Annotated in this window: 58 protein-coding genes and 1 riboswitch (1 of these 59 running past the window's edge); of the genes, 29 read left to right on the forward strand and 29 right to left on the reverse strand. The window is 66.3% G+C overall.

Translation table 11 applies throughout. The features are described 5' to 3' along the window. Positions 1-57 precede the first annotated feature (57 nt). The gene (locus EU513_RS16220; RefSeq protein ID WP_240795848.1) at positions 58-204 is read right to left on the reverse strand and encodes a hypothetical protein; all 147 of its coding nucleotides are present in this window, start codon (positions 202-204) and stop codon (positions 58-60) included. A gap of 1,319 nt (positions 205-1,523) precedes the next feature. On the opposite strand from EU513_RS16220, the gene EU513_RS16505 reads away from it, so the two are divergent. Further along, positions 1,524-1,763 carry a VOC family protein gene (locus EU513_RS16505; RefSeq protein ID WP_129623818.1) on the forward strand — a complete coding sequence of 80 codons (240 nt, stop codon included), beginning with the start codon at positions 1,524-1,526 and terminating at the stop codon, positions 1,761-1,763. 7 nt (positions 1,764-1,770) lie between these two features. Here the strand turns inward: EU513_RS16505 and EU513_RS00015 are convergent, their stop codons facing one another. Next, the gene (locus tag EU513_RS00015) at positions 1,771-2,124 is read right to left on the reverse strand and encodes a hypothetical protein (RefSeq protein WP_129623819.1); all 354 of its coding nucleotides are present in this window, start codon (positions 2,122-2,124) and stop codon (positions 1,771-1,773) included. Positions 2,125-2,529: 405 nt separating this feature from the next. Between EU513_RS00015 and EU513_RS00020 the strand changes: the two genes are divergently transcribed. The 8 genes from EU513_RS00020 to EU513_RS00055 all read left to right on the forward strand — a co-directional run bounded on the left by EU513_RS00020 (position 2,530) and on the right by EU513_RS00055 (position 10,934). After that, positions 2,530-3,237 carry a 4a-hydroxytetrahydrobiopterin dehydratase gene (locus EU513_RS00020; RefSeq protein WP_129623820.1) on the forward strand — a complete coding sequence of 236 codons (708 nt, stop codon included), beginning with the start codon at positions 2,530-2,532 and terminating at the stop codon, positions 3,235-3,237. A gap of 7 nt (positions 3,238-3,244) precedes the next feature. Further along, a complete protein-coding gene (locus EU513_RS00025) occupies positions 3,245-3,844 on the forward strand; it encodes a GNAT family N-acetyltransferase (protein WP_129623821.1) in 600 nt (199 codons plus the stop codon). Between the two features lie 303 nt (positions 3,845-4,147). Next, complete coding sequence (locus tag EU513_RS00030) at positions 4,148-5,368, forward strand: NAD(P)/FAD-dependent oxidoreductase (RefSeq protein ID WP_129623822.1); 1,221 nt, start codon at positions 4,148-4,150, stop codon at positions 5,366-5,368. Positions 5,369-5,477: 109 nt separating this feature from the next. Continuing rightward, positions 5,478-6,014, forward strand: a complete 537-nt coding sequence (locus EU513_RS00035) for a 2Fe-2S iron-sulfur cluster-binding protein (protein WP_129623823.1) — start codon at positions 5,478-5,480, stop codon at positions 6,012-6,014. Then, positions 6,011-7,000: a xanthine dehydrogenase family protein subunit M gene (locus EU513_RS00040; protein ID WP_129623824.1), complete on the forward strand. Its 990-nt coding sequence runs from the start codon at positions 6,011-6,013 to the stop codon at positions 6,998-7,000. The genes EU513_RS00035 and EU513_RS00040 overlap by 4 nt, the downstream gene beginning before the upstream one ends. Beyond that, positions 6,997-9,198: a xanthine dehydrogenase family protein molybdopterin-binding subunit gene (locus EU513_RS00045; protein ID WP_205744611.1), complete on the forward strand. Its 2,202-nt coding sequence runs from the start codon at positions 6,997-6,999 to the stop codon at positions 9,196-9,198. Before EU513_RS00040 ends, EU513_RS00045 begins: the two co-directional genes overlap by 4 nt. Before the next feature lie 22 nt (positions 9,199-9,220). After that, positions 9,221-9,802, forward strand: a complete 582-nt coding sequence (locus EU513_RS00050) for an NTP transferase domain-containing protein (RefSeq protein WP_240795850.1) — start codon at positions 9,221-9,223, stop codon at positions 9,800-9,802. Continuing rightward, the gene (locus EU513_RS00055) at positions 9,795-10,934 is read left to right on the forward strand and encodes an XdhC/CoxI family protein (RefSeq protein ID WP_129623826.1); all 1,140 of its coding nucleotides are present in this window, start codon (positions 9,795-9,797) and stop codon (positions 10,932-10,934) included. Before EU513_RS00050 ends, EU513_RS00055 begins: the two co-directional genes overlap by 8 nt. A 15-nt stretch (positions 10,935-10,949) precedes the next feature. Here the strand turns inward: EU513_RS00055 and EU513_RS00060 are convergent, their stop codons facing one another. Further along, positions 10,950-11,573, reverse strand: a complete 624-nt coding sequence (locus EU513_RS00060) for a LysE family transporter (RefSeq protein WP_129623827.1) — start codon at positions 11,571-11,573, stop codon at positions 10,950-10,952. A gap of 77 nt (positions 11,574-11,650) precedes the next feature. Between EU513_RS00060 and arfB the strand changes: the two genes are divergently transcribed. After that, positions 11,651-12,097 carry an alternative ribosome rescue aminoacyl-tRNA hydrolase ArfB gene (arfB, locus tag EU513_RS00065; protein ID WP_129623828.1) on the forward strand — a complete coding sequence of 149 codons (447 nt, stop codon included), beginning with the start codon at positions 11,651-11,653 and terminating at the stop codon, positions 12,095-12,097. A gap of 1 nt (position 12,098) precedes the next feature. On the opposite strand, the gene EU513_RS00070 is transcribed toward arfB, so the two are convergent. The 3 genes from EU513_RS00070 to gntA all read right to left on the reverse strand — a co-directional run bounded on the left by EU513_RS00070 (position 12,099) and on the right by gntA (position 14,550). Then, entirely contained in the window at positions 12,099-13,133 is a 1,035-nt protein-coding gene (locus tag EU513_RS00070; protein WP_129623829.1) for a beta-propeller fold lactonase family protein, read from the reverse strand. 80 nt (positions 13,134-13,213) lie between these two features. Next, positions 13,214-13,891, reverse strand: a complete 678-nt coding sequence (locus tag EU513_RS00075; RefSeq protein ID WP_129623830.1) for a DUF1989 domain-containing protein — start codon at positions 13,889-13,891, stop codon at positions 13,214-13,216. Next, the gene (gene gntA, locus EU513_RS00080; protein WP_129623831.1) at positions 13,888-14,550 is read right to left on the reverse strand and encodes a guanitoxin biosynthesis heme-dependent pre-guanitoxin N-hydroxylase GntA; all 663 of its coding nucleotides are present in this window, start codon (positions 14,548-14,550) and stop codon (positions 13,888-13,890) included. The genes EU513_RS00075 and gntA overlap by 4 nt, the downstream gene beginning before the upstream one ends. Before the next feature lie 285 nt (positions 14,551-14,835). Here gntA and EU513_RS00085 point away from each other — a divergent pair, with 285 nt between their 5' ends. Genes EU513_RS00085 through EU513_RS00095 form a run of 3 tightly spaced genes read left to right on the forward strand, consistent with a single transcriptional unit; the run spans position 14,836 to position 16,840 of the window. Beyond that, the gene (locus EU513_RS00085) at positions 14,836-15,654 is read left to right on the forward strand and encodes a hypothetical protein (RefSeq protein WP_129623832.1); all 819 of its coding nucleotides are present in this window, start codon (positions 14,836-14,838) and stop codon (positions 15,652-15,654) included. Beyond that, positions 15,654-16,217 (forward strand): phage holin family protein, encoded by a 564-nt coding sequence (locus tag EU513_RS16230; RefSeq protein ID WP_115921869.1) that lies wholly within the window; start codon positions 15,654-15,656, stop codon positions 16,215-16,217. The genes EU513_RS00085 and EU513_RS16230 overlap by 1 nt, the downstream gene beginning before the upstream one ends. Next, positions 16,214-16,840, forward strand: a complete 627-nt coding sequence (locus EU513_RS00095; protein WP_129623833.1) for a DUF3618 domain-containing protein — start codon at positions 16,214-16,216, stop codon at positions 16,838-16,840. Before EU513_RS16230 ends, EU513_RS00095 begins: the two co-directional genes overlap by 4 nt. Before the next feature lie 69 nt (positions 16,841-16,909). On the opposite strand, the gene EU513_RS00100 is transcribed toward EU513_RS00095, so the two are convergent. After that, positions 16,910-18,145 carry an APC family permease gene (locus EU513_RS00100; protein WP_129623834.1) on the reverse strand — a complete coding sequence of 412 codons (1,236 nt, stop codon included), beginning with the start codon at positions 18,143-18,145 and terminating at the stop codon, positions 16,910-16,912. Between the two features lie 78 nt (positions 18,146-18,223). Beyond that, on the reverse strand, positions 18,224-18,487 hold the full coding sequence (locus EU513_RS00105) for a hypothetical protein (RefSeq protein WP_129623835.1): 264 nt from the start codon (positions 18,485-18,487) through the stop codon (positions 18,224-18,226). Between the two features lie 189 nt (positions 18,488-18,676). Between EU513_RS00105 and EU513_RS00110 the strand changes: the two genes are divergently transcribed. Continuing rightward, a complete protein-coding gene (locus EU513_RS00110; RefSeq protein ID WP_168990069.1) occupies positions 18,677-19,387 on the forward strand; it encodes an alpha/beta fold hydrolase in 711 nt (236 codons plus the stop codon). A gap of 55 nt (positions 19,388-19,442) precedes the next feature. Here the strand turns inward: EU513_RS00110 and EU513_RS00115 are convergent, their stop codons facing one another. Further along, a complete protein-coding gene (locus EU513_RS00115; protein ID WP_129623837.1) occupies positions 19,443-20,444 on the reverse strand; it encodes a TIGR03557 family F420-dependent LLM class oxidoreductase in 1,002 nt (333 codons plus the stop codon). A gap of 108 nt (positions 20,445-20,552) precedes the next feature. On the opposite strand from EU513_RS00115, the gene EU513_RS00120 reads away from it, so the two are divergent. Next, positions 20,553-22,931 (forward strand): ATP-dependent DNA ligase, encoded by a 2,379-nt coding sequence (locus tag EU513_RS00120; protein ID WP_129623838.1) that lies wholly within the window; start codon positions 20,553-20,555, stop codon positions 22,929-22,931. A 184-nt stretch (positions 22,932-23,115) separates the two neighbouring features. On the opposite strand, the gene EU513_RS00125 is transcribed toward EU513_RS00120, so the two are convergent. Next, on the reverse strand, positions 23,116-23,799 hold the full coding sequence (locus tag EU513_RS00125) for a 1-acyl-sn-glycerol-3-phosphate acyltransferase (protein WP_129623839.1): 684 nt from the start codon (positions 23,797-23,799) through the stop codon (positions 23,116-23,118). 300 nt (positions 23,800-24,099) lie between these two features. Between EU513_RS00125 and EU513_RS00130 the strand changes: the two genes are divergently transcribed. From EU513_RS00130 to EU513_RS00145, 5 genes are all read left to right on the forward strand, one after another. Next, positions 24,100-24,417, forward strand: coding sequence for a putative quinol monooxygenase (locus EU513_RS00130; protein ID WP_129623840.1), 318 nt, complete (start codon positions 24,100-24,102; stop codon positions 24,415-24,417). A gap of 53 nt (positions 24,418-24,470) precedes the next feature. Continuing rightward, complete coding sequence (locus EU513_RS16510; RefSeq protein ID WP_255407395.1) at positions 24,471-24,596, forward strand: hypothetical protein; 126 nt, start codon at positions 24,471-24,473, stop codon at positions 24,594-24,596. 115 nt (positions 24,597-24,711) lie between these two features. Next, complete coding sequence (locus EU513_RS00135; RefSeq protein ID WP_240795851.1) at positions 24,712-25,803, forward strand: RsmD family RNA methyltransferase; 1,092 nt, start codon at positions 24,712-24,714, stop codon at positions 25,801-25,803. A gap of 120 nt (positions 25,804-25,923) precedes the next feature. Continuing rightward, complete coding sequence (locus tag EU513_RS00140) at positions 25,924-26,760, forward strand: pseudouridine synthase (RefSeq protein ID WP_240795852.1); 837 nt, start codon at positions 25,924-25,926, stop codon at positions 26,758-26,760. Between the two features lie 344 nt (positions 26,761-27,104). Further along, a complete protein-coding gene (locus EU513_RS00145; RefSeq protein WP_129623843.1) occupies positions 27,105-27,905 on the forward strand; it encodes an SDR family oxidoreductase in 801 nt (266 codons plus the stop codon). Between the two features lie 19 nt (positions 27,906-27,924). Here EU513_RS00145 and EU513_RS00150 read toward each other — a convergent pair whose 3' ends face one another. Together EU513_RS00150 and EU513_RS00155 are read right to left on the reverse strand one after the other, a co-directional pair. Beyond that, on the reverse strand, positions 27,925-28,707 hold the full coding sequence (locus tag EU513_RS00150) for a dioxygenase (RefSeq protein WP_129623844.1): 783 nt from the start codon (positions 28,705-28,707) through the stop codon (positions 27,925-27,927). A gap of 55 nt (positions 28,708-28,762) precedes the next feature. Next, a complete protein-coding gene (locus EU513_RS00155; protein WP_129623845.1) occupies positions 28,763-30,148 on the reverse strand; it encodes an FAD-binding oxidoreductase in 1,386 nt (461 codons plus the stop codon). 76 nt (positions 30,149-30,224) lie between these two features. Here EU513_RS00155 and EU513_RS00160 point away from each other — a divergent pair, with 76 nt between their 5' ends. Next, positions 30,225-31,238, forward strand: coding sequence for an LLM class flavin-dependent oxidoreductase (locus tag EU513_RS00160; protein ID WP_129623846.1), 1,014 nt, complete (start codon positions 30,225-30,227; stop codon positions 31,236-31,238). A 66-nt stretch (positions 31,239-31,304) separates the two neighbouring features. Here the strand turns inward: EU513_RS00160 and EU513_RS00165 are convergent, their stop codons facing one another. Continuing rightward, positions 31,305-32,282 carry a quinone oxidoreductase gene (locus EU513_RS00165; protein WP_129623847.1) on the reverse strand — a complete coding sequence of 326 codons (978 nt, stop codon included), beginning with the start codon at positions 32,280-32,282 and terminating at the stop codon, positions 31,305-31,307. Between the two features lie 123 nt (positions 32,283-32,405). On the opposite strand from EU513_RS00165, the gene EU513_RS16515 reads away from it, so the two are divergent. Beyond that, positions 32,406-32,528 carry a hypothetical protein gene (locus EU513_RS16515; protein ID WP_255407396.1) on the forward strand — a complete coding sequence of 41 codons (123 nt, stop codon included), beginning with the start codon at positions 32,406-32,408 and terminating at the stop codon, positions 32,526-32,528. A 1-nt stretch (position 32,529) separates the two neighbouring features. Here EU513_RS16515 and EU513_RS00170 read toward each other — a convergent pair whose 3' ends face one another. The 3 genes from EU513_RS00170 to EU513_RS00180 are packed head-to-tail and all read right to left on the reverse strand — an operon-like array spanning position 32,530 to position 34,143. Further along, positions 32,530-33,150 carry an L-threonylcarbamoyladenylate synthase gene (locus tag EU513_RS00170; RefSeq protein WP_129623848.1) on the reverse strand — a complete coding sequence of 207 codons (621 nt, stop codon included), beginning with the start codon at positions 33,148-33,150 and terminating at the stop codon, positions 32,530-32,532. A gap of 9 nt (positions 33,151-33,159) precedes the next feature. Further along, a complete protein-coding gene (locus EU513_RS00175) occupies positions 33,160-33,702 on the reverse strand; it encodes a DUF1697 domain-containing protein (protein ID WP_129623849.1) in 543 nt (180 codons plus the stop codon). A 6-nt stretch (positions 33,703-33,708) separates the two neighbouring features. Further along, positions 33,709-34,143: an OsmC family protein gene (locus EU513_RS00180; RefSeq protein WP_129623850.1), complete on the reverse strand. Its 435-nt coding sequence runs from the start codon at positions 34,141-34,143 to the stop codon at positions 33,709-33,711. A gap of 30 nt (positions 34,144-34,173) precedes the next feature. Between EU513_RS00180 and EU513_RS00185 the strand changes: the two genes are divergently transcribed. Next, positions 34,174-34,782, forward strand: a complete 609-nt coding sequence (locus EU513_RS00185) for a histidine phosphatase family protein (RefSeq protein WP_129623851.1) — start codon at positions 34,174-34,176, stop codon at positions 34,780-34,782. A gap of 102 nt (positions 34,783-34,884) precedes the next feature. Here EU513_RS00185 and EU513_RS00190 read toward each other — a convergent pair whose 3' ends face one another. Beyond that, positions 34,885-36,366, reverse strand: coding sequence for a glutamate--cysteine ligase (locus tag EU513_RS00190; RefSeq protein WP_129623852.1), 1,482 nt, complete (start codon positions 36,364-36,366; stop codon positions 34,885-34,887). 180 nt (positions 36,367-36,546) lie between these two features. Between EU513_RS00190 and EU513_RS00195 the strand changes: the two genes are divergently transcribed. The 3 genes from EU513_RS00195 to EU513_RS00205 are packed head-to-tail and all read left to right on the forward strand — an operon-like array spanning position 36,547 to position 41,988. Next, complete coding sequence (locus tag EU513_RS00195) at positions 36,547-37,701, forward strand: exonuclease SbcCD subunit D (RefSeq protein ID WP_129623853.1); 1,155 nt, start codon at positions 36,547-36,549, stop codon at positions 37,699-37,701. Then, a complete protein-coding gene (locus tag EU513_RS00200; RefSeq protein ID WP_129623854.1) occupies positions 37,698-40,751 on the forward strand; it encodes an AAA family ATPase in 3,054 nt (1,017 codons plus the stop codon). The genes EU513_RS00195 and EU513_RS00200 overlap by 4 nt, the downstream gene beginning before the upstream one ends. Positions 40,752-40,773: 22 nt before the next feature. After that, positions 40,774-41,988, forward strand: coding sequence for a pyridoxal phosphate-dependent aminotransferase (locus EU513_RS00205; RefSeq protein ID WP_129623855.1), 1,215 nt, complete (start codon positions 40,774-40,776; stop codon positions 41,986-41,988). Between the two features lie 228 nt (positions 41,989-42,216). On the opposite strand, the gene gcvP is transcribed toward EU513_RS00205, so the two are convergent. The 11 genes from gcvP to fdhD form a co-directional block, all read right to left on the reverse strand. Continuing rightward, positions 42,217-45,096 (reverse strand): aminomethyl-transferring glycine dehydrogenase, encoded by a 2,880-nt coding sequence (gene gcvP / locus EU513_RS00210; protein WP_240795853.1) that lies wholly within the window; start codon positions 45,094-45,096, stop codon positions 42,217-42,219. Between the two features lie 65 nt (positions 45,097-45,161). Further along, positions 45,162-45,257, reverse strand: a riboswitch (glycine riboswitch). 83 nt (positions 45,258-45,340) lie between these two features. Beyond that, positions 45,341-45,922 carry a MerR family transcriptional regulator gene (locus tag EU513_RS00215; RefSeq protein ID WP_129623856.1) on the reverse strand — a complete coding sequence of 194 codons (582 nt, stop codon included), beginning with the start codon at positions 45,920-45,922 and terminating at the stop codon, positions 45,341-45,343. A gap of 148 nt (positions 45,923-46,070) precedes the next feature. Next, complete coding sequence (locus tag EU513_RS00220; RefSeq protein ID WP_129623857.1) at positions 46,071-46,574, reverse strand: bifunctional nuclease family protein; 504 nt, start codon at positions 46,572-46,574, stop codon at positions 46,071-46,073. 10 nt (positions 46,575-46,584) lie between these two features. After that, positions 46,585-47,271, reverse strand: coding sequence for a MerR family transcriptional regulator (locus EU513_RS00225; protein WP_129623858.1), 687 nt, complete (start codon positions 47,269-47,271; stop codon positions 46,585-46,587). Positions 47,272-47,278: 7 nt separating this feature from the next. Beyond that, positions 47,279-47,734 (reverse strand): FHA domain-containing protein, encoded by a 456-nt coding sequence (locus EU513_RS00230; RefSeq protein WP_129623859.1) that lies wholly within the window; start codon positions 47,732-47,734, stop codon positions 47,279-47,281. 31 nt (positions 47,735-47,765) lie between these two features. Next, positions 47,766-48,155, reverse strand: a complete 390-nt coding sequence (gcvH, locus tag EU513_RS00235; RefSeq protein WP_129623860.1) for a glycine cleavage system protein GcvH — start codon at positions 48,153-48,155, stop codon at positions 47,766-47,768. Between the two features lie 28 nt (positions 48,156-48,183). Continuing rightward, positions 48,184-48,960, reverse strand: coding sequence for a DUF881 domain-containing protein (locus tag EU513_RS00240; protein ID WP_129623861.1), 777 nt, complete (start codon positions 48,958-48,960; stop codon positions 48,184-48,186). Further along, positions 48,957-49,289: a small basic family protein gene (locus EU513_RS00245; RefSeq protein ID WP_129623862.1), complete on the reverse strand. Its 333-nt coding sequence runs from the start codon at positions 49,287-49,289 to the stop codon at positions 48,957-48,959. Before EU513_RS00245 ends, EU513_RS00240 begins: the two co-directional genes overlap by 4 nt. Next, positions 49,286-50,179 carry a DUF881 domain-containing protein gene (locus EU513_RS00250; protein WP_129623863.1) on the reverse strand — a complete coding sequence of 298 codons (894 nt, stop codon included), beginning with the start codon at positions 50,177-50,179 and terminating at the stop codon, positions 49,286-49,288. Before EU513_RS00250 ends, EU513_RS00245 begins: the two co-directional genes overlap by 4 nt. Further along, complete coding sequence (locus EU513_RS00255; RefSeq protein ID WP_205744612.1) at positions 50,176-50,772, reverse strand: CDP-alcohol phosphatidyltransferase family protein; 597 nt, start codon at positions 50,770-50,772, stop codon at positions 50,176-50,178. The genes EU513_RS00250 and EU513_RS00255 overlap by 4 nt, the downstream gene beginning before the upstream one ends. A 36-nt stretch (positions 50,773-50,808) precedes the next feature. Continuing rightward, a complete protein-coding gene (gene fdhD / locus EU513_RS00260) occupies positions 50,809-51,645 on the reverse strand; it encodes a formate dehydrogenase accessory sulfurtransferase FdhD (protein WP_129623865.1) in 837 nt (278 codons plus the stop codon). Positions 51,646-51,746: 101 nt separating this feature from the next. Between fdhD and EU513_RS00265 the strand changes: the two genes are divergently transcribed. Beyond that, complete coding sequence (locus EU513_RS00265; protein ID WP_168990070.1) at positions 51,747-53,006, forward strand: DUF2207 domain-containing protein; 1,260 nt, start codon at positions 51,747-51,749, stop codon at positions 53,004-53,006. Positions 53,007-53,015: 9 nt separating this feature from the next. On the opposite strand, the gene EU513_RS00270 is transcribed toward EU513_RS00265, so the two are convergent. Continuing rightward, a complete protein-coding gene (locus EU513_RS00270) occupies positions 53,016-54,017 on the reverse strand; it encodes a magnesium transporter CorA family protein (protein ID WP_240795854.1) in 1,002 nt (333 codons plus the stop codon). A gap of 64 nt (positions 54,018-54,081) precedes the next feature. Between EU513_RS00270 and EU513_RS00275 the strand changes: the two genes are divergently transcribed. Both EU513_RS00275 and EU513_RS00280 read left to right on the forward strand, forming a co-directional pair. After that, positions 54,082-55,221, forward strand: coding sequence for a MalY/PatB family protein (locus EU513_RS00275; protein WP_129623868.1), 1,140 nt, complete (start codon positions 54,082-54,084; stop codon positions 55,219-55,221). 261 nt (positions 55,222-55,482) lie between these two features. After that, positions 55,483-56,270 carry the 5' portion of a YncE family protein gene (locus tag EU513_RS00280; RefSeq protein ID WP_168990071.1) on the forward strand. Its footprint extends 271 nt past the window's final position, so only the first 788 of its 1,059 coding nucleotides appear in the window; its start codon is at positions 55,483-55,485; its stop codon lies off the right edge, out of view.

Below are 56,270 nucleotides of genomic sequence, written 5' to 3' on the forward strand. Positions count from 1 at the left end.
GGCGTCCACTACCAGGACGATCACAGCGACCGCGCTACACCACTATGCGGGACTCAACTATAAACAGACCTTGAACGCGATCGAATCGCGCAGCGCGGGTAGCCAGCGCTTGCTGGCGGTGGCGTGCTCGCGATCGACGAGGTCGTCCATGTCGAAGAGCTTCTGGAGTTCCTTTTGTTTGAACGCCCGACGCCCTGGTGGCATCGCGTCATCGGTCGTGTGCCGTGGGGTGTTCCACTCGAAGGAGATCTGTGCAGGGATTTTGCCGAAGGTCTTCTCACAAAACTCGCCCCACCCATGCATCTGATGCAACTGCCGTTGGTCGATGTCCGATAATCTACATTATGTCAAGCTGTACCCTGCGCATTGCACCAGATGAATCATTCGCGCGGCCGCACGCCACCGCCCTGGGGCGACGGCCGTTGGGCCTCTGACCTGTACAAACGCCTGATCGGGGTTGGCGGAACCGGACTGAGGTTGGCCGTTGATGCGATGCAGGTCCGGCGACCCTCTTGGTAACGGCACGCCGCTGACCTGCATTGATGCGCTTGGATTTCATCTGATGCATCATTGAATCACTGGATGTAACCGAGATTTTCGGGAGGTTGGATGCAGGTCGACGACTCGGGACGAGTTCACCTGGTGCAGTCTGCCGGTCCTCCGCCCCGATGAGCAGGTGCCCTCATCGCCCACGACCCCACCTTCGGGCAGCAGCACGACGACTGCCACCGCGGCGGAGTACCTATTTGCTTCCCTCGGCCCCAACGCCACGGAGAAAGAGGGCTGGCCTGAATTACAACTACCAACCTTCGTTCTACATTCACTCAGCAAAACTTAATGCCATGCAGGCACATTTCTCCAGCAGATACGGCTGGGATTGACATGGACGCCTGGAGACCGCGCTCGGCTCCGCCGGCTAGCGAATACGCTATTGAACGACGCGCTGACCCGAAAACCGGCCGCATTATGCTTTCCAACCTGGCCAATCGAATCGGAGGATGTATCGGAGCTTGGGGAATACTCGCTTTTGCCGCGTCCACGGTACGCCCAAGCGTGAACGAACGCGCATCCGATGCCCTAGCTACTTCCACCTTGGTGACATTTGTCGCTGCACCTATGTTCTTCGTATCGGTTTCTTCCTTTCTCCTCCTAGCGCGACCATACGTAGCCCTCACCCCCGACGGCAGGTTCGCAACTGTGCGGAATCCGATCTTTGTCTATTTGGTTGATCTCTCACAGGTGGCTGGAATTTCGGTAACAGGCTCCGGGTGGCCGAAGCTTGATTTTGTGAATCGAAGATCACTCTGGATCGGACTCGAGCAACCCTTCCGGCCCTCTCGGGACTATTGGTCGGAAGATCTGGACATACTTCAGCACCGGATATATTTAGTAAAGAGTAAAGGTCCAGAACTCTGCGCTGAGCCCACTACAAGAATGAGATCAATCATGGGCGGGGGGTTGACTCTGCTATTGGTGGGATGGACTGTGTACTTGATGCTTTTTTGGTATGAGTCCTTTTTTGGGTGAAGTCGGGGGGCTGCCTCGGGAAAAAGTCAAAAGCGATCGTCGGCAATGGTGGACAGGAAAGCGACTGCGGTTGGTGCAAGGGCAAGTGGGGCGTGTCCTGGCAGATCACACCCCGCGTCCTCAGCGAGGCGATGAACTCGACTGATCCTGGAGTCAGCGAACGCGCGTTCACCGCCATGATGACCATGCGGAAGATCGACGTCGCCACGATCGAACAAGCGATCGCCGACAACTGACGCCGCCTCAGTCTTCGGTCTGGTCGTCCAGGTACCGCAGCAGCTTGGTCGCAGCGTCCTCGATCTCCCGGTGCTTCCACTCGGCTGCTCGATATTGGCATGCCAGCAGCCCTGAGCGGTGCACCTTGTCGAAGTCGCCGAACCCGAAGCCGTAGCGCCCCTTGGTCTGTTCGGTCGCGCCATCAACCAGCGCCAGATGCCACGCGCTGTACTCGGTCCACGAGTGTGAGTCCAGAAACTCGTTCTCCTGGTTCGCGTCGGGCTGCGCATCGCCCCACTGCGACTTCGTCACAACCTTGCCCTCGCGGATGAGCTTGCGCGCATGTGTGACGGCCACCTTGTTGACCGAGTACTCAGGCATGACGCCACTCTCCCACCGAGCACGCAGTCCTTGGGCTCAACGAACCGTTCCGGCACCCACCAACATCTCGCACGGGCCGATGAAACCATCCGGACCTTCGAACTGTCCGAGCGTGTCCTCCACCGCGCGCCACGTCCTGGGGTTCGACCTCCGTGAGTCCCGCCATCATCTGGTGGAGCACCGATCGACTCACGCTGGAAGCGGACGCAGCCGGCCGCCGACAGCAGCGCGACCGGCGACGTGATCGCTCTGATCTCCACGTCGACGAAGTCGGGCGCTGTGCCCGACACCTCCAGCGTCTTGGGTCGCTCCCCCGCCGCCCAGCACTGAGTTGGGACCTCCCCTTGCTCTCACCCCGGTTCCCGAACCCTGTACCGGCCCAGCGATGTTGAGTAGCGTCCAGACATGGACATGCTGACTGGGGACCAGATCGCCGAGGCCGACCTGACCGATTGGCGAAAGCTCGCGCAGGGGTTGCACGCCCGCTACGCCGTCGACGACTTCGGTGCCGCTGCCCGGTTCGTCGCTGCGCTGGGCGACGTAGGTGATGAGTTCGGTCATCATCCGCAGGTCTCGATCGGCAGGGGTTACGTCGACCTCAGACTGACTTCCAGCGACGCGATCTACCGCGACGACGACGGCACCGAACACGTCGTCGAGTGGGTGACACAACAGGACGTCGACCTCGCCCGCCGCATCACCGAACTCGCCTCCGACCAGCACCTCTCCCCCGATCCCGCATCGGTCAGTGTGCTCGAACTCGGTTTGGACACAACGGATTCTGCCAAGATCGCACCCGTTTGGGCGGCGTTGCTGACCGGCTACCCGAATGCCCAAGGCCTCGGCTCCCCCAGCGACGAGGTTCGGGACGCCCTTGGACGTGTCCCGAACCTGTGGTTCGACGACCTCGCCGACGACAACGCCTCGGGTCAACGCTTCCACATCGAGGTCTACATCGCCGCCGAAGTAGCCGAAGAACGGATCGCCGCCGTCGTCGCCGCCGGCGGGACGGTCGTCGACGACAGCGACTACCCCGCACTCACGGTGATCGCCGATCAGGACGGAAACCGCGGTGTCCTGTGCGTCGCGGCCAAGCCCACGAGCACGGACTGAGGGAATGGTGAGCACCGAACCCACGTACACGATCGCGTCCCTTACGCCGCAGACGTGGCCTGCGTTCGAGGCACTCGTGCAGCGGCACAACGGCATCTTCGGGGGTTGCTGGTGCACGTGGTTCCACGACGGGCATCCGAACTGCGAAGGACGCGGCGAAACCGCCGAAGGCAACCAGGCGATCAAGAAGCGACTGGTCGACGACGGAGTCGCGCACGCCGCACTGGTGATGGACGGCGACGAGGCGGTTGCGTGGGCCGAGTACGGCACCCCGGAAGAACTGCCGACCCTGCACCACGGCAAGCAGTACCACGCTACGAAACCAGCCGATCCCGATTACCGCATCACCTGCGTCTTCGTCGACAAGCGACACCGGCGCCGCGGTGTCACCGAACTGGCGATCAGCGGCGCACTCGACCTCATAGCCCAGGCCGGCGGCGGACGCGTGGAGAGCTATCCGCACGACCTCACGGATCAGACCAAGAAGATGTCGTCGTCATTCCTCTACAACGGCACCCGGCGCCTGTATGAGCGGCTCGGGTTCGACTACGACAGACCCAAGGGTCTGAAGAATTGTGTGATGGTCAAGACCGTCGACCCGTCCTGACTCGCGTCCTGGTCGACTGCCTGTGGCCACGCGGGGTGAGTAAGCGGGCCGTTAGATGACTGGTGCAAGGAGGTCTCTCCGTGCACCCAGTTGCGCAAGTGGTTCGACCGTCACCCTGCGAAGTCATCGCGCGATCTCGCGTTTGCCAGGGCACTGCGCACTTTGCGCTGCGACTGGCAGTGGCCTCCTGACTCAACTCGTCGAGGTGCCGCCCGGAGTCCACGTCCCGCACCGCGGCCACGGCGGCGAATCCGCCGCACCGGAATGAGTCGGCGAGCAGAAAGGTCTGGATACCGTCGATGGATGAAGAGCTACGACTTGGTGATCATCGGTAGCGGACCCGCCGGGACGAGCGCCGCTACGTCCTACGTCGAGTCGGGAGGAACAGGCCGCGTCCTGCTGGTCTCAGCCGATCGACTGCCTCCGTACCAGCGCCCGCCCTTGACGAAGGATGTGCTCGCCGGCCGAAGCGATGTCGAGGCCACCCCGATCGAGGGAATTCCCCTCCCCGACCAGGTGAAGGTCAGGCTCGGGACGACGGTGAGCTCCATCGACCTCACGGCCCACAGCATCCGTGCCGGCGATGAAGCGATCGCGTTCGAACGACTCATCGTCGCCGTCGGAGCTCAACCGATCCCGTTCCCCGACACCGACGCTGACGCCGAGGTCCTGGTCCTGCGGTCGTTCGACGACGCCGAGCGCCTGGTCGCGTCGGCACAACGGGCGAGGTCGGCCGTCGTCATCGGTTCCGGTTTCATCGGTTGCGAGGCAGCAGCCTCGCTCGCAATTCGCGGGGTCGACACCACGCTCGTGACGCCGGAGCAGGCACCACAGATCGACCGGCTCGGCGAGTTCGCGGCCAGCCGTATTCACGAATGGCTCACCGGGCTCGGTGTCGAACTGCGTACGGGCGTTCAGGTGACCAAGGTGGCCGCGCCGTCGACCGTCCACTTGGACGACGGACACACCCTCTCTGTCGACCTGGTGCTCGCGGCCGTCGGTGTGACACCGGGCGGGGATCAGTTCGCCGACTCGGGCCTGCAACTGCACGAAGGCCGCATCGTTGCCGATGACCACCTGCAGGTGGCGCCGGACGTCTGGGCGGCCGGCGACGTCGCACGCGCCCACCATGCGATCGCGGCCCGCCCCATCCCGGTCGAACACTGGGGTGACGCCCTGGCGATGGGTGAGCTCGCCGGACGCAATGCGGCATCGGACGACGACGATCAGCAGCAATGGCGCGATGTGCCTGGATTCTGGAGCACGATCGGTGACCACACGCTGAAGTACGCAGCGTGGGGCGACGGGCACGAGCGTGTCGAGGTCGTCGAATCCGCGGGCGCCTACACCGTCTGGTACGCCGACGCCGAGGACACCGTCGTCGGAGTGCTCACCTACAACAATGACGACGACTACGAGCGCGGTCAGATCGCCATCGAAGCAGCCGAATCACTGGATCAGGTGCGCGCCGGGGCCGTGCCCGCCACGGACGAACAAGAGTCGCCAAGGGACGCGGACGGGTGATCGACGCTCGACTGCATATGACGCCGTGCCGATCCCACCCTTTCGGTACGCCCCTGCGGTATCCGCACAGGATTACCGTGACAATCTCCCCTGCCTGGAAGGTGCGCCGATGCCGTCTGCACAGCACGTCTCCGTCCGACTCACCGTCGACGGTCAGGACCACGAACTCGAGCTCGACCCGCGCGTGAGTGTGCTGGACGCACTGCGCGACCGGCTCGCCATCACCTCGGTGAAGAAGGGGTGCGACCACGGCCAGTGCGGCGCCTGCACTGTCCTGGTCGATGGACGTCGCATCGTCAGCTGCCTGACCCTTGCCGCGTCCTACGACGGTGCGGACGTCACCACGGCGGCCGGCCTCGGCACCGCCGACAATCTCGGCGACCTGCAGGCGGCCTTCGTCGATCGGGACGCCCTGCAGTGCGGGTATTGCACGCCGGGTCAGATCTGTTCTGCTGCAGGCATGTTCGCCGAAGCCGAGGCGGGGATGCCGTCCCATGTCACGAAGGATGTGAGCGACCTCGGCGAGGTGCGCCTGACGCCCGAAGAGATCGCCGAGCGGATGAGCGGCAACCTGTGCCGCTGCGGTGCGTACTGCCACATCCGTGAAGCCATCACGGACGTCGCGAAGGAACGGGGTCAGGCATGAAGGAGTTTGAGTACGTCCGGGCCGCAACGGTTTCCGATGCACTCTCGATGAGCGGCGCCGGTGACACGGCGTACCTCGCAGGCGGCACGAACCTCGTCGACCACCTACGGCTCGGCATCAAGCGTCCGGATCGGATCGTCGACATCAGCCGCCTCGACCTCGGCGGTGTCGAGGAAACCGCAGACGACGGCCTGCGCATCGGCGCGAACGTTCGCAATGCCGACCTTGCAGCGGATCCACTTGTGCGGCAGCGCTATCCGTTCGTGAGCGAGGCTCTTCTCGCGGGTGCTTCCGGCCAGATCCGTGCGATGGCTTCGACCGCCGGCAACCTGCTGCAGCGCACACGTTGCGTGTACTTCCAGGACACCACCACCCCGTGCAACAAGCGCGAACCCGGTGCGGGCTGCTCGGCGATCGACGGATTCGGCAAGTACAACGCGATCATCGGTCAGTCCGACCAGTGCGTCGCGGTGCACCCTTCCGACCTGTGTCTCCCCCTCGCCGCCCTCGATGCAGTCGTGCACGTGACAGGCTCGGACGGCGACCGCAAGATCCCGTTCGCCGATTTCCACCGTCTACCCGGCGACGACCCCTCTCGCGACACCAACCTCGTTCCGGCAGAACTCATCACCGGCATCGAGATCCCGCCGCTGCCTTGGGCAGTTCGCTCTCATTACCGCAAGGTGCGCGACCGGGCGTCGTACGCCTTCGCGCTGGTCTCCGTCGCCGCCGCGATCGACGTCTCCGGCGGTCAGGTGAACGATGTGCGTCTCGCACTCGGAGGTGTCGCCCACAAGCCCCACCGAGCGCGCACCGCAGAGGATCAGCTGCGTGGTGGGCCGGCGACCGCTGAGGCGTTCGAGGCGGCCATCGACGCCGAACTCGCTGCTGCACAAGTCGGATCGGAGAACGCCTACAAGATTCCGATGCTCCAGCGCACTGTCGTCGCGGTGTTGCAGGAACTGGTCGAAGGAGCAAACCGATGAGCATCTCGATGAGCATCTCCACGAGCACCGACGCACCGGCCCGCCCGCAGACCCGTCCGGACGAGACCGAGACTCCGGAGCGGACGAACGAAGCACCCGCCGGACGCGAGAAGAGCGTCGGCACCCCGGTACGACGGGTCGACGGACCGTTGAAGGTCACGGGCACCGCGCCGTATGCGTACGAGCATGACGTCGAGAATGCTTGTTACCTGTGGCCGGTGCCCGCACCGATCACGAAGGGCAAGATCGTCCGCATCGACACAGACGCGGCGCGAGCCGTCCCCGGTGTGCTGCACATCCTCACCCACGAGGACTCTCCTCGGCTCGCGGTGAAGTCCGACCCGGCGCTGTGGATCCTGCAGGGACCCCAGATCGCCCATCGGGGACAGATCGTCGGTGGCGTCATCGCCGAGACTCCCGAGGCAGCCCGCGAGGCGGCCGAGTTGGTGGAGGTCATCTGCGAGGAGGAGCGGGCGAAGGTCGAGTTCGACCCGCACGACCCGGAGGCTGAGAGCCCGCGCATCGTCCTGATGAAGCGCGGCACGGAGAGCAAGGGTGACCTGGGCGAAGGGTGGCGTGAAGCCGTCCACCGGATCGATCAGGAGTATGCGAACCCCACGCACTTCCATGCCCAGATGGAGCCGCACGCGGTGATCGCCGTCTGGCACGACGTCGATGGCTTCGACCCGCGAGCCACTCGCTTGACTCTGTTCGACACCAACCAGGGCCCGATCATCCACCGCACCCTGCTGCCGCCGTTGCTGGGCCTGCTGCCGAATCAGCTCGAGGTCATCTCGCCGTACGTCGGCGGCGGGTTCGGCGGCAAGGCCTTTCCGCACCCGCACATCGCCCTCGCCGCGATGGCCGCGAAAGTGATCAGCCCGCGCCCGGTGAAGCTTGCGCTGACCCGACAGCAGATGTTCCGGAGCGTCGGACACCGGCCCGAAGCCAGCCAGCACATCCGGCTCGGCGCCGACCGCAACGGCCGGCTCACCGCGATCGAACACATCAGCACCCAGGCGGCGTCCCGCCTGAAGCGCAACGTGGACCAGTCGTGCTTCGCCACCCGGATGATGTACGCGACACCCAATCGTCGGACCGAGCACCGCGCGGTGATGCTCGACCTGCCGCCGGAGACGTGGATGCGCGCGCCGGGCGACTTCAACGGCATGTTCGCTCTCGAGAGCGCGATGGACGAACTGGCCCACCAGTTGGGCATCGACCCGATCGAACTACGGCTACGGAACGAACCGGACGTGGACCCGGAGACCGAGAAGCCCTGGAGCACAAGAGCATTGGTCCCCGCACTCAAGCGCGGGTCGGAACTTTTCGACTGGGAACGCCGCCAGGAACCGGGCACTCTGCGCGAGGGTGAGTGGCTGATCGGTCTCGGGGTGGCGTCGACCTGCTTCCCGAACCAGCACGTGGCGAGCCTCTTCGCCCGGATCACCTACACCGGCGGCAAGTACGTGGTGCAGATGCAGGCGTCGGACATCGGCACCGGCGCACACACGGTGCTGCGCCAGATTGCGGCAGATGCCCTCGACGTACCCGTCGAACAGGTGGAGACCGACATCGGTCGCACCGGCACCCCGATGGCGATCATGGCCGGCGGCAGCCAAGGCACCTACGAGTGGGGCAACGCCATCGTCGCCGCCTGCGAGAAGCTGCGTCGCAAACACGGCGACAACCCGCCGGACGGTGCCTCCGCCCGCGCCCAGGGACGGCCACCCCGGGGCGCGAGCAAGTACTCCCGGCACGCGTTCGGCGCCCAGTTCGCCGAGGTGGCCGTCAGTTCCGTCACCTCGGAGGTACGGGTGCGCCGGCTGCTGGGTGTGTACGGAGCCGGCACGATCATCAATCCGCTGACCGCACGCAGCCAGATGGTGGGTGGCATGACGATGGCGCTCTCCGCGGCATTGTTCGAGGAGTCGTACCACGATCCGCGTTTCGGCAAGGTGATGAATCACGACCTGGCGAGCTACCACATCGCGGCACATGCAGACATCGGCGAACTCGAGGTCGAGTTCCTGCCCGAGTACGACAAGTGGTACGGCGCCAAGGGCTCGAAGGGCATCGGTGAGATGGCGATGGTCGGCACACCCGCCGCGATCGGCAACGCGATCTTCAACGCAACCGGAATCCGCCTGCGGGACACGCCTTTCACTCCGGCTTCGCTCATCGAGGCGACCAGTTGAAGTCGCGCCACAGGCCACCGTGGTGATAGCTGCGATCGTGCTCGCCGCCGGTCGTGGCGAACGGATGGGAATGCCGAAGGCTCTGGTCCACGACGCCGACGGGTCGTGGCTGCAGCGCACGGTGGATGCGGTTCGAGCAGGTGGCTGCGACGACGTGGTCGCGGTCCTTGGCGCCGGAGCGGACGAGGCAGCCGCGCTGATACCCGACGTGGATGTAGTGGTGGCTCAGCACTGGCAGGAAGGCATGGGCGCGTCGCTGCGTACAGGCCTGGACGCGTGCTCGACCCGAGATGTCGACGCTGCCCTGATCACGCTCGTCGATCTGCCGGACGTCGACGCCCGCGTCGTCGCTCGGGTGCTGGCCGCGGCCGCGACAGACCCACGCGATGTGCTTGTTCGGGCCACCTATGACGACGTTCCGGGCCATCCCGTCATCATCGGACGGACCCACTGGGCGGCAGCCGCCGACGTGGCGACCGGTGATCAGGGTGCACGCGCGCTCTTCGTGTCCACCCCGCACAACCTGGTCGAGTGCGGCCACCTGGCGACCGGCCGGGACGTCGACACACCCGTCGACTCACCCCAGGAGTTCGACCGTGCGTGACGTCCTGCCCGAATTGTTGCGGCGCTGGACCGCAGGTGAATCGGTTGCTGTCGCAACGGTGGTCGCAACGTGGCAGTCCGCCCCCAGACCGGCCGGTGCCACGATGCTCGTCGCGTCTGACGACCAGGTCACCGGCTCTGTGTCGGGTGGTTGCGTGGAGGGCGCGCTCTACGAACTCAGCCGCGAAGTACTTGAGTCGGGAACGCCGGTGCTGCAGCGGTACGGGGTCAGTGACGACGATGCGTTCGCTGCGGGACTGACCTGTGGGGGAATCCTCGACGTTTTCGTCGAACGGCTCTCCCCCGCCTCCTTTCCCGAACTGGCAGAGGTCGCGGACGACGTCGAAGCACAGCGCCCGGTCGCCATCGCGACGATCGTCGAACACGACGATCCCGATCGCGTCGGGCGACGCCTCATCCTGCGCCCGACCGACGACGGATCTGCCTCTCACACAGGCACCCTCGGCTCGGACCGGGCCGACTCAGCGGTCGTGGACGATGCCCTCGGCATGCTGGCCGGGGGACGTTCCGACACCCTCGTCTACGGTCCGGACGGCCAACGTCGGGGCGAAGGAATGCGCGTCTTCGTGCAGTCCTTCGCCCCGAAGCCGCGCATGCTGGTCTTCGGCGCCATCGACTTCGCCGCAGCGGTCGCGCGGATGGGCAGCTTCCTGGGCTACCGGGTGACGGTCTGCGACGCACGCCCGGTCTTCGCCACGTCCACCAGGTTCCCCGACGCGGACGAAGTGGTCGTCGACTGGCCGCATCGCTACCTCACAGACCAGGCAGAGTCCGGTGCCGTCGATGAGCAGACGGTGATCGCCGTGCTCACACACGACCCGAAGTTCGATGTGCCTCTGCTGTCGGTCGCGCTCCGATTGCCGTCGGTCGCCTACATCGGTGCCATGGGTTCGCGCAGAACTCACGACGACCGGCTCGAGCGGCTACGCGAGGAAGGACTGTCCGATCAGGAACTGGCCCGCATATCGAGCCCGATCGGCCTTGACCTCGGTGCGCGCACTCCGGAAGAGACTGCCGTGTCGATCGCGGCCGAGATCATCTCGCTGCGATGGGGTGGCGACGGCGGACGGTTGTCCGAGCGGGGCGGGCCGATCCACCATGACCGGCACTGACCGCGCCCCGATCAGTCAGCGGATCGTCGCCAGCATCGCGCCGACCCCGACGAAGAGACCGCCGAACAGCCGGTTCAACCGTCGCTGACCCCGAGCGCTGCGGGTGAGTCGTTGCAGGCCCCGCGCGGCAATGGCGAAGAAGAACCACATCACCAGCACGTCGATGACGACGACGGTCACGCCGAGCACCGTGTACTGGGGCAGGAGCGCGTTCTCCGGCCGGATGAACTGCGGCATGAAGGCCAGGAAGAAGACGATCGCCTTGGGGTTGGTCAGATTGACCAACAAGCCACGGCGCATCATCGACCAGCGCGGCTCGATCGCCTGCGCCCGATCGGTCTCTTCGGTGTCCGCCGTACGTGAACGCCATTGCCGCACACCGAGATACAACAGATAAGCAGCTCCCGCGTACCGAATGACGTTGAACATCAACGGCGACTCGGCGACGATGACCCCGACACCGGCGGCAACGATCGCGATGTGGATCACCAGGGCGATCTGTTGTCCGAGGATTCCCCAGATGGAACGACTCCACCCGGATGTCAGCGAGTTCGACATGGTGTTGATCGCTCCCGCACCGGGAGTGAACGAGATGAGAGCCCCGGCCGCCACCAGGGTCAGCCAGACCGACCACGACATGGGTCGAAGGATAGAGATGGTCGAGGTGACCGCGCACGAGCGTTCACAGTGCTGAGACGACACGCGAGAATGCATGGGTGTCGGAACTGCGTGTGTCCCCCGGACCGGGTATCCCGGGCGGGTTGATCGTGCCGTCGGGCGAACTGCTCGAACGCTTCTGCCGCAGCTCAGGCCCGGGAGGTCAGGGCGTCAACACGACCGATTCTCGGGTGCAGCTGAGCTTGGACCTCGCAGCCAGTTCCGCCTTCAACGACCGGCAGCGCGAGCGCGTGCTGAGTCGTCTGTCGGAGCGACTCGTCGGCACGACAATCACCATCGACGCATCAGAACACCGTTCCCAGCGGCGCAACCGGACGGCGGCCAGAGAACGACTGGCCGAGATTCTGCGCGAGGCACTCGCACCTGCTCCCCCGCAGCGTCGAGCCACACGTCCGACCCGTGGATCGCAGCGGCGGCGCCTGGCTGCGAAGCGTCGACGTGGCGAGATCAAGAACGACCGCGCCCGCCCCGCAGCGGACGACTGATTCAGTGGCCGGCGATGATGCGCACCCAGTTCGCGCCGCGTCCGATACCTACCCTCGCAAGAACGGTCAGCCGGCCGTCGTCCTCCACGCGGGACAGCGCGGCGTCGGTGGACTTCTCCCCCACCGCGATCACTAACTGCCCGTCGTCCGTGGCGGCGAACCCACGCGGACGAGTCTCGGTCGGTGCGAAGTCCGCGACCTCGCCGAGATGTCCAGCAGCATCCAGTGCGACCGTCGCGAGGGTGGACGCGCTGCGCTCGGAGCCGATGATCCAGCGACCGGCACGGTGCACGTCCGCTCCCCACACCAGACCCTCCTGTGTGGGATCGGCGCCGAATCGACTGTGTTTCAAGCCTGCTGACGGATCGACGATGCTCACCGACTCCGCCGGGGCGAGCGAGCCGTCGGCGCCGACGTCATGGCGGATGACCTCACCGGAGAACTCGGTGATCAGGTAGGCGTTCTCGTCTTGGATGATCAGGTGGCGTGGTCCGCTGCCGTCCGGTTGGGCGATGGTCGCCGGGTCGAGCGGGGTGAGCGTTCCGTCCTCACCCAGGTCGTACTGCGCGATCAGATCATCGCCCAGCGAGACGAAGTAGGCGTGTCCGCGATCGGGGACCACGCAATGCAGGTTCGCAAACTCGACATGTGCGGTGGCTTCTCCCAGATCACCCTCGTTCCCGACCGGCCACACCTCACCGAAGCCACCGCCGTAGGACGCACCGAGCAGGAATGAACGCGATGGGTCCAAGGCGAGGTAGGTCATCGACGCGTCGACGTCGCGGCGGGAGACCGGGTGCAACTCACCGGTCGTGCGGTCGAGCTTCAACGTGACGATCCCCGCCGGCTCACCCTTGTACGCGGCGAAGACCAGATCGCGCGCGGCGTCGATCGCGAAGGTGCTGCACCCCTGCCCGGCCACCGAGGTCGCGATCACATCGAGCCGAGGTTCCTCGCGGCGCTCCAGCCGCAGGGTCGAAATGGTGCCGTCGCCGGCGTTGGCGATCAGCACGAGATCATGGGCGAGGTCACTCATGTCTCAACCCTAAGCACGAGAGAGTGGCTGTATGCCTGGGGCCTACGTCCGTGATGACTGGCCCCGCGGGTCCTGACAGGTCAGGAGGGCCGGTCGATGCGGTAGTCGATCGGGGTGCAGTTGCCGTTGTTCGACTTCTCCGCCGAGCATGCGGTCAGGCCCACCACAAGATCCATCTCGGCGCGCAGCGTCAGTCGGTCGCCCGCCATCGTCGGCGGCGGGTCGATGTGCAGTTCGCCGTCGAGGTCGGTCCATACGTCCATGAACACGTTCAGCGTCGTGCAGATACGGTCGGACGAGATGTCGAACGCGTCGAACGCGCTGACGAGGTTTGCGAAGCAGCTCGGGTGTTCGGCACCCTCGAACTCCGGATAGAGCAGGTCGAACGTGTCCTGGCTGCACGGCGTGAGCGTCATGTCGTGCACACCGACAGTGTCCTCGACGATCGTCGCCATGACCCTAGAACGGTTGCTGTACAACCGATCTCCCGGACCGACGTAGATCGAGTTCTTGTAGTCGGTGGTACGGCCGGTGGAGAACCACTCGTCGTGGTCGTCTGCACCGAAGGCGAAGAAGTCACTCACCTGTTCCCCGCACGGGTCAACGATCGTGAGCATCTCCCCCGCTCGCAGGACGAGTCCGACACCTGTCTGTGGCGCGATGCGCTCGAAGCCGGGCGCCGGGGCGTCCGCCCCTCCGGCATACGAGACGTGCGCGTCAGGGCTCGGGGTGCGCGGGCGAACGTGCTGCGTCGTCATCGGGTCTCCTGGGGGACGAAGGGTGCGTGCCAGTCGGGTTCGACGGCGCGACCCGAGTACTGCCGTGCTTCGGAGGAGTCGCCATGGTCGACCGCCATCGGATTCACCGATCCTTGCAGGGCTCGATCGCGTGCCCTGATCAGGTCACGCATCCGTTCGAAGCCACCCTGCTCGCGAAGCAGCTCGAACTGCTCGTGCAGGTTGAACACCAGACAGGGCCTCGGCGCGCGACGCGCCACTCTCGAGGAGTTCGGGTGCAGTCCCACGACGAAGTACGCCACGCCGGCGTAGGAGAACGCGAAGTGAGCCGCATCCGGGTCGGCTCCGACGCCGCGCGCCCAGGGCAGGTCGTCCCCGTCGTGCAACTGCTGCAGCGTGCGCCAGAGCAGATCCTCGAAGGCACGTTCGTCGTCGATGACCGGTCCGTCGAACGTGGCGATGAAGGACTGGAACGGACCGGTCGGATCCGCCGAGCGCCCGTAGACGGCAAGCGCCTTTCCGAGGTCCCGCGCACTGGTGGGGTCTCCCAGTTCGCCGAGGTCGATGCTGGTGACGTTGTCGCGACGGAAGACCGACCTCGCTCCCAGACAGGGATATTCGGGTTGGGCGACCATGTCGGCCAGATCTGACAATCGATCTGATTCGTGGGTCGTGGACATCTTGTGCACCTTCGCATCAACGGGTCGGGCGCATTCGCCCGATCGGTCCGCCAGTCTGTCCCGCGCCACTGGTGTTACGGCCACTTGCATCCACCCTCCGTTGGGGTGAAATTCGCCGATCGTCGCCTTCCGACAAGCGCCAGCCCGTTTCAACCGCGCTGAGCGCCATACCGTCGAAGACGTTCCGGGTCATGCGTGCGGTCGACACTTCCGCACTTCGCTGACACGTCACGGCGAACGCTGCCGTGCGTTCAGGACCCACACTCCTCACAGTCAGGACGAGGTATGTCAGACCACGAACTGCCGGGAAACCCCCAGCACGACATCAAGTACACGGAGGGCCGAGCCGATCTCGACCAGCCCAACCCCACCAAGGACGTCGCCTCCGGTGAAGCCAAGTCCGTCGCGCAGGACGCCAAGTCGTCCGCGTCCGATGTTGCAGGCACCGCCCAGCAGCAGGCAGGTGAGGTCCTGCACGAGGCCACCGACCAGTTGAAGACGCTGATCGATCAATTGAAGAGCGAGTTCGGCGGTCAGAGCTCCGGGCAGCAGCAGCGCCTGGCGAGCGGACTTACCTCTCTCGCAGACGAACTCGACGGAATGTCCAAGGGCAGCGAGCAGTCCGGCGTCGCGTCCGACCTGGCCCGTCAGGCGTCGACCCGGGCCCGGGACGCGGCCACCTGGATGGAGAACCGTGAGCCGGGCGACGTCGTCGAGGAGGTCAAGCGCTTCGCTCGTCAGCGTCCGGGCACCTTCCTGGCCGCAGCCGCACTCGTGGGCTTGGTGGCCGGTCGGATGACCCGCGGCATTGCCGATGAGGCGCGCGACGACTCCGGTGACTCCTACGGCCAGGGCGGTCCGGGTCAGAACCGGTATGTCGCCGGTCGCCCGCAGTCGCACCAGCCCACCGGCTACGCACCGCCCGCAGGCCAGTACGGCATCGGCGAGCAGTACGCCGACAATGTGCACGACGCCCCGCAGTACGCCGAGTACGTCGAAGGTGTCCCCGGCTACCAGCCGGAGCAGTACGTTGACGGTGTTCGGGTCGAGCCCGGCCAGCAGTTCGGCAATGGCACGCCGCGTCGTCCGGAAGACCTGCGCTGATGTCAGTCGGTCCTGACAACGGCACCGGATCGCACGCCGCCGGCCAGGGTGCCGGCGGGTACGGGAGCGGATACGGAAACGGTCCTGCCGACTCCAACCGTCAGTACGAGAACGTGACTGACGCAATCCCGCCGGCCGAGCCGCTGCGTAGTGCACACGGCACGCATGAGAAAGGCGAGGTCTCCTCGATCGGCGCCATCATCGGCGAGATCACCGAGGATATGTCCACGCTCATGCGGCAGGAGGTCGCGCTCGCCAAGGCCGAGGTCCAGCAGTCCGCGTCTCAGGCCGGCAAGGGCGCGGGAATGCTCGCGGGTGCCGGCGCCGCCGTGCACTACGCGTTGTTCTTCCTGTCGATCGCCCTGTGGTGGGCGCTCGGAGATCTCATGGACAACCTCGGTTGGTCCGCGGTGATCGTCGCCCTCATCTGGGGTGTCATCGCCGCCATCCTCGCCTCGATGGGTAAGGGACAGCTCAAGAACGTCAAAGGAATGCCGCGCACCGTCGACACCGCCAAGCGGGTCCCGGATGCGCTCCAGGGAAATGAGGGAAACAACCGATGAGCAACAACGACCCGGAGCAGCTGCGTCAGGAAATCCAGCAGACGCGCTCCAACCTCAGTCAGAACGTCAACGCCCTCGGTGAGGCCGTGACGCCGGGCAATATCGCCCGCCGCCAGGTCGACAAGGTGACGGGCACCGCCGCCGGATTGAAGGACAAGGTCATGGGCACTGCAGAGGACTTCCGCGACGAGCACACCGGCAACGGTCCGGGCGTGGGCGATCGTGTCTCGCATGTCGGCGACCGCGCCGGTGAGCTGCCCCAGCAGGCAAAGCGCAAGGCCCAGGGCAACCCCCTGGCCGCTGGGCTCATCGCGCTGGGCGCAGGCTGGCTCGTCGGCTCGCTGATGCCGGCGTCGCAGAAGGAACGCGACCTGGCACAGCAGGCCAAGGACAAGGCGCAGCCCGTCGTGTCCGAAGCGCAGTCACTCGCGAAGGAGTCGGCTCAGAACCTGAAGGAGCCGGCGCAGGACGCAGTCGAAAGCGTCAAGCAGACCGCCCAGGACGCTGCCCAGACAGTGAAGTCCGAAGGCCAGCAGGCCGCTACGGACGTCAAGGACAGCGCCCAGGAGTCGAAGGACAACGTTCAACAGCACCAGCAGCGTGACGACACGTCGCTGACCTGATCGAACTCAGCCGAGACCGAGGGCCCGTCACCGCGAGGTGGTGGGCCCTCGGTGTCATCAGGGCTGCCGTCATGGGCGACGCAGGGCAGCACGTCCGAGCACGCCGCCGGCCAGCACCAGGGCGCCGAGTGCGACCGCTTGCCAGGGCAGCGTGGCCACCAGCACGGCGCAGCCCGCCATGCCGAGGATGTTGAATGCACGCGGCCAACGCCGTTGCCCGCAAGGCTGACGAAAAGCGGATGCGTTGGTCACGAAGTAGTAGGTGAGCACCCCGAACGACGAGAAGCCGATGGCTCCCCGCAGGTCGGCGAGCAGCACCAGCAGCACCACGACGACCCCCACCGCGATCTGCGCGGCGGCAGGGATCTGGTGCCGCTCGTCGACCGTGGCGAAAGGACTCGGAAGATCACGCTCGCGCGCCATCGCAAGCATCGTCCGGGAAACCCCTGCGATCAGCGCGAGAAGCGCTCCCAGGCTGGCGGCAACGGCACCGCACCGCACGATCGGGCCGGCCCACGAGGCGCCGACGGCGTCCACCGCGCTCATCAGCGGAGCATCCGCCGCAGCAAGGGATGACCCGAGCACCTTCACCGACACCACGCCGATCACCGCGTACAACGTGACCGCCACTGAGAAGGCGATGAGGATGGCGCGACCGATCATCTCCGGGTGGCGTACCTCCTCGGCGAGGGTCGCGATCCGCGCGTACCCGGCGAATGCGAAGAACAGCAGACCCGCTGCCTGGAGCACTCCGTAGGGCTCGGCGGACGCAAGGGCGGCGTTCGGCACGACGCTCTCACGGGTACCCACCAGCACCACGAAGAACACAAGCACCAGGACGGTGATGGTCACCAGCACCTTCGCGGCGACCACAGTCCGGGTGATGCCCCGCAGGTTCAGAGCGGTGAGGGCCACTACGGCTACAGCGGCTGAAAGTCGTTGCAGCACTGAGGTGTCGGGGAAGAGGTAGTACGCGAACGTCATCGCCATCGCGGCACAGGACGCGGTCTTTCCGATGACGAAACCCCACCCTGCGACGAACCCCCACCAAGGCCCCAACACCTCGCGTCCGAACAGGTAGGTGCCGCCCGACGAGGGATACACCGCGGCGAGCTGCGCCGACGCGACGGCGTTGCAGAAGGCGACGAAGGCCGCGATCGCGAGAGCGACCAACAGCAGCGAACCTGCGGACGCGGCCGCCGGCGCGTACGCGGAGAACACACCGGCGCCGAGCATGGCCGACAGTCCGACGACCACCGCATCTGCCGTGCCCAAGCGCCGGGCAAGCGGTGCGGATGCCGTCATCGCACGCCTTCGACGCAATTGGTCCAAGGGACACTCACGGGACGAGGATGTCAGAACCCGCGCCGTGGGGCCGCGGAATCACTCCTTGGGACGTGCCTGCTCGACGTCCGGGGTGCCGGCACCCTCGTCGTCCTTGAGCGCGTCGATGTCCTGCACCACGCGCTTCTTCTCGGCCGAGTCGAGTTCGACACCGGCCTGGTCCAGGCCCTCGTCCAGCTTGTGTTCGATGCGGTCCTTATCGCCGCTGTATTCGTATGACGTCACGTCGTCGACGACGTTCTGCGCTGCATCGGTCGCAGCGTCCTGCTCGGAGTCGTTCGGCTTGCCGGTCTGGTCGGTCATGAGAACCTCCTCGGTAAGGGCGAACGGGAGTCCGCCCGGGTGCGGCCACGTTTGCATGTGGATGGTCACCGCACCACCCCCGATCAGGTGGCCTTCCGTGACAGACTCAGGATGGTGCCGATCCCATTACCCACCAGGCGAATCCGTGACGACGGGCTGACTCGTCGGCGCGAACCGGTGAATGGCGTCATGACCGCCTGGGTGGAGCGACCCGGTCGACCCCACACGCGTCCGCTGGTATTGATCCCCGGCCTGTCGATGTCGTGGCATGCCTTCCGTTGGTTCCTCGACCGGCACCCGCTCGATCGACCGATTCTGGTGATCGATCCGCCCGGTTGCGGACGAAGCGCGCGATTGCCGCACCGGATGGACGCCGACGCGCAGGCGCAGCATGTGGCGGCCTGGCTCGACCACCTCGAGCGCGGCCCGGTCGACGTCGTGGGCCATTCCCTCGGGGCCATCACCGCGGCCCGCCTCGCGGCGCAGCGCGCCGACCTCGTCACTTCGATCATCCTGGTCTCCCCCTCGCCGGATGATCGGTGGCCCAGGATGCGCAACCATGTCGGCGCGTTGGTGAAGGGCGTTCCGGCCGAGGCACCGCGGGTCTTCGCTCAGGCCGCGTTCGACTACCTCCGCTCGAACCCTCGGGTGCTCGCCGGATTCAACACCGAAGCCGGACGCCCGGCGTCCGACGTCATGAACGACGTCCACACACGAGTGCTCGTCGTGCGTGGTTCCGCCGACCGGGTCTCCAGTCGCAGATGGTGCGACGAACTGGCCGCGGCAGCGAACGGCAACGTCGTCACCGTGCCTGACGGCGCGCACGGCCTCCCGCAACAGATGCCAGGCGACCTGGTCGCGATCGTCGCCGCGTTCACCGCTTGCCGCGGGCACCCGTGAGAGGCTGGACCGCCCACCCAACCGACTCAAGGGGCTTCGGCCATGGGCTCCCCGCCTACTTCTTCTCGTCCTTGGCCGCAGATGCCTTCTTCGGCGAACGCTTTCGGCGCAGTTCGGGCAATACATCGGTGCCGTACGCCTTGATCATCTCTCGATAGTCCGGCCCCATGTTCGCGACGTAGATGTCGTCGAAGCCTGCGTCGACGAACGGCTCGAACGCCTGGACGTGCTCGCGGGCATCGGGACCGAACGCGCCGTTCTCGGCGAACTTCTCCCGGGTCACCAACTCCGCAGCCTGCTCGAAGTGCTTCGGACTCGGCAGCACCTGGGACAACTCCCCCGGCACTGCCGCGTTGGGCCAGATCCCGAAGGCGGCATCGATCGCGGCGTCCCGGTTCTTGCCCCACGCCACCTTGAAGCCCGCCTGCGTCGGCGCCTTCGCGCCCTTTGCCTTCCGGAACTTCTTCACGCTTTCCGCATCGGGCTGCGTGGTGATGAATCCGTCGCCGATGCGGCTCGCGAGCTCGAGCGCCTTCGGACCGAACGCACTCACGTAGATTGGCGGCGGGCTGTTCGGCACGGAATAGATGCGGGCGGTGTCGACCGTGTAGTACGGCCCCTCGTGTGACACCACCTCGCCGGTCCACAACTCGCGGATGAGGCCCACGGCCTCCTCCAGCATGTCCAGCCGGACGTCGGCGTGCGGCCAGACGTCGCCCAGGATGTGCTCGTTGAGCGCCTCGCCACTGCCCACACCGAGGGTGAAGCGCCCGCCGGTGAGCAGGGCACTGGTGGCTGCTGCCTGGGCGATGATCGCGGGATGGATCCGAACCGTCGGGCAGGTGACCGCCGTCGTGATCGGTAGATCACAGACCTGGCTGATGGCACCGATCATCGACCACACGAACGGCGACTCGCCCTGCGCATCGGTCCACGGGTGGAAGTGATCGCTGATCCACAGCGCGTCGAACCCGGCCTCCTGCGCCAGACGTGCCTGCTCGACCAACTGCTCGGGCGAATACTCCTCGCACGAAAGGAAATAGCCGATGCGCTTCATTGCAGATGCCTCCGTCGGTCGTGGGTCGGTGTGAACAGACTGGCACCGCACGGACGTCGGGTGACGGTTTCGTGACCGCCGAGCTTCGCAAGTGGCCAGACTGACGACATGGCCAAGAGCGAACAGACCGCGATCGAGGTCGGCGGTCACGAGATCAAGGTGACCAACCTCGACAAGGTGATGTACCCCGAGACCGGCACGACCAAGGGCGACGTCATCGACTACTACCGCCAGGTGGCCCCGTGGTTCGTCGCGCATGCGTCGCGCCGACCGGCGACACGCAAGCGCTGGGTCAACGGTGTGGGTACAGCTGACGAGCCGAGGGACGCGTTCTTCCACAAGAACCTCGACCCCGCGTCGACGCCGGACTGGGTCGCCACGGTGTCTTTGGAGCATCGCCATCGCGCGTCGACCTACCCACTTGTCGACGACGAAGCCACCTTGATCTGGCTGGCCCAGCTGGCGAGTCTGGAGATCCACGTCCCGCAGTGGAAGGTCGGTCCGCGCGGCGGGCATCAGAACCCTGACCGGATGATTCTCGACCTCGACCCGGGCGAGGGTGCCGGCATCGCAGAGTGCATCGAGGTCGCCCACCTCTGCAAGGAACTGCTGGACGGAATGAAGCTGACGTCGGTGCCGGTCACCAGCGGCAGCAAGGGTATTCACCTGTACGCCGGATTGGACGGTAAGCACACGGCAGCACAGGTCACCGAGGTGGCCAAGGCGTTCGCCGAGGCTCTGGAGAAAGAGCACCCGGATCTGGTGGTCAGCAACATGCGCAAGGACGTTCGCGGCGGCCGGGTGCTCATCGACTGGAGCGAGAACAACGGCAACAAGACGGCTGTCGCGCCGTACTCCTTGCGCGGACGGGATCACCCGTATGTCGCTGTCCCTCGCGAATGGAACGAACTCACCGCCTCCCTGGAGCAACTCACACCGACGCAGGTACTGGAGCGTCTTGCCTCCATCGGCGATCCGATGCAAGTGCTGCTGGACAAGGACGAACGCGTCTCGCGCACCGCGAAGGATCGGCTGACGAAGTACCGGAGCATGCGGGATCAGGCCAAGACACCGGAACCGGTGCCCGAGGCGTCCCCCGTTGCCGGCGAAGGACATTCGTTCGTCATCCAGGAGCATCACGCCAGCCGCCTGCACTACGACTTCCGGCTCGAACGGGACGGCGTGCTGGTGTCGTGGGCGGTGCCCAAGGGGCCACCGGACGACCCGAAGGAGAACCACCTCGCGGTCATGACCGAGGACCATCCGCTGGAGTACGGCAGCTTCGAGGGCACGATCCCGCAGGGTCAGTACGGCGGCGGTGAGGTGAAGATCTGGGACGCCGGCACCTACGAGTGCGAGAAGTGGCGCGATGACAAGGAAGTGATCGCTGTCCTGCACGGGCGTCCCGACGGAGGCCTGGGCGGAGAGCCGGCGAAGTTCGCGATCATCCATACCAAGATGGGCGGCGACGACAAGAACTGGCTGATGCACCGCATGGAGCTCGAACCAGCCGACAGCCAGGCCGCGACCGGCACATCCGATTCCACGACCGACCAGAAGTTGCCGCGCTTCGAGGCGATGCTCGCGAGTGTCGGTTCGGTCGACGACCTCGGCACACGTGACTGGGTGTTCGAGACGAAATGGGACGGCTACCGCGCGATCGCCGAGGTCACCGGCGGTCAGGCGTCGCTGCGCAGCCGCAACGGCAAGGATTTCACCCGCACCTATCCCGAACTCGCCGAACTGGGTTCGCTCCTCGATGGCCACACCGCGGTGCTCGACGGCGAGATCGTCGCGCTCGACGAGGACGGCAGGTCAAATTTCGGCAGCCTGCAGAATCACGGTGCGGGCGGATCGAAGGCGCACTACATGGTGTTCGATCTGCTGTACCTCGACGGCGAATCCCTGCTCCGGACGCCGTACTCGGAGCGTCGAAAGGGACTGGAAGCACTCACGCTGGACGGCGAATACATCCACGTGCCAGTGACTTTGGGTTCGGACGCAGAGGCAGCGTTGAAGGTCAGCAAGGACCTGAAACTCGAAGGGGTGATCGCCAAGACCATCGACGGCGTTTATCAGCAGGGCAAGCGCGCGGGGACGTGGTTGAAGATCAAGAACCAGCGAATGCAGGAGGTGATCGTCGTCGGTTGGAAACCCGGTGCGGGCAGTCGTGCGAACACGATCGGCTCGTTGCTCTTGGCCGTCAACGGGGACGACGGACTCACCTACGTCGGACGTGTCGGCACCGGGTTCAACGCCAAGCAGCTGGCCGAGATCAAGAAGCGCCTGGAGCGACTGGAACGCAAGACTCCCGCGCTCGACGACGTGCCTCGCGCCGACGCCAAGGATGCCAAGTGGGTGCGACCCAGCGAGGTCGGTGAGGTGACTTTCGGTGAGTGGACAGTCACCGACCGGCTGCGCCACCCCGCCTGGCGCGGCTGGCGTCCGGACAAGAACCCGCAGGACGTGGTCAGGGAGGATGGCTGAACTGCACGCAAGCCCGGGCATCAGGTACAGGCCCGAGAGGTCGGTTTCTCGAAGGGGGACGCACCGCAATGGCCGGCCTACGAACCGGACACTCGCAGCGTCATGCGTTGTGCGGACGACTCCGCTGTCGTCCAAGACCCCCGATCGGAGGATCGCCGCAGCTGGATGCGACGGGGCTGAACCGCTACCTCTCGTCGTGCCGGACGGCGTGCTGGGCCTTCGCGTTGAGCACCTCCGTGCGGATGGCAGCCATGATCAGGTCGGTCGCTTCACGCGCCGCCTGGTCGTCGGTCCGTCCGGCGAACACGCTCAGGTCGATCCGCGGCCCGACGCTGAAGTGGGCCGAGTGGCGGTGCCAGAGGTGCTCGGTCCCCTGCTTCGGGCCCCAGAGCCCGACCGGGAAGACCGGCGCTTCGGGATGCTTCAATGCGAGCCGCGCAGCGCCTGTTCGGGCCGGGCCCGGCATCCGATCGGGTTCGGTGGTGAGCCGTCCCTCGGGGTAGAGCACCACGACCTGCCCGAGGTCGAGACGGCGCCCGGCCTCGTCCAGAGCTGCGGCGGCGTTCGCGGATCCGCGTGCGACGGGAATCTGACCGGTCGCCCGGGCGAGCCACCCGACCACCGGCCAGGAGAACACCTCACGCATCGCGAGGAAGTGCGGAAAACGACTGTGTCCGATCACCATTCGAGCAACGGCGAGTGGCTCACTCATCGTCATGTGGTTCGCGACGATGATCACCGGGCCTTCGCCCGGGATGTCGTCGGACCGGGTGTACCGCACGCGGTGGGCGACTTTCGCGAGCGACCAGACCAGCGCGAACCCCGCCGCGTCCTTGGCGCGCAGCAGCAGCGGCTTCTTCTGTCCCATTACGCCCTCCCAGCCTCATTCATCGCTGAAGAACACCATGACGGCTCGGGTAAACACCGACAGTCCGACGATCAGTAGAACGACACCCGAGACCAACCATGGCGAGAACTTTCTTTCCGGCGTAAGCCCCGCTCCCGCGCCGCCCGCGAGAACGCGAGGAGAAACAAGTCCCTTGGAACACGTTGCCACGCTATCGACGATCTGCTTGAGTCCTTGACAAATCAGCGTTGCACCTACCTGCCGTCCCGTCCTGCCGTTTGAGAGGCTGGACCCGTACCTGAAACGACCCAAGGAGACGCCTTGATCTTCATCACCGCCAAGTTCCCAGTGAAGCCCGAGCACGCCGACGACTGGCCGCAGCTGGCCAAGGAGTTCACCGAGGCGTGCAACGCCGAGGACGGCTGCCTGTTCTTCCGCTGGTCGCGGTGCCTCGACGACCCGAACGAGTACATCCTCATCGAAGCGTTCGAGGACGACGACGCCGGCGCGAAGCACGTGCAGAGTGACCACTTCAAGAAGGCCACCGCCGAGTTGCCGAAGTACCTGCAGCGCACCCCGGACATCGTGAACACGAAGGTCGAGGGGTGGAGCAAGCTCGGCGAGATGTCGGTGGACTGAGTTCAGACCTTGATCGGGTCGGTCAATGGACCGGTGGTCTGGACAAGGCGCAGATGAAGCGGGCACTGACCGGTGAGGACCCGTTCGACGAGACCACCGTGCTCGACGACGACCACCACGGTCACGCGTACGACGGTGGTCACCACGACGAGCCGCGCAAGCAGGCGCAGCACGTCTGAGACGCACGATGGGCGCGGTCCGGGAGCGATCCCGGGCCGCGCTTTGCGTCCGCCTATCCTCGACCCCATGCGTTGTGGGTACTTCGATCGGCACGAGTGCCGGTCGTGCACGTTCATGAACGTGCCGTACCCGCGGCAGGTCCACGACGGCGACGACCTCGTCACGAGGACTCTTGCCGAGCACGTCCGAGCCGAGCAATGGCTGCCACCCGCGACCGGACCCGAGTCGGGTTTCCGGAACAAGGCGAAGCTGATGGTCGGCGGACGCCGCGGCGCACCGACCCTCGGCATCCTCGACGACCACGGCAACGGCGTCGATCTCACCGGGTGCGGTCTGTACCAACCCGCCTTGGCCGACGCGCTGCCGTTGCTGAGGGAGGTCGTCGCCGAAGCGGGGCTCACGCCGTACGACGTCCCGAGCCGCAACGGCGAGCTGAAGAATCTCATCGTCACCCACTCCCCCGACGGCGAGTTCATGATCCGGTTCGTGCTGCGCTCCACCGGGCAACTGGGCAAGGTGGAACGAGCAATTCCGTTGCTGCACAAGCACGTTCCTGGTACGAGGGTCGTGTCGGTGAATCTGCTGCCCGATCATCGTGCGGTGATGGAGGGTGCGCAGGAGATCGTCCTCACCGAGCACGACACCCTCCCGATGCGGATGGGTGCGGTCAGACTGCACCTGCGGCCGGCAAGCTTCTTCCAGACGAACACATTCGTCGCCGCTCAGCTGTACGCACAGGCAGCGGATTGGATCGGCGATCTCACTCCCGCGGTCCTGCTGGATCTGTTCTGCGGTGTGGGCGGGTTCGGGTTGACCGCCGCCGGCCAAGGCGTGCGGGAGGTGTTCGGAGCGGAACTGTCCCCGGACGCAATCATCAGTGCTCGGCGCACGGCCGCCGAACTCGAGTCCGCAGGTGCGACATCCAGATTCACCTTCGTGGCGGGGGACGCGTTCGAAGCTGTCGCTGCGGCGCCCGCGCCGGACGTCGTCGTCGTGAACCCACCCCGACGGGGCATCGGCCCGGACGTCTGCAAATGGCTCGAGCGCTCGGGCACCCGTCACCTCGTTTACTCCAGTTGCAATCCACGCAGCCTGGCGACGGATCTCGGTCTGCTCCCGTCGTTCGGCGTCGACCGAGCACGGGTGTTCCACATGTTTCCGCAAAGCAGTCACCACGAGGTGCTGGTGCAGCTGAGCCGTACATGATCCGGCAGTGGGTCATTCATGAGTCGTAGTCGCCGCCACCGTCCACGATCACCGTTTCCTCAAGAACACGGCATCGACGCGATGCGAATATCGCTGCCGCACAATGATTCTTGGACAACGGTGCGTGATCACCTCGTCGAACGTCTGTCGGCGCTCACGCCGGACGAGGTCGATGCGAAGCTCGAAGCGGGAGATGTCGCAGAACCCGACGGTACGCAGGTCGATCGCTCCACGCCCTACGTCGCCGGACGGGTGGTGTTCGTCCGGCGGGAGTTCGCACCCGAGCCGGTCGTACCGTTCGGGATCCCGGTCATCCACGAGGACGAGCGAATCCTGGTCGTCGACAAGCCACCGTTCCTGGCGACGATGCCTCGCGGCAGCCACATCGTCCAGACCGCCGTTGCACGGTTGCGAGACGAACTCGATCTGCCGTTGCTCAGTCCGGCTCATCGGCTCGACCGGCTGACCAGCGGCGTGCTGGTGCTGACCAAGGACCCGCGGTGGCGTGGCCCCTACCAGGAGTTGTTCACCACCCGAAGAGTCGTCAAGACCTACCTCGCACTGGCGCCCGCGCTGGAGGACTTCGAACAAACCACCGATGTGTACCTGCACCTGACGAAGGTGCACGGCGAGCACGCAACCCGTGTCGAGGTTGCCCACCCGGAACCCAACTCCCACACCAGGATCCGACGGGTCGAACACCGTGGCGACGACGCTCTGTACGAGCTACGGCCGGTCACCGGACGTACGCATCAACTGCGGGCGACGATGAGCCATCTCGGTGCACCGATCATCGGTGACCCGCTGTACCCCCGGCAGCTGCAGGTCGAGCGGAACGACTTCAGCACCCCACTGCAGTTGCTCGCAGCCTCCATCGAGTTCGTCGACCCGGTGACGAAGGAGCCGGTCAGCCACCGAAGTGGCCGCCGGCTCCCCGTCTGCGGAGTCTCGTCTTGACGTTGAGCGCGGGACAAGCAGATCTCACGCCTTTCGGTACCACTCCCGCAGCGGCGGACACCCTCGGCGAGGTCGACCTTCGGACCGAACCCGGTCGCCTGTTCCAGCAACTGCACGTCGGGGCAACCTCGCACCACCGAGCCCAGATCCGGCCGGCCAGCGCGTCTGACCGGGTAGCGGCTTCCGCTCTCCGGAGGCGCCCAATTTGCGCAAGTGTTCAATACAAGTGCTCGCGCTACCCTGACGGCAGTCTGATTCGGCGGGACTGCCGCGCATCGCCAGGACTGATGAGCTTGAATCAGGACTCGACCACTGCACCATCGACGACAACCCCAGGAGATCTCGTGGACATCGACGGCAAGGTGGCGATCGTCACCGGAGCGGGCGCAGGCATCGGCGCCGCACTCGGACGAGCGCTGGTGGGAGGCGGTGCACGGGTCGTGCTCGCCGACCTGTCGCCCACCGTGCAGGACGTCGCAGAAGAATTGGGCGACAGCGCAGTTGCCGTCACCGGTGATGTGGCCGATCCCGGTGTGATCGACGAGCTGATCGGCGTGGCCGACGACCGCTTCGGCGACGTCCACCTCTACTTCGCGAATGCCGGCGTGATCGGCGCCAGCGGACTCGAGGTCACCGAGCAGCAGTGGGACCACAGCTTCGAGGTCAACACCCGCGCTCATATCCGGGCGGCACAGCGCCTGGTCCCCCGCTGGGTGGAGGCCGGATCCGGCTACTTCGTCAGCACGGCCTCCGCGGCAGGCCTGCTCACCCAGATCGGATCGGCCACCTACACCGTCACCAAACACGCTGCAGTCGCTTACGCGGAATGGCTCAGCATCACCTTCGGCGATCAGGGCGTCGGAGTCAGCTGCCTGTGCCCCATGGGAGTCGAGACCGCGATCCTGTACGCCGGTCGCGACAGTGGCGACCGGCTCGGAATGGCGGCCACCAACGCCGTGCTGTCGGCGGGAGGCGTGCTGACGCCCGACACGGTTGCGCAGGAGGTGCTGGAAGCCGTTGCGGCGCAGCAATTCCTGATCCTGCCGCACGCCCAGGTGCTTGAGATGATGCGACAGAAGACGTCGGATCACGAGCGCTGGCTGCGCGGAATGCGTCGTTACCAGGCGTCCTTGCTCGCCGACTGACCGCAGCGCAGACCTCGGCTCAGGCGAAACTCCACGATCGTTTGCTGAGTCCGTACCAGAACCCGTCGATCTCACTGCTCCCGCTGACCGCACCATCGACGGAGCCCGCGCCGAGGGCGACGAACAGTGGTGCCCAGTGCTCCGAGCGCGGGTGCGCCTCACGGGCCGCGGGCGCCTTGGACTCCCAGTCGAGGATGGCGTCGACATCCCCGGCGCCCACGCGCTCGGCCGCCCAGTGGTCGAACTCGCGAGATGGCGTCGGGGCAGGGGCGTCCGCCGGTTCGGACGGGTGGAACCACCGCAGGTTGTGGGTGGTGAACCCGGAGCCGACGATGAGAGTGCCTTCGTCGCGCAGTGTCGACAGCTTGCGGCCGAAGTCGAACAGGCTGCGTGGGTCGAGCGTCGGCAGGGAGACCTGCAGAGCCGGCACCTCGGCGTCGGGGTACATCTCGACCATCGGCACGTAGGCACCGTGATCGAGTCCGCGATCCTGGTCCTGGAAGACGGGACCGAGATCGGCGACATTGCGGGCCACCGAGGCGGCGAGTTCGTCCGCGGCCGGCGGTTGGTAGGTCACCTCGTAGTACTTCGGGTCGAAGCCCCAGAAGTCGTAGGTCAGTGGTGCACCGGTGGTCGAAGACACTGTGATCGGGCTGTTCTCCCAGTGCGCCGAGACGATCAGCACGTTGCGTGGGGTGGGCAGCCTCGTGGACCACGCGGACAGCTCGCTCGCCCATGTGCGGTCGTCGGCGAGCGGCGGCGCACCATGGGACAGATAGATCACCGGCATACGTTCGCTCATGGATGCAGCGTAGGCAGTTTTTGTTGATCTATCAACTACTACACCGCAGAGCCGTTCAGTACCCGGCGCCGGGATTGAGCAGGCCCTGCGGATCCCAGACCTTCCGGATCGCGTGTTGCAGACCCATCACGTCCTCACCGAGCTGGCGCGACAGCAACGGCTGCTTGAGCCGCCCGACTCCGTGCTCGCCGGTGATCGTTCCTCCGAGCGAGAGCGCCAACTCCATGATCTGGGTGAAAGCCGTTGCAGCGCGCCGCTTTTCATCCTCGTTCGACGCGTCGTACACGATGACCGGATGGGTGTTGCCGTCACCCGCGTGAGCCACCACAGCGATCAGCAAATCGTGCTCTGCCGCGATGTCGGCCACTCCCCCGACGAGTTCGGGCAGCAGCGGCACCGGTGCTCCGACGTCCTCCAGCATGTAGGCACCGAGCCGTTCGAGGGCCGGGAACACAGCGCGTCGTGCTTCGACGAACATCGCGCCTTCGTCCGGGTCGTCGGTCTCGAAGATCTCGGTCGCGGACGCTTCTTCGCACGCCGCGCGCGCGGCCACGAGTTCGAGGGCGCGCGACTCGCCGGCGGCGTCCGACTGGATGAGCAGCATCGCGCCGGCCGCACGGTCGAGGCCCATCGCTCGGTGGTCCTCGACCGCGTTGATCGAGGCGTTGTCGATGAGTTCGACCATCGAAGGACGACTGGTCGCGCAGGTGGCGACCACCGCTCGAGCCGCGTCCGTCAGCGTCTCGAAGATGGCGACCAACGTCGCGGGTTCGGGCAGTTTCGGCACCAGGCGACACAACACCTCGGTGACGATGCCGAGGGTGCCCTCGCTGCCGACCAGCAACTTGATCAGCGGCAGACCGGCGACGTCCTTCAGTCGCGGGCCGCCGAGGGTGATGAGCCGACCGTCGGCCAGCACCACCTGCAGACCCAGCACGTAGTCGACGGTGACCCCGTACTTCACGCAGCACAGGCCGCCGGCATTGGTCGCGACGTTGCCGCCGATGGTGGAGATCTGGAAGGACGACGGGTCCGGCGGGTACCACAGACCGTGTTCGGCAGCGGCTTGCTTGACGGATGCGTTCAGCGCTCCCGCCTGCGCGCGTGCGGTTCGGGTGGCCGGATCGACCTCGATCGCGGTCATCCGTTCGAGGCAGAGCACGATGCTGCCGGCCTGGGCACTCGCACCACCGGACAAGCCGGAGCCGGCGCCGCGCGGAATCACGAATACTCCGTGCCGCGTGGCCCATCGCATCGTCGCCTGCACCTGTTCGACGTTCCGAGGCAGCACAACCGCCAACGGCAACACCGCGTCCGGGTCACGGGCCCAGTCGTAACGGTAGGCCTCGCGCTGCTCGTCGCTGGTGCGCACCACGTCGGCGCCCAGTTCATCGGTCAGTTCCTCGACCACACCGGCCTGCGCTTCTCGGCTCGCGCTCATCGTGACCTCCTGGATTCGATTCCGCCCTCACCCTAGGACGCGGAACAACCTCGCCCGTGGAGTGGTTTGACCAACCGTGAACCCAGTTATCCCGCTCTCGGTCCTCGAACTCGTCCCGGTCAGCGAAGGAATGGCGCGCTCGACCGCCTTCGACCACACGCGCACCCTCGCGGCCGATGTGGATCGCCTCGGTTACAAGCGCCTCTGGGTGGCCGAGCATCACGGGAGTACGACCTTCATGGCGTCCGCGAGTTCGGTGGTGCTGGCCGACCTGGCACACCACACCGAACGCATCCGCCTGGGCAGCGGCGGGGTCATGCTGCCCAACCACGCACCCCTGATGGTCGCCGAGTACTACGGCACCCTCGCCACCTTGTACGGCGACCGTTTCGATCTCGGCATCGGACGCGCCCCCGGCACCGACCCGATGACCGCTGCCGCCCTGCGGCGCGGCGAACCGGACCTGAACTCATTCGCATCGGATGTCGTCGCGATCATCGATCTGCTGGGCGAGCCGCGGTCGCTGCCCGGCGGCGTCCGGGCGATCCCCGGCGAGGGCACGAACGTCCCGGTGTGGATGCTCGGATCGTCCACCGGCGGCGCCCAGGTGGCGGCCGCACTCGGGCTGCCCTACTCGTTCGCCTCCCACTTCGCACCGCAGCAGATCCGGGAGGCGCTGCAGGTGTACCGCGAGCACTTCCAGGCCGACGTGCGCACAGCACAGGTGGACCGGCCGACGGTGATGGCGGGGGCGAACGTGGTCATCGCCGACACCCAGGCCGAGGCGGAGCGGCTGTTCACCACCTCGCAGCAGATGCGCGTCCACCTGCGCACCGGACAACTTGGCCCGCTCCTGCCGCCGGTCGACGACCTCTCGACGGTCATCCCGGAAGCAGCACTGCAGTTCGCCGGGCGACCCGACGAGCGCGCGACCTTCGTCGGGACGGCGCAGACCGTCCGCGACCGGTTGGGCGAGTTCGTCGAGGAGCACTCCCTCGACGAGGTCATCGTGACGACGTACACCTTCGACCCGCAGCACCGTCGCGAGTCCTACGACGCGCTTGCGCAGGTCTGGGGTCTGACCGGCTGATCGAGTCACGGTGACTCGCCGGCGAGTTGTGTCGTCGGATCCCAGTGAGGGATTCGGCGCCGCACGTCAGGGAGTCAGGATCACCTTGCCGGTCGTTCGGCGGCCCTCGAGAGCCTCATAAGCCGCTGCCGCTCGGTCGATCGGGTAACTCGCCCCGATCTCCAGACGCAACGAGCCGTCGGCCAACCCACCGAGCACTTCGCGTGCACGCCAGAGCAATTCGTCGCGGTCGAGCAGGTAGTCACGCAGCGTGGGGCGGGTGACGAACAGCGACCCTCCACTGTTGAGGCGCTGCAGGTCGAACGGCGGCACCTGTCCGCTCGCTCCGCCGAAGAGCACCATCATCCCGCGTGGACGCAGGCTGGCCAGGGACGCGTCGAAGGTCGTCTCGCCCACGCCGTCATACACGACGTCGACACCGCGCCCGGCCACCCGTCGGACCTCGTGGGCCAAGGCTTCACCTTCGAACTCGCGGTAGTTGATCGTGTGTGCGGCACCCAGATCGTGCGCGATGCGCAGTTTGTCCTCGCTGCCGGCCGTCGCAATGACGTCGGCCCCTTTGGCCCCGATCATCTGCACGAGCAGCTGACCCACGCCTCCCGCAGCGGCGTGGACGAGCGCGACCTGATCGCGCTGCACCGGCCAGGTGGAGTTGACCAGGTAATGAGCCGTCATCCCTTGCAGCATCGCCGCCGCGGCGATATCGAGACCCAGACCGTCGGGCACGGGCACCACGACAGACGCCTTCACGTTCACCAGTTCGGCTGCGCTGCCGCCGGATTGGCCCCAGGCAACTCGGTCGCCGACGGCGAAATCTGCCACGCCGTCACCGACAGCCACGACCTCGCCGGCAGCCTCCTCGCCCAGGACGAACGGGGTGTCACCGGCGTAGACGCCCTGCCGCTTGTAGACGTCGATGAAGTTGACTCCGATGGCGGCCACCTGCACCTGGATCTCGTCCGGCCCGGGCGGTACGACATCGACGTCCTGCACTGCGAGGACGGATCGGTCGCCGTGTTCGGTCACCATGAGTGCGCGCGTCATGTGTTCACTCTATGACCGCCATGCCGACGAATCCTTCCCCCGGAGCCGGAAGGCTGGTCGTACTGGCCGACAGCCGTCTCGGTGCCGATGAGGTTGTCGCGCAGCGGTGTTCCGAACGGCTTCATGCTCTCGGCAAAAAAGGGCAAGGAGCGACTGCTGCTCGAACTCGCCTACGAGATCGAACAAGCGCGACCCTTCCTGCGCATCCAGGACGCGGCGCCGGTCTCCGCCGACGCCGGCCGCTGAGTCACTCGAAGGGTGTGGGATCGCCGGCACCGACCCGGACGATCTCGGGGTAGCCGGACGCGAAGTCCACGACGGTGGTCGGTTCGGTGCCGCACTCCCCGCTGTCGATGACGGCGTCCACCTCGTGATCGAGGCGATCCTTGATCGACCAGCCGTCGACCATCGGTTCGTCCTCACCGGGTAGCAACAGGGTGCTGGTCAGCAGCGGTTCACCGAGGGCGCTGAGCAACGAGTGCACCACCGGGTGACTCGGAATGCGCACCCCGACGGTCTTCTTCTTGGCGTGCATGAACCTTCGCGGCACCTCGGAGGTGGCCGGCAGGATGAAGGTGTACTGGCCCGGCGTCGCGGCCTTCAGCGCACGGAACACCTTGTTGTCGATGATCACGAACTGGCCGAGCTGTGCGAAGTCGTGACACATCAGCGTGAAGTGGTGCTTGTCGTCCAGCTGCCGGATTCGCATGATCCGATCCTTCGCGTCGGCATTGCCGAGCATCGCACCGAGCGCGAAGCAGGAGTCTGTCGGATATGCGATCAGGCCGCCGTCGCGCAGGATGTCGACCGCCTGATTGATGCTGCGCGGCTGCGGGTCGACCGGGTGGACGTCGTAATAGCGGGCCATGGCGCAAATTTACGCCGGGTCGCCCCACTTGGCGGCCAGGGCGCGAACGACCTTCAGGTCGCGGGTGGTCGCCGGCCCGACCAGCTTCTCGATACGCGCATTGGAGATCTTCGCCTGGTGCGCAGATTTCGCCAACCACCAATGGATTTCGTCACCGTCGACCATCAGTCGCTCACCGTCGACCTCCCAGCCGCCGATCGTCCGCGCGGTATCGGACGACGGCGTCTCGACGCAGAACGTCACATAGCGACTCTGCACACCGCCGATGGGATCGGGCAGTGCATCGGCGTAGGCAGCGATCCTGCTCAGTCGATCCGGTGTTCGGAGCACCACCGGGACAGGGAAGCCGAACTCGTCCTCGATCAGGCGCTCGAGCGTGGCGACGATCTTCGCGCGGCTGCGCATGGCCGTCCTGAACCGGATGTTTCCTGACTGGATGTGGGTTTCGACGTCATCGAAACCGTTGTCGGACAGCAGCTTTCGCAGCTGCTCCATCTTCACCCAACGCGGCGCGACGTTCACCGCTCGCAGGAACGCGATGTGGACCGCCACCGAGGCTCAGCGGCCCTCGGCGATGTCCATCGTCACCGGTGCGCCGAGCTGAACGGTCCGGCTGACCGTGCAGAGACGGTCGTGCGACTGCTGCACCGAATCGGGCAGCACCTTGCGAGCGGCATCGCCTGCCTCGCCCTCGGGGAACGTGACCTCGAACCGCACCGTGATCGGCCCCATGTGGTTGTGCTGTTCGTCGCGCAGCTTCTCCCCCGACGCCGTCACCTCGAAGGTGTCGGGTTCGCTGCGACGGCTGGTGAAGATGTCGACGTCGATGGCCGAGCAACCGGCGATCGAGGCCAACAGAAGCTCGACCGGCGTGAACTGGTCGTCACCGCCGCTGCCGAAGTCGAGGATGCCGCCGCGGGCGTTGGTCGCGCGGAACTTGCCGGCGGACGTCCGGACGATGGAGACCGAGCGCATGGCGTCGTTGTTCGTCATGCTGCCAAGCCTGCCACTAGCGTGGCGGCCATGAGCCAACCGGTGGAGCACAGCCTCGTCCTGATCCGACACGGCCAGACCGAGTGGTCCCGCACCGGCCAGCACACCGGCACCACCGACATGCCGCTGTTGCCCGACGGCGAAGCGGACGCCCGCCGGATGGCCGACTTCCTGGCCGACATGAACTTCGTCGGCGCGTTCAGTTCACCGATGCAACGGGCCGTCCGGACGGCGGAACTGGCCGGTCTGCGCGATGTCGAGATCGCGCCCGAACTTCGTGAATGGGACTACGGCGGCTACGAAGGCATGACCACGCCGCAGATCCGCGAGCAGGTCGGCGATCCGACGTGGGAGGTCTTCAAGGACGGTGTCGTCCCGGGCAAGACTCCCGGCGAGTCCGTGTGGGACGTCGCCGCCCGTGTCTCCCACGTCCTGGCGAAGGTGACGCCGATGATCGACGAAGGCAACGTTGCGCTGGTCGCCCACGGTCACTCGTTGCGCATCCTGGCATCGGTGTTCCTGCAGATGAGCCCCCGCTTCGGCGCCCGTCTGCTGCTGGGTGCCGGCTCGATCTCGATGCTCGGCTTCCACCACGGTCAGCCGACCATCCAGGTGTGGAACCACCAGATCAAGGACTGATCCGGCCACCGCAATCCGCGCACCCGGTGATCGGCGCACCTTGGGACGTACGCCGATCACGAGAGACCGCGCGGATCCTGAGCCGGCCGCGCCGCCCGATTCTCAGGGCAGCTGCCAGGTGTGCACGGGTTCGTTCGCGCTCATGCCGACCAGGTAGCGCTCCATCATTGCGACCAGTGCGTCGTGTCGCGACAGTCCTTGTTCCTCGAGCTTGTTCACGCAGGCGATCTGCCAGGTCGCCCCGTTGACGCCGGCGCGGCAGCGGTCCTCGACGACACCGAGGTAACGGTCGCGCACCGCCTGCGAGACCCCCCACTTCTCCAGACCCTCGTGTGCGAGCGGCAGCAGATGGCGCAGGATCAGTTCGTCCGCAGCGACTTCGCCGAAGCCCGGCCAGTAGACCTTCGCGTCGATGCTTCGGCGAGCGCATTGCGAGAAGTTCTCGTTGGCTGCCGCGAAGCTCATCCGGGTCCACACCGGACGCTCGTCCTCCGCCAACATGCGCACCACGCCGTAGTAGAAGGCAGAATTGGCGATGGTGTCGACGATGGTCGGCCCGGCCGGCAACACGCGGTTCTCGACCCGCAGGTGGGGGCGCCCGCCGACGATGTCGTAGATCGGACGGTTCCAACGGTAGACCGTGCCGTTGTGCAGGCGCAGTTCGGACAGGTCGGGAGCTTCCCCCTTTTCGAAGAGTGCGACCGGGTCCTCGTCGCTGCACTCGGGCAACAGCGCCGGGAAGTACCGGACGTTCTCCTCGAACAGGTCGAAGATCGAGGTGATCCACCGCTCGCCGAACCAGACGCGGGGACGAACACCCTGATTCTTGAGCTCGACACTGCGGGTGTCGGTCGCCTGCTTGAACAGCGGGATGCGTGTCTCGTGCCACAGCTGCTTGCCGAAGAAGAACGGTGAGTTCGCGCCGAGCGCGAGCTGGACGCCCGAAATGGCCTGTGCCGCATTCCAATACGCGGCGAACTGCAGCGGCTTCACCTGCAGGTGCAACTGCACGGAGGTACACGCCGACTCCGGCGCGATCGAATCGGCGTAGGTCGCCAGGCGCTCGCCGGTGGGGCCCTCGATGTCGATGAAGAGATCTTCGCCACGCGCGTTGAAGATCGCCTCGTTCAGGGCTGCGTACCGGGTGTTCGCGCTCATCCACTCGGTGTGGAAGTGGTCGGGCATGATCGTCGGCAGGATGCCGATCGTGACGATGCGGGCGCCGGCTTCCTCGGCCAGACCGGCGGCGCGGTTGAGGCTGGCCCGGAGGTCCTCCTCGAGCTTGAGAGCTTCCTCGCCCGGCATCGGACGCGGGCTCACGTTGAGCTCGATGTTGTATTGGCCGAGTTCGGTCTGGTAGTCGGCGTCGTGGATCTTCTCCAGCACCGCCGCATTGTTCATCGTCGGCTGCATCTGGCCGTCGACGAGGTTCATCTCGATCTCCATGCCGGTCAGTTGTCGGTCGAACTCGAAGCCACGGGTGTGCAGCATGCGTTCGAAGACGTCGAGATCCTGACGGACTTTCTCGCGGTAACGCTGTCGTTCTTCGCGGGTGTAACTCGTACCTGCGATGTCGGATCCCATGACCCACCCCTTCGTCGAATGCTGCGCCCAAAACTAACCACAGGAGGCACTACCCGTAGGGCTGTTCGCCCGCTGGACTTCGCAGGAATATTCAGGCGACGGACGTCCGCTTGCCCGGCAACCGGACCCCGACCCGTGTTGGTCGGTGAGGTTGTCGGTGGTGCCACCTAATCTCGCACCATGCGCTTGCTCCACACCTCCGACTGGCACCTGGGCCGGTCCTTCCATGGGGTCGGGCTGCTCGATGCCCAGCGCGCATTTCTGCAGCACCTGGTCGAGGTCGTTCGGTCCGAGCGCGTCGACGCACTGCTGGTGTCGGGCGACATCTACGACCGTGCTCTCCCCTCTCCCGACACAGTCGCCGTACTGGACGATGCGCTGGTCGCCCTGTCGGAGGCCGGCACCAGCGTGATCCTGTCCAGCGGCAATCACGACTCCGCCCGGCGGCTCGGTTTCGGTGCCCGGCTGCTGTCCCGCGTCGGGTTGCACATCGTCACCGATCTGTCGCAGATCGGTTCACCCATCGTGGTGGGCGACACCGCGATCCACGCCCTCCCCTACCTCGAACCTGCTGTTGCGGCCGAGGCGCTCGGTGCCACCGAGCGCACCCACGCGGGAGTGATGCGAGCGGCGCTGTCCCGCGTCCGCGAACACCCGGGGGCCGCGCGCACGGTCGTGATGGCCCATTCCTTCGTCGCGGGCGCGACGACCAGCGACTCCGAGCGTGATGTGTCGGTCGGCGGGCTCGGCGTCGTCCCCGTCGACGTCTTCGACGACATCGACTACGTGGCGCTTGGCCACTTGCACCGGCCGCAGGTGCTGCGCGACAACGTCCGTTACAGCGGGTCGCCGATGCCGTTCTCGTTCAGCGAGGCCGGCCACCCGAAGTCGTCCACGCTGGTCGACCTCGACGCCGGCACCTACGAACAGATCCCCACGCCGGTGTTTCGCGGCCTGGCCCGCTTGCGGGGCGAACTCGAAGAACTCCTCGACGACCCGTCGTTGGATCATGCGCAGGACGCCTGGTGCGAGGTCACACTGACCGACGCGCTGCAGCCGGTCGCCGCCATGGAGCGAATCCGTGGCCGTTTCCCGCATACGTTGTCGCTGCATTTCGACAGACCGGTGCGGGCGGACTCCGGCCAGTCCTACGTCCAACGCCTGCACGCCAAGGCCGACGTCGAGGTCTGCTGCGACTTCGTCGAGCACGTCCGTTCCACCCCGGTGGACGAGGCCGAGCAGGCGCTGCTGCAGGAAGGTCTCGGCGCGATCCGGGTCGCGCGCGCCGGCAAGGACGACGAAGGTGTCGCCGACCGGCGAGCGGGTGTGGCGTGAAACTGCACCTCCTCGAGCTGCGGGCGTTCGGTCCGTTCGGCGACACCGAGACAATCGACTTCGATGCCCTCGGGGCGCACGGGTTGTTCCTCATGCACGGTCCGACCGGAAGCGGCAAGACGAGCGTGCTGGATGCCATCAGTTTCGCGATCTTCTCCACCGTCCCCGGAGCACGTCGCTCGCAGGCCGAGCGGCTGGCCAGCGACCACGCCCGTCCCGGCGTCACACCGGAGGTGGCACTGGAGTTCACCGTGGCCGGCCGCCGCCTGCGCGTCACGCGCTCCCCGCGCTATTTCGCGGTGAAGAAGCGCGGCACCGGCCGAGTCCAACGACCGGCGAAGGTGCTGCTGCAGGAACGCACCGGCACCGGGTGGAGCACGTTGAGTACGCGCGCCGACGAGGTTGCAGAAGTGCTCGACGAACTCATCGGCCTCGGCGCGCAACAGTTCGCTCAGGTCGTGCTGTTGCCGCAGGGTGAGTTCGCGGCGTTCCTTCGGGCGAAGGCCGACGACCGCGCCGATCTGCTGCGCAAGCTGTTCGACATCTCCCGATTCGGTGACCTCGAGCAGTGGCTCGTCGACACCCGCCGCTCCGTACGCGCGGCCATCGACGCGAAGGACGCGCAGATTCGCACGGCGGTCGTGCGGGCCGAGGAGTCGCTCGTCGACCTTGCCCCGCAGATCGAACAATGGCGTGAGTTGTCCGTCTGCGCGCTGCCGACGGTCATCGAGTCGACGCGGGAGCACACCTCCGAGCGCCTCACCCACGCGCTCGCGGCCACCGATGCCACCAGCGCCGCGCTCGAGAACGCGACACAGCAGGTCGATCAAGAGACCACACTCGCCCGTTTGCAGCAGCAGGGCGCACGGGCCGGGCAGGTGTGGCAGGCCTGGGAGGAGGGTGCTGACCAACGGGCTGCGCTGCAGCAGCGCCTGGATCGACACGTGTGCGCGACGCGCGTGCAGGGGGCGATCCGCGCACTCGAGCGTGCCCGCGTCCGTGAGCAGCAGGCGCAAACCGCCCTCGCGCGGGTCACCGGCGAACTCGCCGAACTCACCACTGCCCCCGAGCAACTACGTGTGAGCGTCGCCCAGGCCGAGCCCGCCCTGGCACAGGCGGCCGAGGCAGCACGCATCCTCGACCGCGCCGAACGCACGCTGCCCGCGGTCGTCACGACGCTGAATGCCGCCGAGGCGGCCAAGGAAACTGTTCGCACCGCGCAGCGCCAGGTTGCCGAACGACTCCAAGTACTGGCGACCACGGCCCTCGCAGCCGGCCAGACGATCGACACCGTTGCCGATCTCGAACGCCGTGAACTCGTCCTCGCCGAGTGGCAGCAGGCTCGCGACCGAGTCGCGTCGGCGACGAAGATCCTGAGTGCCGCGCAGCGGTCCCTGGAGGCAGCTCGCACCGTATTCCTGGACGCGGAACGCGCTGCCGTCGACCTACGGGTACGACGCCTCGCCGGATTCGCCGGCGAACTCGCAGAAGGCCTGGTGACCGGTGACCCGTGTCCTGTCTGCGGCTCCTGCGAACACCCCGCACCCGCGTCGTCCGCTTCGATCGTGCGCCAGGACGACATCGACCGTGCCGAAGCCGAGGCCGCGACCCGCCGCAAGGAGTACGACGAAGCCGGCCGTCGGGCTGCGGCTGCCCGGGGCACGACCGAGACATCGCAGAGCGCGCTCGAACTGATCCAGGTGCGCTGGTGCGAACTCGCCGCCGAAACCCTCGATGAATCGACCGCGGCCACGATCCGCGCCGAGGTGCAGCGCCGACGCTCGTCGGTCGACCGGGCCGAGGCGGTGCTCGCCTCATGCGAACAGCAGAAGGTGGACCTCACCCACCGCGCCGAACAACTGCAGCACGAGGAGAAGCAGGCCGACGAGTCAGCCATCCGCGCGACCACCGAACGCGACTCGTTGCAGACCCAGGCCGCCGACGCCCGCACTCGTCGCGACGATTGCCTCGCCACCCACGACGAGCTGTGTCCCTGCCGTGCGACCTCGGAGCACGACGACGAGCGCGTCGAGTCGATCGTCCTGGTCCACAAGGCATTGTCCTCGAAACTTCAGCAGTGGGCCGAACTGTCCCGGCAGGCCGAGGACGCAGGCTCGACCGCCGAGGACTGCTCGCAGGAGCTGAACCGTCAACTGGACGATGAAGGTTTCTTAGACGCCGCAGAAGCCGTAACGGCGCGGATTGCCGCTCCGGAGGAAGCCGAACTACGTCGTCAGCTGGAACACGCCCACAACCTGGCCCAGCAAGCACGTGGCGTGCTCGATCAGCCCGAGGTCCAAGAGGCGATGGCGCAGACGCCGGCAGATCCCGCGGCCGCTGCAGCGCGACGCCGGGCCGCCCTCGAGGAGAACAAGAAGGCGCAGTCGGTCTTCGAGTACGCCAAGCGGGCGGCGGGCAGTCTCGAGCGGCTCGGCGAGGACGTCCGACAGCATCTCGCGCAGTCCGAGGCCGACCGAGAACGACTTCCGGCCCTTGACCGGCTCGCCGACCTGGTCTCCGGCGCGGGCGACAATGCGCTGCACATGAGGTTGTCGGCCTACGTGCTGGCCGCACGCCTCGAACACGTCACCACACTGGCCAATCACCAGCTCGCGATCATGTCCGGTGGCCGCTACCAACTCGAACACACCGACGCGAAAGCCAAGGGCGGCGCTCGCAGCGGTCTCGGCCTGCAGGTGCTCGACTCCTGGACCGGCACCTCCCGGGACACCGCATCACTGTCCGGCGGCGAGACGTTCATGGTGTCCCTCGCCCTGGCGCTCGCGCTCGGCCAGGCCGTCCTGCACGAGGCCGGTGGCCGACCGCTGCAGACACTGCTCGTCGACGAAGGATTCGGCAGCCTTGACGACGAGTCGCTCGAGCTGGTGATGCAGGTGCTCGACGAGTTGCGGTCGGGCGGTCGCACGGTGGGCATCGTCAGTCACGTGAGTGAGTTGCGAACGCGGGTGCCGGCGCAGATCCGCGTGCACAAGACCGAGCAGGGCTCACGGGTCGAGGTGCTTGTCGGTGATGCGGGCTCAGCCGCCTGACCCGCTGTGGAAAGCTGACCGCATGCGCACCATTCGCCAGTCCCGCAAGCTCCAGGGAGTTCGTTACGACGTCCGTGGCCCGATCCTCGTCGAGGCTCAGCGTCTCGAAGCCGAGGGTCACCGCATCCTGAAGCTCAACATCGGCAACACTGCCCCGTTCGGTTTCGAGGCGCCGGAGGCGATCGTCGCCGGCATGGTGCAGTCACTCCCCGATGCGCAGGGGTACAGCGACTCGCGCGGCATCTACAGCGCACGCACCGCCGTCGCGCAGTACTACCAGTCACGCGGCTTTCGCGACGCGGTCGTCGACGACGTGTTCATCGGCAACGGCGTCTCCGAGCTGATCAACATGGTGCTGCAGACATTCATCGATGACGGCAACGAGATCCTCGTCCCGGCACCCGACTACCCGCTGTGGACCGGAGCGGTCACCCTCTGCGGCGGCGTACCGGTGCACTACCGGTGCGACGAGGAGAACGGCTGGAATCCCGACCTCGAGGACATCGAGTCGAAGATCACCGACAACACCCACGCCTTGGTGATCATCAACCCGAACAACCCGACGGGCGCCGTCTACTCCCCCGACATCGTCAAGGGACTCATCGACATCGCGCGCCGCCACGATCTGGTGGTCATGGCCGACGAGATCTACGAGAAGATCATCTTCGACGACGCCCAGCACCACCATGCCGCGACGTACGCGGGCGACGACGTCCTGTGCCTGACCTTCAGCGGACTGTCGAAGGCCTACCGAGTCTGCGGCTACCGGGCCGGCTGGGTCTACATCACCGGCCCCAAGCACCTGGCCACCGACTTCCTCGAAGGCCTCACCCTGCTCGCCAACATGCGCATGTGCGCAAACGTCCCCGCGCAGCACGCGATCCAGACCGCGCTCGGCGGCTACCAGTCGGTCAACGAACTGGTCGTGCCCGGCGGACGTTTCTACGAGCAGTCGAAGCTGGCCTCACGGTTGCTGAACGAGATCCCGGGCGTGAGCTGCGTCGAACCCGAAGGCGCTCTGTACTGCTTCCCGCGCCTCGACCCGGACGTGTACCCGATCAAGGACGACGAACAGTTCGTGATCGACCTGTTGCGCGCGAAGAAGATCCTGGTCACCCATGGCACCGGATTCAACTGGTTCGAGCCCGACCACTTCCGCCTGGTCACCTTGCCCGACGTCGAAGTGCTGACCGAGGCGATCGGCCGGATCGACGAGTTCCTGGCAACGATGCGCTGACCGCCGGTGCAGGCGACATGGCGAAGGGCGCCGGCACACGTCTGTGCCGGCGCCCTTCGCATTTCGTCACGAGCCCGAGGGGGGAGCCGCGCTCGTCGACGTCGGCGCGCTCGTCGTTGAAGTGCTCGACGACGCTGCGGGTGCCGAGTTGGCCGTACTCGGGGGAACAACAAATGGCGGGTCACAACATTTCGCTGCGACCCGCCACCGGCTGTGGCTGTGCGCTGATCAGTCCTCGTACGCCTCCGGCGCCGGGCAGGAACAGATCAGGTTGCGGTCACCGTAGGCACCGTCGATACGACGGACCGGAGCCCAGTACTTGCGCATCGGGTCGACACCTTCGGGGTAGGCGGCGTCCTTGCGCGAGTACTTGTAGTCCCATTCGCCGGCGAGGCTGATGGCCGTGTGCGGCGCGTTGCGCAGCACACTGTCCTCGGCGGCGATCGTGCCGTCCATGACGTCCTGGATCTCGCGTCGGATCGCGATCATCGCATCACAGAACCGGTCGAGTTCGAATTTGCTCTCGGACTCGGTCGGTTCGACCATCAGCGTGCCCGCGACCGGGAACGACATCGTCGGCGCGTGGAAGCCGTAGTCGATCAGTCGCTTGGCGACGTCGTCGACGGTGATGCCGGAGTCCTTCGTGAGGCTACGCAGATCCAGGATGCACTCGTGCGCGACGAGGTCGCCCTCGCCGGTGTAGAGCACCGGGTAGTGCTCGTTCAGACGGCTCGCGACGTAGTTCGCGTTGACGACCGCCGCGTTGGTGGCGTCGGTCAGACCGGCCCCACCCATCAACCGGACGTAGGCCCACGAGATCGGCAGGATGGACGCCGACCCGAACGGTGCAGCCGAGATCGGACCCACACCGGTGTCGGGTCCGGCGTGCGAGGACAGTGGGTGGTTGGGCAGGTACGGCGCGAGGTGTGAGCGCACCGCGACCGGACCGACGCCCGGGCCGCCACCACCGTGCGGGATGCAGAAGGTCTTGTGGAGGTTCAGGTGGGAGACATCGCCGCCGAACACACCCGGTTGCGCGAGACCGACGAGCGCATTGAGGTTGGCGCCGTCCACGTAGACCTGACCACCCGCCTCGTGCACGAGGTCACACAGTTCGGTGATGGTGTCCTCGTACACGCCGTGTGTCGAGGGGTAGGTCACCATGATCGCGGCGAGGTTCTCGCCGTGCTGCTTGAGCTTCATCTTCAAGTCGTCCATGTCGACCTCACCCGTCGGTGCGGTCTTGACGACGACGACCTTCAGCCCGGCCATCGCGGCGGATGCGGCATTGGTGCCGTGCGCGGACGCCGGGATCAGGCAGACATTGCGATGCCCGTTGCCGTTGGCCTCGTGGTAGGCGTGGATCGCCAGCAGACCGGCGAACTCACCCTGCGATCCGGCGTTGGGCTGCAGCGACACCGAGTCGTACCCGGTGATGGCACACAGCCACTGCTCCAGCTCGTCGATGAGTTCACGGATGCCCTCGGTCTGCTCGGCCGGCGCGAACGGGTGCAGGTTCGCGAACTCCGGCCAGGTGACCGCCTCCATCTCGGTGGTGGCGTTGAGCTTCATGGTGCACGAACCGAGCGGGATCATCCCGCGGTCGAGCGCGTAGTCGCGATCGGCGAGCCCACGCAAGTAGCGCAGCATCTCGGTCTCGCTGTGGTGAGTGTTGAACACCGGGTGCTCAAGGAACTCCGACTCGCGCACCAGGCTCCTGGCCCATGTCGGCTCACCATCGGCGGGCACTGGCGCATTCACGCCGAAAGCTGCTGAGACAGCAGCGAGTTCGGGCTCGGTGGTGGTCTCGTCGACGCTGACGCTCACGTGGTCGGCGTCGACCCGCCACACGTTGATACCGCGCTCACGGGCTGCCTCGACGACACCGTCGGCGCGGCCGTTCACCACCGCGGTGACGGTGTCGAAGAAGCTGTCGGCGACCAGTTCCACGCCCCCGGCACGCAGCGCCGCGGCCAGACCGACGGCCTTGCCGTGCACGGAGCGCGCGATGCGGCGCAGCCCGTCCGGGCCGTGGTAGACGGCGTACATCGACGCCATCACGGCGAGCAGTACCTGTGCGGTGCAGATGTTGCTGGTCGCCTTTTCGCGGCGGATGTGCTGTTCGCGGGTCTGCAGCGCAAGACGGAAGGCCTGGGCGCCGTCGGCGTCGACAGAGACTCCGACCAGGCGTCCAGGCAGATTGCGTTCGAGACCTTGGCGCACGCTCATGTAACCGGCGTGCGGGCCACCGAAGCCCATCGGCACACCGAAGCGCTGGCTCGTGCCGACAGCGATGTCGGCGCCCCACTCCCCCGGCGACTTCAGCAAGGTGAGCGCGAGCAGGTCGGCCGCAGCCGTCACGAGCGCACCGGCGTCGTGCGCGGCGGAGGCCACGTTGCTCCAGTCGACGATCTCGCCGTTGGCGGACGGGTACTGGACGACGACGCCGAACACCTTGCGGCCACCGGCGAACTCTTCGAGGTCCTTCGCGGACGTGACCTTGCGCAGGTCGGCGACGACGACGTCGATGCCGACAGCGTCGGCTCTGGTCTCGGTCACCGCGATGGACTGCGGCAGCACCTGTGCGTCGATGAGCAGAACGGAGTCGTCCTTGGCGCGGGTGGCTCGGTGCATCAGCGCCATCGCCTCGGCGACGGCCGTGCCCTCGTCCAACAGGCTGGCGGACGACGTGGTCAGACCCGTCAGGTCGGCCACGACGGTCTGGAAGTTGAGCAGCGCCTCCAGCCGTCCCTGCGAGATCTCGGGCTGGTAGGGCGTGTACGCCGTGTACCAGGCCGGGTTCTCCAGGATGTTGCGGCGGATGACGCCCGGCGTGTGCGTGCCGTAGTAACCCAGACCGATCATCGAGGTGAGCACGCAGTTGCGGCTCGCCTTCTCGCGGAGTTCGGCGATGACCGCCGCCTCGCTGGTGGCGGCCTCGACCGCCAGCGCGTCCGAGATGCGGATCGTCTGCGGGATCGCCTTGTCGACCAGAGCCTCCACGTCGGCGTACCCGATGGCCTGCAACATCTCTTCCAGCTCGTCCTGCGAGGGACCGATGTGGCGACCGACGAAATCCGGCGTCGAACTCGACATGCTGTGCGTCATGCTCTTCCTTCGGGGCGAGGTACGGGTTCGCCTCCCCATCTGTCGGCGCTTGCCTTCAGATTCGCCTCGTCCGGGCGGTCCGGTGGCCTGAGAGGTTCTGGGGAGAATTGCACCTTCGGCGCCACCACCACTGCGGCGGGGGACTCTCCCGCCCGGTGTCGTGAGCTGGGCAACAAAATAGCACCGGGCGCTCGAGGCGCCCGGTGCTGGTTGCTGTTGTTCGACGTGTCCGGCGAGAGGATCCTCAGACCGCCGCGCGACGTTCGCGACGTCCGCGCAGCTCGTCACCGGGATGGTCGGCGATCGTCTCGGCGTCGGGACGCTCGGACGGCAACTCGGACAGCGAGCCTTCGACCTCGCGCCAGACCGAGCCCAGCGCGATACCGAAGACGCCCTGGCCGGCGCGCATCAGGTCGATGACCTGGTCATCGGAGGTGCACTCGTAGACGCTCGCACCATCGGACATCAAGGTGATAGTGGCCAGATCGTCGACACCGTGGTCGCGCAGTGCGGCGACGGCGATACGGATCTGCTGCAGGGACACACCGGTGTCGAGCAACCGCTTGACGACCTTGAGCACCAGGATGTCGCGAAAGCTGTAGAGCCGGTGGTTGCCCGATCCGGACGGGTTGCGCACCGACGGCTCGACCAAGCCGGTGCGGGCCCAGTAGTCGAGTTGGCGGTAGGTGACGCCGGCCGCGCGGCAGGCTGCGGGACCGCGGTAGCCCAGCTGCTCGTCGTCCGGCAGGTCGATGCCGTCGACGACGGGAGCTTCCAGCGGAGCCGGAGCCCGGGAGCCTTCGGGCTGCACATCTGCGCGTGCCATGGCTACCTCTTCCTCGTGAATGTCAACTGCACGCCTGCGCGTGCCTGGGATTGAAGGTACGACCGACCCCCACGAGCGTCAACGAAGTCGCTCGGCGTGTCGCGGGTGAACTTCAGGTCGGCCGGAACCTTAAACATGTACTTCATGGTTAATCCTTGCCGCCCTCTGGTCCGCCGGATTCCTCGCCGGCGTCCTCGAAGTCCTCGGCCGAGACGTTGTCGAGGAACTCGCGGAACTTCTCGACCTCGTCCTCTTCCTCGAATTCCATTGCGACGCCGATCTCCTCGAGGATGGAGTCGTCGACGTAGACGGGGGCTTCGGCTCGCAGTGCGAGCGCGATGGCGTCCGAGCTACGGGCGTCGATGCGGCGGCCGTCGGCCAGGACGAGTTCGGCGTAGAAGACGCCTTCGTCCATCGAGGTGATGTCGACGTGCCCCAGGCGGGCGCCCAACGTCTCCATCACACTGAGCAGCAGGTCATGCGTGAGCGGGCGCGGCGGTTCCACACCCTCCATGACATGAGCGATCGCCGCAGCTTCGGGCGCACCGATCCAGATCGGAACGCACCGGTTGCCGTCGGCCTCGCGCAGGATCACGATCGGCTTGTTCGTCGGCATCTCGACCCGTACGCCCATCACCTCGACCTGTTTCACGAGGTCAACGCTACCCCTGCAAGCCCGCTCGGACGAGAGCAAGGTGCAACGCAAGACATTCGCGCACGACCTCGGCGGGCTGAGTGTCGCCCGGGCCGAAGGTCAATTGCTGCACGAGAGAGAGTTCGCGGTCTGCCGCCAACCGGAAGGGACGCAGGTGACGTGCATCGATGCCGTGCGCCAGCAGGGCGGACGCGGCACGCGCGATCTGCAGACCGTTCGCGTCGTAGTAGCCGTCTGCGTCGGGCTTCAGGAGGCCGAAGTCGACCAGCCCGTTCAGCGCCTTGTGGTCGAGTCCGGTGGCAGAGCACACCTCGTCCGCGGACAGGCGTAGGTCGTGCGCCTGTCCCCCGACCAGGTCGGCGACGCTCGGCACAGAGGAGTCATCCTGGACAGCCGGAACCGACGGGCGACCTTCGACCGGCGCGGGCTCCAGCCCGCGGTCGAAGGCATCCAGGGCTTCCCTGATGACCTTCAACGGCCAGAAACGGTCGCGCTGACACCGCAGCACGAAGCGCAGCCGCTCGACGTCTCGCTGGGTGTAGCGCCGGTACCCGCTGCCCGCACGCTGCGGGCTGACCACGCCCTGTGCGTCCAGGAAGCGCACTTTCGACAGGGACAGATCGGGGAACTCGTCCTGCAGCTGCTTCAGGACCGCACCGATCGACAGTGCCGGCTGCTGGGCGGGGTCGGTCACGACCCGTTCACGCGCCGGTGGGCGCGCCGAAGTAGACGAACCGGAACTTGCCGATCTGCACCTCGTCGCCACTGCGCAGCTCGGCTGCGTCGGTGATGTCGCCGTTGACGTAGGTGCCGTTGAGCGACCCCACGTCGACCACGCTGTAGCCGTGCTCACCGCGACGGAACACCGCGTGGCGGCGAGACACGGTGACGTCGTCGAGAAAGATGTCGCTGTCGGTGTGGCGTCCGCTGCCGACCTCTTCGTCGTCGAGCAGGAAGCGCGCGCCGGCGTTGGGGCCACGCATCGCGATCAGCAAAGCGGTGCCCGGGCGCAGCGCATCGACCATCGCCTGGTCGGACTGCGAAAGACGCAACTCGCCGACGAACTCCGCCGGCACGACAGCGTCGCCGCCGACGGTGAAGCGCGCGGTGGCGTCACCGGCCGGCTGGCCGTTGCCTGGGTACTGCTGATCGTTCATCCTCGAAGCCTAATCGATCGAAGGAATGTGCTCAGTTGAGCGACGATTTGTACGCCTCGACGTCCTGCAGGTCGTTCACGGACGAAGCGTCGGCGAGCCTCAGCTCGTACATCCAGCCCTCACCGTACGGGTCGGAGTTGACCAGCTCCGGCGTGGCGTCCAACTGCTCGTTGACCGCCGTGACCTCACCCTCGACCGGGGCGTACAGATCGCTCACCGACTTCGTCGACTCGACCTCGCCGCACGAGTCACCTGCGGTGACGGTGTCGCCGACACCCGGCAGGCTCACGTAGACGACGTCGCCCAGTGCGTCCTGTGCGAAAGCGGTGATGCCGATGCGCACGACGCCGTTGCCCTGGTCCTTCACCCACTCGTGGTCGCTGGTGTAACGCAGGTCGGCGGGGTACTCGAGGTCGCTCATCATGCTCCTTGTGGACAGCGCACTGGGTTTACTCGGATGTTTCCGGCTGAGCGTATCCAGGCTCGCTCGCGGGCCGCAATGCGGTCACCGCAATTGACGTCTTCCTCTGCACTGTGGCGGGAATTCCCAACTGCCGCAACGTCTCCAGGACACCTCCGGGGATCGCCAACGCGGTGGACACGGTGTGCGGATCGCCGATGGCGCGCACGACGTACGGGGCCGCGATCGTCTTGCCGTCGACGATCAGCTGACCCTCCATCGACAGCCCGAACCAGGTGCTCGCGACCACGCGGACGTCGTTGATCTGGATCGCCTCCGCGCCGGCGTCGCGCAGCTCCTGGACGGTGTCGAGGATGTTGTTGGGCTGGATCCGGCGTTCGGAGTCGGGGATCCTCATCTCGATGCCCGGCCCCGTGGCGGGAACCGTGCCGGCCAGGATGCCCAGAGCCGCGAGGCGGTCCTCGGCGGCCTTGATCGCGGCCGCGTCGCCGCCACCGGCCCGCAGCGAGTCGCGAGTGCGGGTCAACCGGTTGATCTCCGTGCCGAGCTTGCCGCTCTGCTGGTTGACCCCGTCCAGGAGGGTGACGAGGTCCTCCTGGCGCAGGTTCTCCAGTCCGGACGCCCGGTACTGCTGCACCTGCGTCACCATGCCGAAACCGAGCAGGATCGCGAGCAGAGTGGCCAGCAGGTTCGCCTTCGTCAGGCGGGGACGTCCCATCCGCACCAGCCGGCCCCACCCCTGCAAGGGCTTGGTGACCGGACCTGGCGCGGTGGGTTCAGGTGTCTTGTCGGCGGGATCGCTCATGCGTGGAAGAGGTGTCGGCGGATGGAGGCGACGTTGCTGAAGATCCGCAGTCCGAGGACGACCACGACGCCCGTGGACAGTTGCGAGCCGACCCCGAGCTGGTCACCGAGGAAGACGATGAACGACGCGACCAGCACGTTCGACAAGAACGACACGACGAACACCTTGTCGTCGAAGATGCCGTCGAGCACCGCACGGACTGCCCCGAAAACCGCGTCCAACGCTGCGATGACCGCGATCGGCAGGTACGGCTGAAGCCAGAGCGGGACGTCCGGAGACAGCACGATGCCGATGACGAGACCGGCGACGAGGCCGAGTGCGGGAATCACTGGTTCTCCTTCAATGCACGTGCGTGGTTCAACGAGACCGACGGTGCCGCCGGAATCGTGATGCTCTTGTCGGTCTCGAACTTCGAGGTGATGCCGACCCCCTTGCCCAGGGTGGACAGGTAGTTACCGCCGGCGTTTTTCTCGAAATTGGCCTTGATGCTGCCAGGGCCGATCACCGAGATCGCGTAGGGCGGCACCAGCGGCCGGAAATTGACCAGGATCGCCTGGCCGGCGAAGCGGACGGCGGTGAGTGAGGTGATCCGTTGACCGTTGATCGAGATGGCCTCCGCACCCGCCTGCCACAGACCGTTGACCACGATCTGCAGGTCGCTGGAGGTCACGCGTCCGGTGTCGGAACCGGATGTACGCGGATCCCCTTGTGCATCCGTTCCGGCATTCTTGGCGTCGCTCACGGTCAGCACGAAGCCCGAGCCCTTGACGGCGACCGCTCCGGCGATCGCCTCGGCCTCGCGCAGGTCGTCGGTGGTGCCGGTGCGGTTACCGCGCTGGAGGGCCGACTCCTGCAGCCGAGCGATATCGGCGTTGAGCGTCTTGACCGTGCCCGAGCGTTGGTCGATCAGCTTCTGGCCGGCGTTGATGCGGGTGACAAGTTCATCGTGCTGCTTCTCCGCGACGCCGAGTGGCACGCGCAGGGCCATGGCGCTGGTCGCGAGCCCGAACCCGATGAGGATCATCGTCAGGATCAGCAACGGCGAGCGATTCATCGGACGCGAGTGCGCGCCCGACGCCCGCCGTTTGGCGGCCTCTGCCTCGTACGAGGGATCCAACGGATGGCGGATGACGTCGTTGATCAGGCTCATCGACGCAGCCGGGTCGCGCGGTGGCGCGGGCTCGCCGGTAGCGAGTTCGGGCAATTTGAGCTTGATCATGACCGCGCCGATTGTGGCGCATCGCGGCTGTCGCGCACCATCTGACGCACCTGGACCGCGTACATGATTCCCGCCACCCAGTACAGCGCGGTTCCCCACCAGACGAACGCCCAACCGAGCGGACGCGCCACGTCACCGACCGCGCCGGCCTGCTCCCCGAGCAGCACCAACGGGAAGGCGTAGATGAGGTTGAAGGTGGCCGATTTGCCGATGAATGACACCGGGGGCAGCGGCAGTCGGTGTCGCTGCAGGATCGGACCCAGGCACAGGATGAACAGTTCGCGTGCGAGCAGGATCCACACCAGCCACCACGGAATGATGTCGCGCATGGCGAGCGCGAGGATCGTCGCGAGGATGTAGAGCCGGTCGGCCGCCGGGTCGAGCATCTGGCCGAGCTTGGAGGTCTGACCGAGCATCCGAGCGAGTTTGCCGTCGAGGTAGTCGGTGAAGCCCGCGATCATGAGCACTGCCAGCGCCCACCAGTCGTACTCGGCGAGGATCAGCCAGAAGAACAGCGGGACGCCGAGCAGTCGCAGCAGCGACAGTGCGTTGGGCACTGTCCAGATGCGGTTGCTCACCTCGGCCGTGGTCACGCGCAGAGCCTATGCCGCCGCACCGGCGCGGCCTGCTCAGGCCTGGTGAACCGGCGAGCTCGGGATGAGCACGCGCTCCGGGTGAGAGCAGATCGTGAGTCGCTCGCCGCGGTTGAACGCGATCAGCGTCACTCCGGTCTCCGCCGCTGCGTCGATGGCCAGCTGGGAAGGCGCCGACACACAACTGAGTATGCCGACGCCGGCCATCGCGGCCTTCTGCACGATCTCGAACGAGGCTCGCGACGACACCATGAGGACGTCGTCGGTCACATCGCGATCGTTGATCAACGCCCACCCCAGCACCTTGTCGACCGCGTTGTGCCGCCCGACATCCTCGCGGACCACCACGGTCTCGCCGGCCGCAGTGAACAGTCCGGCCGCGTGGGTGCCCCCGGTCCGACCGAAGGTCTGCTGCTCCTCCGTGAGCTTCTGTGGCAGTGAACGCACCACCCGGACGTCGACCTCGCCACGGATCTCAATCGCACCGACACTGGCGGTGACCGCGTCGATGCTGGCTTTACCGCACAGTCCGCAGCCACCGTGCATCACCAGCGTCCGTTGCGCGTTGATCGGCAGCGGCCGGGGGCCTTCGGCGAGCGTCACGTCGATGACATTCATGGTGTCGGTGTCGGCGCAGTAACGGGCGACGAGGAGGTCGTCCCGGTGGTGGATCAGGCCCTCGCCGAGCAGCAGGCCGTGCACCAGTTCCATGTCGTCGCCCGGCAGTCGCATCGTCACAGTGAGGCTCGTCCCTGCGACCCGGATCTCCAGCGGCTCCTCCACGGCGACCGTCTGCGCGCGCGTCCGGGTGCTGATCTGCTCATCCGCGAAGGACACCTGTGTCATCCGTCGGCGGTCGGTACGCCGTCCCATCAGTTCTCCACATCCAGCGGGTCCGCGACGGCCGAGAGCGCAGCTCGCCTTAGGGTCGAGAAAGTCATGGGGCGAGCGTACGTCGGTGGAGGTTGGCAATCGTGACCGAATTGGAGATCACCTGGCTGGCGGTCGCTGCAGCCATACTCGCGATCTCGGTCGTCATCGTCGCCTGGTTGCGATGGCGGCGCCGTGACCAGGAGTTCGTCGGTCTGACACCCGGCTTGTTCCCGTCCCCGGAACAACGCGTCGGTTCACGTCGCGTCCGCGGCGGGCAGCAGTGGAAGGGCACGGTCGCCGTGTCGTTCACTCCCCCGGCCGGCATCGGGCCCGCGGTCGCTGGAACGATCGTCGACGGCAAGGTGGACGGACGCGACCTGGCCGCCATGCTGGTAGACCTCTCGCTTCGGGGTTTCTTCGCGATCGAACCGATGCAGACCCCCGACGCCGCGCCACTGCCTCAGCCGAACACCGCGACGAGCACGGCGCCGCACCCACCGGCCGGCACGGCGAAGCCGAAGGACTGGCTCTTCGTCAAGAACCCGCAGCAGCCGGCCGACCACCGCCTTTCGCCCGCCGAGCGTCGCATGCTCACTGCTGTTTTCGCCCACGGTTCCACCGTGCGAATGTCCGATCTGAAGGTCAACCTCGGGTTCACGTTGAGGGAAGCGCAGATCGATCTCTACCGCGAGATGATCGATCGTGGGTGGTATCGCAAGCATCCTCGTTCGCGTGCTCGGTGGACCGCAGTTTTCGGCGTGCTGCTGGTGTTCGTCGCCGCGTTGCTGGCCCTCGGCGCGTACGACGCGTGGGAACGCCACAACAGCTTCGTGCCGTTCGCGATACCCGGAGCGATTCTGATCTCTGCCCTACTGCTGCTGTTCACCGGTCCGGGGCGAAGCCCACGGACGGCGGCGGGTACGGCGGCACGGATCCAGACTCTCGGCTTCGAGAAGTACCTGGCCACCGCCGAAGCAGACCAGATCAGACACGAGGAAGCCATCGGGCTGTTCACCCGGTACCTGCCGTTCGCGATCGTCTTCGGACTGGCCGATCGCTGGGCGAAGGTCGTCGGCGAGGCCATCCGCAGTTCGTACGTCCAGGACGGCCTGGACGTCGCCGGTGCGTTCGCCATGGACCCGTGGGCCTGGTACGCGATGAGCGAGATGACCGGGCTCGCTGCCGATGGCATCGGCGCACTGATCGACGCCGGCTCCGCAATGGACGTGTCCGGTGCCGGTCTGATGGACATCAGCGGCGCCTTCGAGGCATTCACCGATTCGGCGTCCGGGATCTTCGACGAAGCAACCGGTTGCCTGGACGGCTGCGACGGTTGCGACGCCGGCTGTTTCGATTTCTGAGCCGCGTGTTCAGAGCCAGCCGCGCCGGCGGAACGACCACCACATGAGTGCCGACCCCACGGCGATCGCGATGGTGCTCCCCCAGACTCCGACCGGTTGGGAGAACCCGGGGTAAGGGACGTTCTGGCCGAACCATCCGGTGATGGCGGTCGGTACGGCGATGATGGCAGCCCAGGCAGCGAGCTTGCGCATCGTCGTGTTCAGCCGTGCGTCCTGCAACGACAGGTTGGTCTCGAACAGCGAAATCACCATGTCACGCAGCGATTCGGTCCACTCTCCGGCCCGCAGGATGTGGTCGTACAGGTCGTCGTACCAGCCGTCGAGTTCGGTGTTGGTGCGTCCGCCGTGACGCAGCAGCCCGTTGACCACCTCACGCATCGGCAGCACGACCCGGCGCAGCGCGACCAGTTCTTTACGTAACGAGTACACCTGCCGCTGGAATGTGTGACCGGTGCGGTCCTGGTCGAACAACACGTCCTCGAGCGACTCGATGTCGTCGTCGAGTTGCTGGATCGTGGCGAAGTGCCCGTCGACGATCGTGTCCATCAGCCCGTAAACCAGAGCGCGCGGACCGAATTTGAGCAGATCGGGGTTCTGGTCCCAGGCGTGCAGCACGGGCGCCATGTCGAAGTCGGATCTACGGAAGGTGACCAGCGCTGCCGGCAGGACGAAGCCGGAGATGCGTTTGATCTGCAGCCGATCCTCGGTGCTGTCCCCCAGTGGCCCGATCAACTTCGCCGTGTTCGCGGTGAAGAACAGATGGTCACCGTGACGAGTCACCTTGGGACGCTCGTTGGGGGCGAATGCGTCCTCGATCTCGGTCGGCGGCAACCGCAGTGCGTCGATCAGTTCGGCGAGGTCGGCAGGGTGCGCATCGACGAAATCGATCCAGGCAAGCCGGTCGGGCTCGTGCAGCGCTTCGATGATCTCGCTGCGGTGGACGGTCTCGGCGATCAGTTCGCCGTCGTGCCAGATCCGGCAGTTGACCTGCTGGCCGTTGCTCGTCGTCACGGGCGTCAGCCTATGACCCACCCGCCGGGACCGTTGCTCCGGACCGCGCTCGTAGGCTCGCCACATGGACTACGAGATCCTCACAAGCACACCGGAGCAGGCACGCCGTCATCGCACCAGCGTGAAGTGGGTCGCGTTCGAACCCGACGTCCTGCCGTTGTGGGTTGCCGAGATGGACGCCGAGCCGTGCGGGGCGGTGGTGGAGGCCATCACCGCCGCCATGCGTCGCGGCGACACCGGGTACGGCTGGGGACCGCGGTACGCCGACGCCGTCGCCGCGTACGCCGCCGACACCTGGCAGTGGTCGATCGACACCGCACGGACCACAGTCGTCGCGGACGTCATGGTCGGCGTCGCCGAGGTCATGCGCGAGGTGACGGATGTCGACGGCTCGATCGTCGTGTCCTCCCCCTGTTACGACTCCTTCCACGGGTTCGTCGACATGCTCGGTCGCCGGCCTCTCGACGCACCGTTGGATTCCGCCGGTCGGCTGGACTTCGAGGCGCTCGGTGCCGCTTTCGAACAAGCGCGTGGCCGCCGAAGCGCCTACCTGCTGTCCAACCCTCAGAACCCGACCGGCACCGTCCACACCGCTGACGAACTCACCCGGCTGGCGGCACTGGCCGCCGAGCACGATGTGACGGTCGTCTCGGACGAGATCCACGCACCGTTGGTGCACCACGGCTCGTACACCCCGTACCTGTCAGTGGACCGTGGGCAGCGCGGGTTCGCCGTGCTGTCGGCGTCGAAGGCATGGAACCTTGCTGCGCTGAAGGCGGCCGCCGTCGTCGCCGGATCGGAGGCAGCGTTCGCACAACTGCACGAGGTGCACACACACGCCGCAAGCCACTTCGGGATCATCGCCCATGTTGCGGCATTCACCGAGGGACGTGACTGGCTCGGTCGGCTGAACCGCGAGCTGGACGCCAATCGCCGATTGCTCGAGGCGCTGATCGCCGAGCATCTTCCGACTATTCGGTACACACCGCCGGCTGCCACGTATCTGGCTTGGTTGGACTGTCGTGCAACTGGATTGGGCGACGATCCGGCCGCCGTGTGGCGGCGTGAAGCGAAGGTGGGCCTGTCCAGCGGCACCAACTACGGACCGGAGACAGGCCGCGGTTTCGCACGGCTCAACTTTGCCACCTCACCGCAGATCCTCACCGAGGCGATCGAGCGGATGGCTTCACTGGATCGGGTCTGACACGCCGGGCAGCATGGACGCGCCTCGTGAGCCAAAAGGGCCCTAGTCTCAGGCGACATCCCTTTGGCCGGAAGGTTCCACATGTACGGGCGAGTCGTTGTAGGGCTCGCGGGCGTATTGCTGGTCGCGAGTACCTCCGGGTGCTCTCTCGGGAGCTCCTCAAGCGCTGCCACGTCGAGCAGGTCGTCGTCCGGCGCCTCCACGCAATCCACCGCGCCGAGACCTACTGCGAGCACGAGCAACACACCGCTGGCCTCGCGGATGGCGTCCGACCTCACGACGATGGTCGAGACGAGGACGATCGGTGGCGCAATCACACCGAAGTCCGTCGTGACCAGCGGTCACGGACTCGCCGTCGCGAACAACATGATGTATTCGCACTCGGCGACGTTCTACGACACACGAACGGGCACCCTCGCGGCAACCGTGGCCGACGACGTCGATCTCTCCACCTTCGGCTTCCCGGAGTTCCCCGGTCGCACGAAGGGTGCTCCGGTGGAGGCCGCCTGGAGCCCTGACGGCCGCTACGCGTATGTCTCGAACTACGTCATGTCCGGTCCGAACCATCGCGATTCCGCCCAGGATTTCTGCGGGCCCGAGAACGGGTACGTCGATTCCTTCGTCTATCGGATCGACACGCAGAAGTCGTTCGCCGTCGATCAAGTGATCCGCGTCGGCGCTGTGCCGAAGTACCTGACGGTGACGCCGGACGGCAGGACCCTGCTGGTCAACAACTGGTGCAGCTGGACGATGAGCGTGATCGACCTGGCCACCGGTCGACAGGTCAAGCAGATTCCATTGCCGAAGAATCCCCGCGGAATGGTTGTCCTGCCCGACTCCAAGACCGCGTACGTCGCCGCGTTCAGCACCCCGAACATCTATCGGGTCGACCTGGACGCAGGCACCTACACGCTGTTCGCGCATGTAGGCCAGGCGGCGCGCCACATCACCATGTCGCCGGACGCGAAGTTCCTCTACGTGGTCTCGTCGCGTGCCAATCACGTCACGAAGGTCGACCGGGATACCGGCGTCGTCCTGGCGACCACACC

It is taken from the genome of Yimella sp. RIT 621 (assembly GCF_004146205.1).
Classification (GTDB): Bacteria; Actinomycetota; Actinomycetes; order Actinomycetales; family Dermatophilaceae; genus Yimella; species Yimella lutea.

Coding starts and splice junctions, on each gene's coding strand:
- EU513_RS16515 (WP_255407396.1), top strand. CDS start 32,406: ATGCTCTCGGCAAAAAAGGGCAAGGAGCGACTGCTGCTCGAACTCGCC.
- EU513_RS00230 (WP_129623859.1), bottom strand. CDS start 47,734: ATGAACGATCAGCAGTACCCAGGCAACGGCCAGCCGGCCGGTGACGCC.
- EU513_RS00180 (WP_129623850.1), bottom strand. CDS start 34,143: ATGACGAACAACGACGCCATGCGCTCGGTCTCCATCGTCCGGACGTCC.
- EU513_RS00085 (WP_129623832.1), top strand. CDS start 14,836: ATGTCAGACCACGAACTGCCGGGAAACCCCCAGCACGACATCAAGTAC.
- EU513_RS00165 (WP_129623847.1), bottom strand. CDS start 32,282: ATGACGCGCGCACTCATGGTGACCGAACACGGCGACCGATCCGTCCTC.
- gcvP (WP_240795853.1), bottom strand. CDS start 45,096: ATGACGCACAGCATGTCGAGTTCGACGCCGGATTTCGTCGGTCGCCAC.
- EU513_RS00215 (WP_129623856.1), bottom strand. CDS start 45,922: ATGGCACGCGCAGATGTGCAGCCCGAAGGCTCCCGGGCTCCGGCTCCG.
- EU513_RS00190 (WP_129623852.1), bottom strand. CDS start 36,366: ATGGGATCCGACATCGCAGGTACGAGTTACACCCGCGAAGAACGACAG.
- EU513_RS00030 (WP_129623822.1), top strand. CDS start 4,148: ATGAAGAGCTACGACTTGGTGATCATCGGTAGCGGACCCGCCGGGACG.
- EU513_RS00135 (WP_240795851.1), top strand. CDS start 24,712: ATGAACGTGCCGTACCCGCGGCAGGTCCACGACGGCGACGACCTCGTC.
- EU513_RS00205 (WP_129623855.1), top strand. CDS start 40,774: ATGCGCACCATTCGCCAGTCCCGCAAGCTCCAGGGAGTTCGTTACGAC.
- EU513_RS00125 (WP_129623839.1), bottom strand. CDS start 23,799: ATGGGACAGAAGAAGCCGCTGCTGCTGCGCGCCAAGGACGCGGCGGGG.
- EU513_RS00060 (WP_129623827.1), bottom strand. CDS start 11,573: ATGTCGTGGTCGGTCTGGCTGACCCTGGTGGCGGCCGGGGCTCTCATC.
- EU513_RS00105 (WP_129623835.1), bottom strand. CDS start 18,487: ATGACCGACCAGACCGGCAAGCCGAACGACTCCGAGCAGGACGCTGCG.
- fdhD (WP_129623865.1), bottom strand. CDS start 51,645: ATGGGACGGCGTACCGACCGCCGACGGATGACACAGGTGTCCTTCGCG.
- EU513_RS00095 (WP_129623833.1), top strand. CDS start 16,214: ATGAGCAACAACGACCCGGAGCAGCTGCGTCAGGAAATCCAGCAGACG.
- EU513_RS00275 (WP_129623868.1), top strand. CDS start 54,082: ATGGACTACGAGATCCTCACAAGCACACCGGAGCAGGCACGCCGTCAT.
- EU513_RS00035 (WP_129623823.1), top strand. CDS start 5,478: ATGCCGTCTGCACAGCACGTCTCCGTCCGACTCACCGTCGACGGTCAG.
- EU513_RS00040 (WP_129623824.1), top strand. CDS start 6,011: ATGAAGGAGTTTGAGTACGTCCGGGCCGCAACGGTTTCCGATGCACTC.
- EU513_RS00100 (WP_129623834.1), bottom strand. CDS start 18,145: ATGACGGCATCCGCACCGCTTGCCCGGCGCTTGGGCACGGCAGATGCG.
- EU513_RS00115 (WP_129623837.1), bottom strand. CDS start 20,444: ATGAAGCGCATCGGCTATTTCCTTTCGTGCGAGGAGTATTCGCCCGAG.
- EU513_RS00120 (WP_129623838.1), top strand. CDS start 20,553: ATGGCCAAGAGCGAACAGACCGCGATCGAGGTCGGCGGTCACGAGATC.
- EU513_RS00110 (WP_168990069.1), top strand. CDS start 18,677: ATGACCGCCTGGGTGGAGCGACCCGGTCGACCCCACACGCGTCCGCTG.
- gntA (WP_129623831.1), bottom strand. CDS start 14,550: ATGTCCACGACCCACGAATCAGATCGATTGTCAGATCTGGCCGACATG.
- EU513_RS00195 (WP_129623853.1), top strand. CDS start 36,547: ATGCGCTTGCTCCACACCTCCGACTGGCACCTGGGCCGGTCCTTCCAT.
- EU513_RS16220 (WP_240795848.1), bottom strand. CDS start 204: ATGCCACCAGGGCGTCGGGCGTTCAAACAAAAGGAACTCCAGAAGCTC.
- EU513_RS00070 (WP_129623829.1), bottom strand. CDS start 13,133: ATGAGTGACCTCGCCCATGATCTCGTGCTGATCGCCAACGCCGGCGAC.
- EU513_RS16510 (WP_255407395.1), top strand. CDS start 24,471: ATGAAGCGGGCACTGACCGGTGAGGACCCGTTCGACGAGACCACCGTG.
- gcvH (WP_129623860.1), bottom strand. CDS start 48,155: ATGAGCGACCTCGAGTACCCCGCCGACCTGCGTTACACCAGCGACCAC.
- EU513_RS00170 (WP_129623848.1), bottom strand. CDS start 33,150: ATGGCCCGCTATTACGACGTCCACCCGGTCGACCCGCAGCCGCGCAGC.
- EU513_RS16230 (WP_115921869.1), top strand. CDS start 15,654: ATGTCAGTCGGTCCTGACAACGGCACCGGATCGCACGCCGCCGGCCAG.
- EU513_RS00185 (WP_129623851.1), top strand. CDS start 34,174: ATGAGCCAACCGGTGGAGCACAGCCTCGTCCTGATCCGACACGGCCAG.
- EU513_RS00240 (WP_129623861.1), bottom strand. CDS start 48,960: ATGAGCGATCCCGCCGACAAGACACCTGAACCCACCGCGCCAGGTCCG.
- EU513_RS00020 (WP_129623820.1), top strand. CDS start 2,530: ATGGACATGCTGACTGGGGACCAGATCGCCGAGGCCGACCTGACCGAT.
- EU513_RS00150 (WP_129623844.1), bottom strand. CDS start 28,707: ATGAGCGAACGTATGCCGGTGATCTATCTGTCCCATGGTGCGCCGCCG.
- EU513_RS00155 (WP_129623845.1), bottom strand. CDS start 30,148: ATGAGCGCGAGCCGAGAAGCGCAGGCCGGTGTGGTCGAGGAACTGACC.
- EU513_RS00075 (WP_129623830.1), bottom strand. CDS start 13,891: ATGACGACGCAGCACGTTCGCCCGCGCACCCCGAGCCCTGACGCGCAC.
- EU513_RS00250 (WP_129623863.1), bottom strand. CDS start 50,179: ATGATCAAGCTCAAATTGCCCGAACTCGCTACCGGCGAGCCCGCGCCA.
- EU513_RS00015 (WP_129623819.1), bottom strand. CDS start 2,124: ATGCCTGAGTACTCGGTCAACAAGGTGGCCGTCACACATGCGCGCAAG.
- EU513_RS00045 (WP_205744611.1), top strand. CDS start 6,997: ATGAGCATCTCGATGAGCATCTCCACGAGCACCGACGCACCGGCCCGC.